Source organism: Kutzneria sp. NPDC052558 (genome assembly GCF_044547355.1).
Taxonomy (GTDB): Bacteria; Actinomycetota; Actinomycetes; order Mycobacteriales; family Pseudonocardiaceae; genus Kutzneria.
This window is the reverse complement of sequence record NZ_JBIUAG010000046.1, coordinates 1-55672: the sequence shown is the minus strand read 5'-3', so window position 1 is coordinate 55672 and position 55672 is coordinate 1. Positions and strand designations below refer to the sequence as shown.

The window sequence follows — 55672 nt, the reverse complement described above, 5'->3', positions numbered from 1 at the left end:
CCATCGCGAGCCGTTCGAACTGCTCCACGTCCAGGTCCTCGGCCGCGATCGTGGCGCGGTAACCGCGGGGCAGCGTGTCCAGCAGTTCGACCGAGGACCCCGAGTTGGGCAGCAGCCTGCGAAGCTTGTACACGTAGGTCTGCACGGTGGCGAGCGCGCTGCGGGGCGGGTTGTTCCCCCACAGTTCATCGATGAGCTCTTCCGTTCTCACCACGCGGCCCCGATACAATACGAGCATCGCCAGGACAACCCGCTGTTTGTCGGCCTTGGGCGTGATGTCGAGCTCGCCGTCCAGCACCTGAATCGGACCGAGCAATCGGAACCGTACACCCACTTCTCGTCCCCCCAACGAACTTGTTCGGCGGGCGGAATGAGCAGGTTGGCAGGCCTCATACGACGGACTTCGGGAATGGCGCTACTCCGGTTGCTTGTGCTCGCAACCTGTGGTGTAAGTAGTGCCCCCCGGTGAAACGTCACGCCTCTAGACGCCGCTCCCAGTCATGTATCCCCCCGGATAGTCCATACCTCGATCGGCGTAACGATCGAGACCTGTCGGCACCCTTCTTATGGTGCTGCCTGGCTGCACTCGTGTCTCGCGAGATTCCAGAGCGTACACCTGGAGGTAGGGTTTGTGCCTTCTTCACCAGGATCCGAGTGCCTCTGGATCGCACACGGGCACGGTCGAACCGGACGTTCGAGGATGCCATCAAGGGGAGAAGGACACATATGCGAATCGGTGTCGGGTTGCCCGCGGCGACGCCGGGAGCCTCAGGGCGACGGATGCTCACCTGGGCCCGGCGGGCCGAGGAACGAGGCTTCGCCACCCTCGGTGTGCTGGACCGGCTGGTCTATCCCAACTACGAGCCGCTGGTCGCGCTGGCCGCGGCGGCGGCGGTCACCGAGCACATCGCGCTGGCCGCCACGGTGTTGATCGCGCCGTACCGGCGGGACGTGGCCGTGCTGGCCAAGCAGGCGGCCAGCGTCGAGCGGCTGGCCGAGGGACGGCTGACCCTTGGGCTGTCGGCGGGACTACGCCGGGACGACTTCGACGTCAACGAGGCGCCCTACGGCGACCGGGGCGCCCGGCTGGACGCCCTGATCGGGCGGCTGCGCGAGATCTGGTCGGGTGGAGACATCGGTCCGCGGCCGGGGGACGGGCGCCCGGAGCTGATGGTCGGCGGCAACTCGCCGGCGGCACTGCGCCGGGCAGCCGTCCACGGCCTCGGCTGGATCGCCGGCGCGAGCTCGCCGGCCCAGTACGGCCAGGCGTTGGCGCGGGCGCGCACGCTGTGGGCCGACCATGGCCATGCCAACCCCATGCCGACCAAGGCCATCGTGTTCTACGCCCTTGGTGACCGGGCCGCCGAGCTGGCCAATCGACACCTGCTTGACTACTACGCCTTTCTGGGGCCGCACAAGGAAGTCATGGCCCGCAAGGCGATCACCGACGAGCAGGCGCTGCGCGAGTGCGTGGCCGGGTATCGGGACGCGGGTTGTGACGAGCTGCTTTTCTTTCCCTGCGCGGCCGATCCGGCGCAGCTCGACCTGCTCGCGGACGCCGTGCCCGCGCCGCTCGCGGTCAGCGGTTGACCAGTGCCACCAGGTCGTCGACGAGATCGTCCACTGTGGGCAGTGCGAGCATCTGTCGTCGCATCGCCATGGCCCGCCCGCGGAAGCGGGGATCCCTGAGCACTTCGGCACACGCCGCCCGCAGCGACGCCGGCGTGACCGAGGAGGGCGGCAACGTCTTGGCCACGCCCAGTTCCGCGCAGTGGGCGGCGATATGCGGCTGGTCGGCGGTCAGCGGGACGGCCACCATCGGCACGCCGCAGCGCAGCGCCTCCTTCATCCCGTTGAAGCCGGCATGGGTGATGAAGACGTCGGCGGTTTCCAGCGCGAGTGCCTGCGGGGAAAAGGAAACCAGGTGCACATGGGGCGGCTGCGGGCCGAACCGGGTCACATCGTCGCCGACGACGACCATCGCGACGCAGTCCATCGCGCCGAGAGCCGCCAGTACGGTGGAAAGCAGCCGCTCGGCCATCGGCACCTGGGACGTCGAAGTGCCCAGGGCCGCGTAGACGAACGGCCGGCCGGGGTCGGCCTCGGTCAGCCAGGCGGGCAGGCGTTCGCCGCGCCGGCCCGAGTGCTCGTGCCGGTAGCAGCGGGTGTGGGGCAGCGCAAGCTCGCGATCCCCATATGCCGGCGGCAGAAAGCTCACATGCAGGTGGCGGTAGAGCGTGTCGCCCTCGGCGTCGGGCGGCAGTCCCAACGCGACGCGGTGCTCGGCCAGCCGTGGACCCAGCCGCCGGCCGGCGAGCAGGTCCACCTCGCTGCCGGAGGCGATCGAGACGTGCGGCACGCCCAGCGCCTCGGCGGCCAGGTAGCCACCGAACTCGCCGACCTCGCGCACCACCAGGTCCGGCCGCCAGGAATCGGCCAGCCGCAACACATCCCGGGCCAGGGCCGGTGCTACCGGGCCGGCGAAAACCTCGGTCACGATGCGCGCCGCGACGGCCTCGGTCGCTGCCCTGGCCTGTTCCGGCGGCAGCCGGGGAAAGTCCGCGGGCAGCAGCTGCCATATCTCCCGTGACCAGTCATAGCCGCCCGGCACGTGGTCCAGACCGTATTCCGTGATCTCCACGGCGAGCTTGTCGGCCGAGCACACGGCGACCGCGTGCCCGTGCCGGCGTAGCGCCAGCGCGAGCGGGATCAGCGGACGCAGGTGCCCACTGGCCGGCTGGGTCGTGAACAACACTCGGAGTGCGCGGTCCTCGGTCACCGGACCGGCGCCTCGGCGACGAGTCCGACCAGGTCCTCGACCAACCGTGCCGGAGTGGGCTGGTCCATGATCTGTTGCTGCAGCTGGCCGGCCACCCGCCGGTACGAGGGATCGGCCAGCATCCGGCGGACCTGGTCGGCGATCGCGGGCACGGTCGCGTCTTCACGCAGCAGCGCGACCCCCGCGCCGCTGGCGGCCAGCTGTCGCGCGTTGAACACCTGGTCGGGCAGGTGGGCCACGATCAGCAGCGGCGCCCCCGACGCCAGCGCGGTCATCGTGGTGCCGGCCCCGCCCTGGGCGATGACCAGATCGCAGGTCGGCAGCAGCAGGTGCAGCGGCAGCGACTCGACCAGGCGGACCTGTGGGGGCAACTCGCCGAGCAGTTCCCGGTGCGCGGCCGAGACCGCGACCACGATCTCCGCGTCCAGGTCGGCGACCGCCTCGATCACCTTGGGGGCCAGGAACATGTGGTCGCCGAGTGCCGGGATCGAGGTGCCCCAGGTGACGCAGATCCGGGTCCGCTCCGGCGGGTCGAGCAGCCAGCGCGGCATCACGCCCGGTCCGTTGTACGGCACGTAGCGCACGCCCAGCCGGCGGTAGTCGGCGGACACCTGCACGCCGGGAGGGCAGGGATCCACGGTGACCGTGCCCATGGTGTCGACCCGGTCCACCCCGAGCCGCTCGCACAGGGGGGCCAGCGCCTGTGCCTCCAGGTCGCGGACGGCGTAGGTGTAGTCGGGGCCCCACAGGTATCGCGCCGACGGCACTCCCAGGGCCGCGGCCACCAGGGGGCCCGCGTACGTGGTCGGCTCGTGCACCACCAGATCCGGTTGCCACGCCTCGGCGAAGTCCACCAGGTCGTCGATCATGTTCTCGGCCATGGCCACGAACGGGGACAGCCCGAGCAGCGCCATCTGCGCCGCCCGGCCCTCGGGTGTCGCCGCGCCGTTGCGCCACGCCGGCGATTGCCTCGACACCACCGGCAGGTCGCCCAGCCGCTCCCGCACCAGTGCGGCGAAGTCCAGATCCCGCCCCACCGAGACGGCGGTCAGCGCGGACTGGGTGATCACCGGGCCGAAGCCGGGCGGGCCGGCCACCCGCACCTCGTGGCCGGCCGCCCGCAGGGCCCAGCCCAACGGCACCATCGGGAAGTAGTGCGAGCCCCACGCCCAGCTCGTGAACAGCACACGCATGATCGACTCGCCCTCTCGTCGGTGCTCCTGGCCGGCAATGCTCGACCGCACCGGTCGACGGTCGAGCAACGGGACCTCGAGGCGACCTGGACCGTCCGCGGACACCCTGGACACAAGCCACCGCGCAAGAAAAAAGGGGCAACCATGCGCGTTCTCTTCACGTCCTGGGCCGGGGCCACCCACTACTTTCCCCAGGTGCCGCTGGGCTGGGCGCTGCAGGCGGCCGGCCACGAGGTGCGGGTGGCCAGCCAGCCCGCGCTGGCGCCGGTGATCACCCAGTCCGGGCTGACCGCCGTCCCGGTTGGACGCGACGTCGACTACGCCGAGCTGGTCAAGGAGAAGGTCGGCGACCTGCCGATCGTGCGGGCCGCGCCGAACTGGCGGGACCGGCACCGCGGCAAGACCGCCCAGGCCCACGCGGTTTTTGCGGCACTGGCTGACGCGATGGTGGACGAGATGCTGGAGTTCGCCCGCTGGTGGCGGCCGGACCTGGTGGTGTTCGACCCGACGACCTACGCCGGCCCGTTGGTGGCCGCGGCCCTGGGCGTGCCGGCGGTGCGCAACCTGTGGGGACCCGACCTGATGTATCGATTCGACGGGTTCGCCGGCGAAGCCCTGCGGCCGCTGGCCCAGCGGCTCGGCCTGGACGGAGTGGACACCCTGGGCGCGATGACGGTGGATCCGTGCCCGCCGCGGGTGCAGATCGCCACTGACTACTGGCGACAGGGCATGCGGTACGTGCCGTACAACGGGCCGGGCGTGATGCCCCGATGGCTGCTGGCCGAACCGCCGACGCGGCCCCGCGTGTGTGTCAGCTGGGGCACCGTGCTCGGTGGTCTCGGCCAGAACGTCTTCCTCGCGCCGCGAGTGGTGCGGGCGATCGCCGACCTGGACATCGAGGTGGTGTTGGCCATCTCGCCCGCACACCGGGAGCTGCTGGGCGAGCTGCCGCCACAGGTCCGGGTGGTGGAGTCGCTGCCGTTCCACATGCTGCTGCCGACCTGCGACCTGATGATCAGCCAGGGCGGCGGCGGGACGATCCTGACCTCGCTGCTCAACGAGGTGCCGATGCTGGTGATCCCGCAGCTGCCCGATCACGCCTTCCACGCCAAATGCCTGGTCGACTCGGGTGCCGGGGCGAGCATCCTCGAGGAGGACGCGACCGCCGAGCGCATCGTCGAGCAGGTGCGGGCCATGCTGGGCGAGTCCCCGCACCGGGCGGCGGCCCGGCGGCTGCGGGCGGACATCCTGGCCCAGCCGTCGCCGATCGAGGTCGTGGACGTGCTCACCGCGCTGGCCACCGACTCGCTGCCGGTCTGAGGGGAGAGCTGCCGTGCGCGTGCTGTTCACCACGCTTGGCTGGTCGTCACACTACTTTCCGCTGGTTCCGCTGGGCTGGGCCGCCAGGGCCGCCGGCCACGAGGTGCGCGTGCTCACCCAGCCCGCGCTGATGGAACAGGTGCTCGGCTCCGGCCTGCCCGGCGTGGTCGCCGGGCCGGACGTGGACCTGCGGGCCATGGTCGGCAAGGACGTGAAGGTCGGACCGGGGACGCTGTCCACGATGACCACCTGGCGGGACAGCAGGGAACTGCGGGCCCGGCAGGCGGTCAACTGGTTCACGGCGATCACCGAGTCGATGGCCGCCGACGCGCTGGCCTTCGCCCGCGACTGGCGGCCCGATCTGGTCGTGTACGAACCGGCCGTGTACGTCGGCCCGCTCATCGCCCAGACACTCGGCATCCCCGCGGTGCGGCACCTGTGGGGCACCGACTACACCTATCCGCACCGGGAGCTGGAGTACGAGCTGCTCTCGCCGCTGTGGCAGCGGCACGGCCTCGGCCCGGTGCTGCCGTTCGAGGTGCTCACCGTGGACCCCTGCCCGGCGAGCATGCAGATTCCTGCTGTGCCGCACCGACAGCCGATGCGCTACGTGCCCTACAACGGGCCGGCCGTGCTGCCCGACTGGCTGCGCCGGCCGGCCGAGCGGACCCGGGTGTGCCTCACCTTCGGCACCACCCTGGCCAAACTGACCGGTTCCGTGGTGGGCGCGCCGGAGGTCATTGAGGCCGTGCGCGACCTGGACGTCGAATTCGTGGTGGCGCTGGCCGCCGGGCAACGGGACGGCATCTCGACGGCGCCGCCGAACGTCCGGCTGGTCGAGTCGCTGCCGCTGCGGCTGCTGCTGCCCAGCTGTGCCGCGATCGTCCACAAGGGAGGTTCGGGCACCACGTTGACCGCCGCCGCGGCCGGCGTGCCGCAGCTGGTGCTGCCCACCATCGCCGACCAGTTCCTCAACGCCGAACGGCTGGCCGGCACCGGGGCCGGGGAGTACCTGGAGCAGGACGTGGCCACGCCGGAGCGGATCAGGGCCGGCCTGCTGGCCCTGATCGACAGCGCCCCGCACCGCACGGCGGCCGACGAGTTGCGTCAGGAGATCGAGCGCCAGCCCAGCCCGGCCGAAGTGGTTGGCCTGCTGCCCGGCTGAGCGCTACTGCCCGGCTGAGCCCCGGTGGCCGCGGTCGTCACGACCGCGGCCACCGGGGCGCGGGCGGTCAGGCCGACGTCAGCAGGACGGTGCTCAGGCGCGTGATCTGGGGCGGCGTGAGTCCCAGTCCTATCGTCAGGAAGTCGTGGAACGAGCCGAAGTCCTGGTCGGCCCGGGCGAACGCGGCGTCCAGGTACTCCGGGTACGCGTATGTGCCCCCCAGCGCGTCGTTGGACTCGAGGTACTCGGCGTACACCTGAGCCTTGCTCATGCCGATCGTGGTGAACAGCACGGCAGTGAGCCAGCCGGCGCGGTGTGCGCCGGCGCTGTCGTGGTACAGCATCGGCCGCTGGGCTCCGTCGAGCAATCGCCGCACCGTGTCGGCGTAGCCGGCCCGCCAGGAGGCGTTGCTGACGTAGCCCTGGTAGATGGCGAGCTGCTTCGGGTCGGGCGAACCGGTGGCCAGGTGCGCGGCGGCGGCCGGGGGGTCGCCGATCGGCGTGGACACGCGCTTGACGCCGGCCGGCAGTCGGTCCGGGCCCTGGGTGGCGACCTCGCTCGCGGTGCGGAAGTCCACCACCTCGGTCAGGCCCAGCGCGGCCAGCTGTCCGACTCCCTTGTCGGTGAGCAGGGACAGCGTTCCCGACCGGTACACCAGTCCGCGGCGCACGACCGAGGACGAACCGACCGGGTAGCCGCCGATGTCGCGCAAGTTGAGGCTGCCGTCGACGGTCGGCGGCGTGGCGGCGAACGCGCGTCCGACCGGGGTCGCCAGCGCGACGCCCGTGGCCAGCGCGGCGAGCAGGAACGATCTTCTTCCGGTCCGGTTCATGGGCACCTCACAGGGATTCTCGCGGGGGATCGGCCGCCCGGGAAGCGATCCCCTGCCGGGCTCGATCGGGTCTGGCGCAGGTCAACCTAGCCGCCGCCGGTCGGGCCGGACTCGATCTCATCTCGAGGTTGTGAGCACGTCTGCGCACCGCCTCGGTGACCGTGCGTGAGCCTCCGGCTTGCCCACTTCAGTGCACGTCGCTATAGTGCAAAGTGCGTGATGCGCCGCGCACTAACTTTCAGGGCGAAGAGGTGGGGTCGGATGGCCAGACAGCGGATCGGCAGTCGGGATGTGGTCGCGTTGGCGGTGCTGGCCTTGCTAATGGAACAGCCGCAGCACCCGTACGAGATGCAGCGCCTGATCAAGGAACGCCGCAAGGACTTCGTCACCGGGCTGCCGCGCAGCCTCTACCACGCGGTCGACCGGCTGCTGCGGGCCGACTACGTGGAGCAGGTCGAGACCACCCGCGAGGGCAGTCGGCCGGAGCGGACCACCTACCAGATCACCGAGAGCGGGCGGGAGCAGTTCGAGCAGTGGCTGCTGGACCTGTTGGCCCAGCCGGAGGTGGAGTACCCGGTGTTCACCGCCGCGGTCTCCTTCCTGTCGCACCTGACCAGCGAGTCGGTGCTGCGCGCGTTGCAGTCGCGGATCGTCGTGCTCCAGGGGCAGGTCGCCGACCTCGACGCCCAGATCGACCTGGTTGAGCGGTACCTGCACCGGCTGGGCCGGCTCGAGCTCGAACACGCCAGGGTGCTGCGCAAGGCCGAGTTGGACTGGCTCTGCTCGGTCGTGGCCGACATCCAGGCCGGCCAGCTGGACTGGGAGCCCGAGCACATGCCCGACGTGCCCGCGGCGGAGTCGGGCGAGTCCGCCGGCGAGAACGTCACGCGACTCAAGCCGAAGGCGGCCGAGGGCTAGCCCCGGGCGCCGACAAAGACAAAGGGGGAATTGATGTCCACACAGGATCTGGTGAGACGGCTGGAGGACGTCGGGCTGGCCGACGCGCCGCGAACCGGCCGCAAGGCCGCCGCGCTGGGCGAACTGGCCGCCGCCGGCTTTCCGGTGCCCACGGGTTTTGTGCTGACCGTGGACGCGCTCCGGCTCACGCTGGAGCAGTCCGGTCTGACCGCCTCGAACGCCGACGAGGAACAGGTGGCGACCGTCGCGTTGCCGGAGCCGGTCCTCGCCGCGCTGCGGGATATCGCGGCGAGGACCGAGGGCGTGCCGCTCGCGGTGCGGTCCACGGGTGTCGATGAGGACCTGGCCGGTTCGTCGTTCGCCGGGCAGTACACCACGGTGCTGGACGTGCTCGGATTTGACGACCTGGTCACGGCCGTGCGCGCCTGCTGGGCGTCCGCGTTCTCGGCGAGGGTCGCGACCTACCGGGCCGCCAACGGCATCGAGCGGGCGCCGAGCATGGCCATTCTGTTGCAGCGCATGGTGCCCGCGGTCGCGGCCGGTGTCGCCTTCACCGCCAACGTGGTGAACGGCAGCCGGTCGGAGGTGTTGGTCAGCGCGGTGCGCGGTGTCGGCGAGCGCCTGGTCTCCGGCGAGGCGACTCCCGACGAGTGGGTGGTGGTCGGGACCCACGGGGCCCGTCGCACCCATGTCAGCGAGGACGCCGTCACCGCCGATCAGGTGCGGGCCGTGGCCGAGCTGGCCCGCCAGGTGGAAGCCCACTTCGCCGGCGTGCCCCAGGACATCGAGTGGGCGATCGACGACGAGCGGCTGAACCTGTTGCAGGCCAGGCCGATCACCACGCTCGCGCCGGAGGGCCTTGCCGACGTCGAGGCGCCGCCCGGCTACTGGCAGCGCGACGCGCTGGCGCTGCGTCCGATGACGCCGATGCACCTGAGCACGGTGGTGGAGACCACCAACTCGGTGGTGGGCGAGCTGTTCCGCTACGGCCTCGCCGCCGGCACCGAGACCCGCGCGATCGGCGGCTGGCCGTACTGGCGCATCGTCGGGCTCGACGAGGACAACGGCTCTGGCAACGCCTTCGGCGAGCGCATCGGCGAGATCGTCGCCGCGGTCCGGTCTGACGAGCCGATCGACGTCATCGAGCAGTGGCACGAGCAGTGGCAGCCCGAGCTGGCCGGGAAACTGGCGCGGTTACTGGATGTGCGGCTGACCACGCTCGACGACTCCGCCCTGCGTGAGCACCTGCTCGCGGCGCGGCAGACCGCGGCCACGGCGCAGCGGCTGCACTTCACCGTGGGCGGGGCCTGCGGCTATCTGGTCGGTGACCTCGGGGTGCACTGCCGGGACCGGCTGGGCTGGACCACCCAGGACACCTTGCTGCTGTTGACCGGAATCCCGGGCAAGACGAGCGAGCCGGGCCTCCGGATCCGCGAGCTGGCCGAGTTGGCGGCCGGTTCGCCGGGGCTGACCCAGCTGCTGTCCGAAGTGGACGATGACGAGACCGCGGCTCGGGCGCTTGAGCGGCTTGCCGCCGAACACCCGGGTTTCGCCAAGCGGTTCGAGCAGTACCGACACGACTACGCGCACCGCGGCCTCGGCAACGAGATCGCGGAGCCGACGATGGCCGAGCAGCCCGCACTGTTGCTGGGACTGATCCGCGACCAGGTCACCGCCGGTGCTGGCGCCCCGTCCGCGGCTGACTCGAGTGGCCAGGAGCGGGAGGCCGCCGAGGAGCGCGCGGTCGCCGCGCTCGGTGGCGACGCCGAGGATTTTCGGCGCAAGGTGCGCCGCGCCCAGCGGGCGTATCCGGTTCGCGACGACAGCGTCTTCCATTCCAGCACCGGCTGGGCGCTGCTGCGGTACGCGTTGCTGGAGACCGGGCGGCGGCTGGCCGCTCGCCAGCAGTTGGACGCGCCGGCGGACGTGTTCTTCCTGACCTGGCGGTCGGCGCTCGACGCCTTCGACGCCGGCACGGACGTGCGGGACGTGGTCAAGCGCCGCGCCGACGAGCACGACTGGGCGTCGCGGCACGCCGGACCGGCCAGCTACGGGACGCCGCCGTCGGCGGCGGAACAGGGCGGGGCCAAGGACTTCCTCAGCGCTCTGCCGGCAGAGGCCGGGCACGCCCTCCAAGTGGCGATGTGGGGATTCACCGCCGCCAGCGACACGACCGAGCCGGCGCCGGAGGGGCATGACGGTCCGGTCGGGCTGGGCGCTTCTCCCGGCCGCTACACCGGCCCCGCGCGAATCGTGTTGAGCGAACAGGAATTCAGCAAGGTACGACCCGGCGACGTGTTGGTGTGTCCGCTGACCACCGCGCAGTGGTCGGTGCTGTTCACCACCATCGGGGCGCTGGTCACGGATCTGGGTGGCCTGCTGTCGCACCCGGCGATCATCGCGCGGGAGTGCCGCATTCCGGCCGTGGTGGCCGCCGTGGACGCCACCCGGCGGCTGCGGGACGGGCAGTTGGTGACGGTGGACGGCAGCACCGGCCGCGTCGAGATCGCGGCCGGCCATGACCAGCACGACGAGAATGGAGCCCAGTGATGTCTAGTCCTGTCAACAAAACGGGAAGCTCGCAGTTGGGACGGAGCGGCGTGCTGCGCAAGGTGCTGCCGCTGCTGCTGGCCGATGTCGTGTTGCCCGTCGTTGTGTACTTCGCGCTGCACCTGCAGGGCCAGTCCGACATGATCGCGCTGTCCGGCGCGGGTGCGACCTCGTTGGTGCGACTGGTCGTCAGCGCCGTCCGCAACCGGCGGATCGACGGGTTGGCCGCGTTTGTCTTCCTGCTGTTCGTCGCAGGCCTGGTCGCGTCGTTGCTGGTCGGCGACCCGCGTCTGGTGATCGTCAAGGACTCGGCCTTCAGCGCCGCGATCGGCGTCGGCTTCCTGGGCTCGCTGCTGATCGGCCGGCCGGTGATGTACTTCGTGTCGCGGTGGTTCATCTCCGGCGGCGACCCGGTCCGGTGGGACGCGCTGTGGCAGCGTTCTCCGTCGCTGCGCAAGAAGGTGCGCACGATGACGGCGGCGTGCGCGGTGCTGTTCTTCGCCGAGGCGATCGTGCGCGTCCCGGTGGTGTACTCGATGAACCTCTCGGTGAGCCAGGCCGAGGGCGCGTCCAAGTTCGTCACCCTCGGCCTGATCGTCGCGCTCGGCGTGGTCGGTCGCACCCTCGGCCGCGGCATCCGCAAGGACATCAAGGAATTCGGGCAGCAGGCGCATGGCTGACAACGCGAGCCGTCCGGGCTCGGTGGCCTCGCTGCCGGCCGTGGCCGAAGCGGAGGACGCGGTGCGTGCCGTCGGACTGGCCAAGACCTACCGGTCCCCGCGCGGTGACGTGCTCGCCGTGCGGGGCCTGGACCTCAGTGTCGCCAAGGGGGAGTTCTTCGGCCTGCTCGGCCCCAACGGGGCCGGCAAGTCCACCACCATCGGCATGCTGACCACCCTGGTCAGGCCGACCGGCGGCAGTGCCCGACTGGTGGGCTTCGACGTGGTCAAGCAGGCGGTGGCGGTCAAGCGGCACATCGGCGTGGTCTCCCAGAACAACACCCTGGACCGGCAGCTCACCGTGCGGGAGAACCTGGAGTTCCGCGGCCGTTTCTTCGGTCTGTCCGCACGCGCCGCGGTCCGCCGGGCGCAGGAGCTGCTGGACCTGTTCGATCTGGGGGGCCGGGCCAAGGCCATGGTGTACGAGCTGTCCGGCGGCCAGGCCCGGCGGGTGATGATCGGTCGGGCGCTCATGCACTGGCCGGAGGTGCTCTTCCTGGACGAGCCGACCGCCGCCATCGATCCGCAGACCCGGATCAACCTGTGGGACACCCTGCGCGAGCTGCACCAGCGGGGCCAGACCATCGTGTTGACCACGCACTACATGGAGGAAGCCGAGACCCTGTGCCAGCGGGTGGCCGTCGTGGACGACGGGCGGTTGCTGGCCTGCGGCACCGTGGACGAGCTCAAGGCCACGAGTGGGCCGGGCACGCTGGTGACGGTGACCTTCGACGGTCCGGCCGAGCCGGCGGCCGACGCCGTGCGCGGCCGTCCCGGCGTCGACCGGATCGACGTGCGGGGCGACACGGTCCGCCTGTTCGCCCGGTCCGCCAACAACCTGGTCGGCGATCTGGTGCTGGCCGGGATGTCCGCCGGGCTGACGGTACGGGACTCGGCGACGGTGCCGCCGAGTCTGGAGAACGTGTTCCTCGCACTCACCGGACGGGACTACCGGGAATGACCACGCTACGGCCGGCGCCGCCGGCCCCAACCCTCGGCGCCCACACCTTCGTCTCGATGCTGGCGCGGGATGTGCGGGTGCTCCGTCGGGAACTGTTCACGTTTCTGAGCAGAACCCTGATGCAGCCGCTGTTCTTCGTCTTCGTGTTCGCCTATGTGATGCCGCGGATCGGCGGCGGTGACGGGGCGGGCTTCGGCCGGGTGGCCGGGGTGTCGTTCGCCACCGTGCTGGTGCCCGGGATGCTGTCCACCACGATGTTCATCTCGGGCCTGATGGCGGTCACCGTGCCGCTGATGATGGAACTGTCCTACAACAACGAGATCGAGGACCGGCTGCTGGCCCCGGTGCCGGTGTGGGCGCTGGGGCTGGCCAAGATCACCTCGGGCGCGGTGCAGGCGTTGGTCGGGGCGATCGTGGTGTTCCCCGTCGTGTACTTCGTGCACGACTCGGCCGAGCCGCCCCAGATCGACCTCGGCAACTGGCCGCTGCTGCTGGTCGTGGTGATCAGCTCGTCGGTGCTGTCGGCCGGACTGGGGCTGCTGATGGGCACGATGCTGGACATCCGCAAGAGCAACGTGCTGTTCTCCCTGGTGACCGTGCCGCTGACGATGCTGGGCTGCGTCTACTACCCGTGGGCGGCGCTGCAGAACACCCAGTGGTTGCAGATCGCGGTGCTGCTCAACCCGCTGGTGTACTCCAGCGAGGGGCTGCGAGCATCGCTCACGTCATCCATGCCGCACATGCCGACCTGGGCGTTTCTCCTGGTGCTGATCGGCGGCACCGCGGGCGTGGTGTGGCTGGCGCTGCGATCGTTCACCCGCAAGGTCCAGCACTGAGGCGGTGTCGGGCACGGGCGGTCAGCCGTTCGGGTCCACGTCCAGGCTCACCGAGCCGCCCTCGATCCGTGACAGCTTCAGGGTCTTCCCGCCGATGGTGATGGACTCACCCTCGGTCAGCAGGAACTCGGCCCCGGTGCTGGAGATCGTCACCGAGTGATCGGACACGTGTCCGATCCGGACGGTCTGCCCGCCGATGGTGAACGAGTCGTCGCCGCGCACGACCAGATGGCACGTGCCGTTCTCGCACTTCGCCTCGACACTGCCGCAGCCGGCGGCCAGTGTCGAGGCGAAGGCCACGGCCGAGAGGACGATCAGGAGTCGACGCACGAAAACCCCAATGAGTAGTCACGAAAACGGGACAGGGTCTGGCGATACGTCGATCCTATCGCCAGACCCCGTCCCGCGCACCGTCCGATCAGGTCAGTTCCTCGGCTTCTCCAGCACGAGGGTCTGGGACATCGCCGGATAGTTGCCGATGAACAGCGAGTCCAGCTGGTCGACCAGCCCGTCCCGATCGAACTCGGGGAAGCCGAACAGCTCGGACCGGTTGCCGTGCACCAGTTCCATGCCGGTGGCCGAGATCAGCTGCCGCACGTCGACATTGGTGCCCCAGTGGTTGGCGTCGAGCACACCGAAGGGCTTGAGGTCCAGGAACAGGTCGATGGTCAGCACGCACCGGCCGCCGGGGGCCAGCAGCTCCTCGGCCCGCTTGAGCACGCCCTGTCCTTCGGCCAGGTCCAGGTGCTCCAGCACGGACAGGCAGAAGATCCGGTCGAACGTGCCCGGCTCCAGCGGCGCGTCCTGCAGGCGCTGCGGCACCAGCCGGACGTCGGTGCCGAAGGTCTCGTTGAGCAGGTCGATGTTCTCCTGCGACAGCGACCAGCTGTTGCCAGGCACGAAGGTCCAGTTGACCGAGGTGGCCGGGTCGACGTTGACCACCTCGCAGCCCTTGCCGGCCACCACGAACTGGAATCCGCTCAGGCCGCCGCCAACCTCGATGACCCGCATGCCCTTGCGCAGCTCGGCGGCGTCGAAGGCCCAGGGGTACTCGAAGGTGCGGGTGAGGCTGTTGACCTGGAAGGCGAACGGGCCGAAAGAGGCCCGCTCGGGGCTGTCCAGGCGGTCCTGAATGGACAGTCGCTGGGCGATCGTGTGCCCGTACGGCGCACCCCACTCGCGGTTGAACGCCTCGTAGCGCTCCGGCAGGTTCCTGCGGCCGATCATATTTTCTCCCTGACGAGTCGGGCCAGTGCGTCCGCGACCCTGGCCGGCGTCGGCCGGGTGGCGTTGCGGTCGGCGATGGTCATGGTCGCGGTGCGGTAGCCCGGATCGGCCAGCACCTTGTCGATCGACTCGACCAGCAGCCGCGGGCTCAGGCCCTGTTGCTCCAGGTAGAGTCCGGCGCCGCTGGCGGCGATCCGTTCGGCGTTCATGAACTGGTCGCCCATGGTGGGGGCGATGATCTGCGGGGTGCCGGTGGTGACCGCGGTCAGCGTGGTTCCCGCTCCGCCCTGATGCACCACCGCCGAACAGGTGCTCAGCACCGCGTGCAGCGGCAGCGACTCGACGACCCGCACCCCGGTTGGCAACTCGCCGAGCTTGTCGCGCTGGGAACCGAGAATGACCAGCACCACCTCGGCGTCGGTCCGGGCGGCCGCCGCCACGGCCAGCTCGGCCATGGCCAGGCTGCCCGTGATCGTGGGCATCGACGTGCCCCAGGTGACGCACACCCGCGGCCGCCGCGGTTCGGCCAGCAGCCAGTCCGGCAGCACGGCCGAGCCGTTGTACGGCACATACCTCATGGGCTGCACCGGCCGGCCGCGATCCACCACGTCGGCCGGCAGTTGCAGATCGGGCGGGCACGGGTCGACGACCAGATCCTGGAGGGACCCGACCTCGTCGAGCCCGAACCGTTGCCACAGCGGGCGAAGGATCTCCGCTTCGAGGTGCTTGAAGGTGGCGACGGAGTCCACGCCCCACAGATGCCGCACCGCGGGGACGCCGAGTAGCTCGGCCGCCAGCGCGCCGGCGTAGGCGATCGGCTCGTATACGACGAGGTCGGGCCGCCAGGACCGGGCGAAGTCCACCAGATCCGGCGCCATCGCCTCGGCGATGGCGCGGAACCGGGTCAGGGCCAGGGCGGCCGTCCGCTCCCGGGCGTCGTGGAACTGCCGCATCGACCCGCCGGCCTCGGGGGCCTGGTTGTTGTCCCGTCGGGCCAGCGCGGCCATGTCGATGTCGTGGCCGGTGAGCACCGGCGACAGGCCGGTGGCCACGACCACGTCGGCCAGCGACGGCTGGCACGCCACACGGACCTCGTGTCCCTCGTTGGCCAACGCCCAGGCCAGCGGGACGAGCGGATAGTAGTGCGAGCGCCAGGCGAATGTCGTGAACAGCACACGCATGAGGTGTCCTCCCTTCACCGGATCCGGGTCAGCGGCCGACCGCGCGACCGAGCACGTCGGCCAGCATGGAGTCGGGGTCGTCGACGCCGTCCGCGCAGCGCCAAGCCACGAAGCCGTCCGGCCGCAACAGCACGGCGCCGTCCGGTCCGATGCCGAGGGCCTGCGCCCAGTCCGTGTCCGGAGCGTCCAGGTCGCGGCCGAACATGTGGGCGCGCAACGGAACCGAGAGGTGCTTCGCGGTCCGCTCGGCGGCGTCCACCCAGGCCTGCCCAAGGGTTCCGGTCAGCAGCACGAAGTCCGACCAGCACAGGTCGACGGTGGAGATCACTTCGTCATACCGGCGCAGCCACAGGTGCGGGACGCGGGTTCCGGGCGCGCCGTCCAGGCGCAGGTCCGGCCGCAGCACGGCGGCCTGTGCCGGTCCACCGGGCACCGCGGCGGAGCTGTACCGATAGCCAAGGGTGATGATGATGTCGTCCACCATCGCCGCCCGGTCGTCGTCGGTGGCGTGGCCATGCCGGATCCGGTTGCGCACCATGGCCTGCTCCGCCATCGCGGCGCCCACTCGGCGGCGCTCGGCGTCGTAGCTGTCCAGCAGTCGGTCCGCGGCCCAGCCGGTCAGCACCGCGGCGAGCTTCCACGCCAGGTTGTGCGCGTCGTGAATGCCGGTGTTCGCCCCGAAACCGCCGGCCGGCGGGTGCACGTGGGCGGCGTCGCCGGCCAGGAAAACCCGGCCGAGGCGGAACGTCTCGGCCACGCGCTGGGCGCCTTCCCACGGCACCTTGGCCGTGATCTCCACGTTGAGGTCCGGCCGGCCGGACACGGCCCGGATGATCTCCACGCAGCGCTCGTCGGTGAAGTCCGCCGGACTCTCGCCCCGTTCCGGGTGGTAGATCGGCGCGGCCAGCCACGGATCGCGGCCGTGCAGCCGGGACAGGCCGACCATCGTGCCCAGCGCGGTGGCGTAGCAGAGGATGAACTTGCGTCCCCGCAGCACACTGTCCAACTCCGGCGCGCGGAAGTAGATGCTCAGCGCGTGGAAGACGGTGCCGCGGCCGGTCCGGCCGACGCCAAGGCTCTCCCGGATCCCGCTGCGGGCGCCGTCCGCGCCGACCAGGTAGTCGGCGCGGACGGTGTGCCGGACGCCGTCCCTGGCCACCACCGCGGTGACGCCCTCGCTGTCCTGCTCGAAGCCGACCAGTTCGGTGTCCAACCACACCCGCGCGCCGAACTCCCGCGCCTTGTCGACCAGCACGCGCTCGTACCGGTCCTGCCCGCAGCCCATCACCCGCTCGGGGCTGACCGCCGGCCCGTCCAGCGACGGGGCCTCCAGCGTCACCGCGTCGTCGATCTCCGCGAAAGTGTTGACCCGCAGGATGCCGCCCTCGAAGTACGGGTGTGAGTCGCCCATCTCCAGCGCCCGGATGTCCGCGCCGATTCCGGCCGTGCGGAACAGTTCCATGGTCCTGGCCTGTAGTCCCGGCGCGCGGGGCAGCGTCGAGGTGGCGCCGCGCCGCTCCACCAGCAGGGCCGGCACCCCGTGACGGGCCAGGAACACCGCGGTGGACAGGCCGACAGGACCGCCGCCGGCGATCAGCACGGGCACGTGCTCAGTGGTCATCGGGAATCCTCGGTTCGGGTGGACAGCGTGGCCACGGGCCAGCCTGCGGGTCCGCACTCGGAACCCGGTCGAGAGCGGGGCACGCACGGGTGACTCTTGACAGTTCGCCGCGACCGACTTTTCATGGACAGGAAGTCTCGAATCCTGAAGCGTCCACCGTGGAGGTTGCGGGCCGGTCGGTGGTGGCCGCTTCGAGCCGGCCTCCACCGGCCGCGTTCACCGTGGGGAACCACCTTCGTTTCCCCAGGGGGTCCTGATGGAACACCGGACTTTGATCGTGGCCAGGATGGACGCGGCCAACGCGGACTCGGTGGCCGATGTCTTCGCGCACTCCGACGCCACCGAACTGCCCCACCTGATCGGCGTCTCCCGGCGCACCCTCTTTCGTTTCCACGACTTGTACTTCCACCTGGTCGAGGCCGACCGGGAGGTGGCCGAGCAGGTCGACCTGGCCCGCACCCACCCGCTGTGGCGAGAGGTCGACGACGGGCTGCGGCCGTTCATCCGGCCGTACTCGCCGGACTGGCGCGGTCCACGCGACGCGATGGCGGAGTCCTTCTACAGCTGGAGTGCGCGGTGACCGCCGCGCGGACGCTCAAGGTGTCGGTGGCGCAGATCCAGCCCAACCGGCGCCGGGGCGGCGACCTGCGGGTCGCGCTGAGCCCGCGCACCGTGGGCGCCACCTCCGGTTTCGGCGGGGTGTTGTGGCTCGCGCCCGGCGAGTTCGTGGCCGAGCACTACCACCCGTACTCCGAGGAGTTCCTGCACGTGGTGCGGGGCGAGCTGGTGGTGACGCTGGACGACGAGCCGGTCCCGCTCGGGCCGGGCGACTCGGTGCTGGTGCCCATCGGCGTGCGGCACCGCCTGACCAATGTGGGCGATCACCAGGCGCACGCGGTTTTCCACCTGTCGCCGCTGGCCCCAAGGCCGGAGATGGGGCACGTGGACACCGAGGAGCTGCCCGCGCCCGACCAGCCCAATCCGGTGGTGGGGTGAACGGCATATGACACGCAAGGCCGTGATCACCGGCATAGGCGTGGTCGCGCCCGGCGGCGCCGACCGGGAGTCGTTCTGGGACCTCCTGGTCGCCGGCCGCACCGCGACCAGGGCCATCACCCTCTTCGACCCGGCCGGTCACCGGTCACGGATCGCCGCCGAGGTCGACTTCGACCCGGTGGCGGCCGGGCTGACATCGCGTCAGGTGCGGCGGATGGACCGGGCGGCCCAGTTCGCGGTGGTCAGCGCGCGCGAGGCGGTGGCCGACAGCGGGTTCGACATGTCCACTGTGGATCCGGCGCGGATCTCGGTCGCGCTGGGCAGCGCGGTCGGCTGCACCTCGGGGCTTGAGCAGGAGTACGAGGTCCTCTCCGATGACGGGCGGCAGTGGCTGGTCGACCACAGCTACGGCGTGCCCCATCTGTACGGCTTCATGGCCCCCAGCACGCTCGCCGTCGAGGTCGCGCGGGATGTCGCCGCCGAGGGCCCGGTCGTGCTGGTCTCCACCGGCTGCACCTCGGGCCTGGACGCCATTGGCCACGCCGCACGGCTGATCGAGGAGGGCACGGCTGAGGTGGCCGTCACCGGCGCGACCGACGCCCCGGTGTCCCCGATCGCGCTGGCCTGCTTCGACGCCATCAAGGCGACTTCACCCAACAACGACGACCCCGAGCATGCCTCACGTCCGTTCGACGTTCGGCGGGACGGGTTCGTGCTCGGCGAAGGGGCGGCCATGCTGGTGCTCGAGGAGAAGGCGGCGGCCCGCCGGCGGGGGGCCCGGATATACGCCGAGGTCAGCGGATTCGCCAGCCGCAGCAACGCTTTCCACATGACCGGGCTGCGTCCCGACGGGCGGGAGATGGCCGAGGCGATCGGTGCGGCGCTGGCCATGGCCCGACGGGATCCGACCGGCGTGGACTACGTCAACGCCCATGGCTCCGGGACCAGACAGAACGACCGGCACGAGACCGCCGCATTCAAGCGCAGCCTCGGCCCGCATGCCTACCGGGTGCCGGTGAGCTCCATCAAGTCCATGATCGGCCACTCGCTCGGGGCGATCGGCTCGATCGAGGTGGCCGCCTGCGCGCTGGCGCTGGACCGGCAGGTCGTGCCGCCGACGGCGAACCTGGCCGAGCGGGATCCCGAGTGCGACCTGGACTACGTGCCGGTGACCGCGCGGCGGCGCCGGATGGACGCGGTGCTGTGCGTCGGCAGCGGATTCGGCGGTTTCCAGAGTGCGATGGTGCTCACCAAGGGGTGAGCCGGGACGGGGGAGCGCCAGATGAGCGCTGTGCAGTCGGCCTGCCGGGCCGTCGTCGCCGGTGTCGGCGTGGTCGCGCCGACCGGCGTCACCATCGACGAGCACTGGCAGGCGTTGCTGGCCGGCAAGAGCGGCATCGACCGGATCGGCCGGTTCGACCCGTCCGGCTATCCGGTCCGCTTCGCCGGCGAGGTGTCCGGCTATCCGATCGAGGAGTTGGTGCCCGCGCGGGTGGCCGCGCAGACCGATCGGTGGACCCAACTGGCCCTGGCCGCCACCGATGACGCGCTGGCCGACGCCGGCGTGGATCCCGCGGCGCTGCCGGAGTACGACATGGCCGTGGTGACCGCCAGCTCGTCCGGCGGTTGCGAGTTCGGCCAGCGCGAGATGCAGAGCCTGCACGCCAAGGGCCCCAGCTGGGTGGGCGCGTACCAGTCGATCGCGTGGTTCTACGCGGCCACCACCGGCCAGATCTCCATCCGGCACGGCATGCGCGGTCCGACCGGCGTGCTGTGCGCCGAGCAGGCCGGCGGGCTCGACGCCATCGGCCAGGCCCGGCGGCTGGTTCGCGCGGGCACCGGCCTGGTGGTCACCGGTGGCACCGACGCCTCGCTGAGCCCGTACGGGTTCGTGACCCAGCTGGCCGCCGGGCGTCTGTCTACTGTGGACGATCCTCGGCGGGCGTACCTGCCGTTCGACGAACAGGCGTCGGGCCACCTGCCCGGCGAGGGTGGCGCGATCCTGGTGTTGCGGCCGGAGCGGGCCGGCGTCGACCACCTCGGCGTCGTGCTTGGCTATGCCGCCGGCTTCGACCCGGCGCCGGAAAGCGGACGTCCGCCCGCGCTGGGCCGGACCATCGAGCGGGCACTGGCCGACGCCGGCGTGGCGGCGGCCGAGGTGGACGTGGTGTTCGCCGACGGCTCCGCGGTGCCGGCCGAGGATCTGGCCGAGGCGCGGGCCATCAGCGCGGTGTTCGGCGCCGGCGCGGTGCCGGTGACCGTGCCCAAGACGCTGACCGGCCGGCTCTACGGCGGCGGCGCGCCGTTGGACGTGGTCACCGCGCTGCTGGCGTTGCGTGAGGGCGTCATACCGCACACGGTCGGGCCGAACAGGCTGGCCGAGGGCTGCGACATCGACCTGGTGCTCGGCGCCCCCCGGCGTCGCCCACTCACCACCGCCCTGGTGCTCGCGCGCGGGTACGGAGGTTTCAACGCCGCGCTGGTCCTCGGGCGCGGATCGAAAGGAGAATGATGTGACAGCACAGGAATTCACCCTCGACGAGCTGGCGGCGATCCTCGCGGCCGAGGGGTCGGCGCCGCTGGACCCGAGCACCGCCGACACCGGATTCGACGAGCTGGGCTACGACTCGCTGGCCCTGCTGAACATGACCGGCCACGTGCAACGCCGTTACGGCGTGGCCATCCCGGACGACGCGGTGGGGGACATGCCGACGCCCGCGGTGGCGGTCCGGTACATCAACGCCCAGCTGGCCATGGCGAGGAGCGGCGATGTCCGGGCACACTGACAACTCCGTGGTGATCGACGCGCCCCTGGACCTGGTGTGGCGTATGACCAACGACGTCGCGTCGTGGCCGCGGCTGTTCAGTGAGTACGCCGCGACCGAGGTGCTCGAACGGCGCGGCGACACGGTGTTGTTCCGGATCACCATGCACCCCGACGAGCAGGGCCGCAGTTGGAGCTGGATCTCCGAGCGCACCGCCGACCGGACGGCCGCGACAGTGCGGGCGCACCGGGTGGAAACCGGGCCGTTCAAGTACATGTCGCTGTTCTGGGAGTACGAGCAGACCGAGCAGGGCGTGCGCATGCGCTGGGTGCAGGACTTCGAGATGAAACCCACCGCGCCGGTGACCACCGAGGACATGGCGGCCCGGATCAACCACAACTCGGCCGGCCAACAGAAGCTGATCAAGGAGAGGGTCGAGGCCGCGGCCATGGCCTGACCGGAGGGGAACTCGATGCTGCTGGCTGTGGTGGCCCCACTGGTGTTGGTGGCCAACGGCCTCGCCGCCGGCGTGCTGGTCGGCACGCAGTTGGGCAACTGGCCGCTGCTGGCCGGGCTGCCGGCCGACCAGTACGTGCGCACGCATGCCTTCTTTTCCACCCGCTACGACCCCTTCATGCCGGTCTGCCTGTTGGGCACGGCGGTTGGCGACGGCGTGCTCGCCGGCCTGGCCGACACCCGCGGGCCGGCGGCACTGTGGCTGCTCGCCGCCGTCCTGGCGGTTGCCACGGTGGTGGTGTCGCTGACCAAGAACGTGCCGGTGAACAAGTGGGTGCGCACCGTGGACCCGGAGGAGCTGCCGGCGGACTTCGCCGACCTGGATCCGCGACCCGGGTGGGGGCGGTGGAACCGCGTGCGCACCGTGCTGGCCACGCTCGCGCTGGCGGCCAACTGCGCGGCCATCGGAGTCGTGCTGTGACGACAAAAGACTGGAGTGCAACCATGGATCTCGGCCTGCACGGCCGCAAGGCGCTGGTCACCGGAGGGTCCCGCGGCATCGGCCGGGGCATCGTGACCGCGTTGGCGGCGGCCGGCGTTGACGTGATCACCTGCTACCAGCGGGAAAGTCCGGCGGTGGAGTCGCTGCGACACGAGCTGAAGGAGACGGGGGGCCAGCACCACGTCCTGCTGGCCGACCTGACCAGGCCCGAGCAGGTTGGTGAGCTGCTTGACGAGTGCCGGCAGCGGTTCGGCCGGCTGGACCTGGTGGTGAACAACGCCGGTGCGATCAGCCACGTGCCGTACGGCGAACTGTCCATCCAGGACTGGAATCGGGTGGTCGACACCAACCTGACCGCGGCGCACCTGGTGATCCAGGGCGCGCTGCCGCTGCTCGGGCCGGGCTCCTCGGTGATCAATATCGGCTCGAAGTCCAGCGAGGTGGGCATTCCGCTGCGGGCGCACTACACCGCGACCAAGGCGGCGTTGCGCGGACTGACCCGTTCGCTGGCCAAGGAGTTCGGCGACCGGGAGATCCGGTTCAACGTGCTGGCGCTCGGCGTGATCGCGACCGATGCGCTGGACGAGATGCCCGCCGACCGGCGGGACGCCCTGGTGCAGCGGTACCGGGGCAAGACCGCGCTCGGCCGGCTGGGCACGCCGGCTGAGGTGGCGGGGGCCGTGCTGTTCCTGGCCAGCGACCTGTCCCGGTACGTCACCGGCGCGACCATTCACGTGGACGGGGGAATCTCATGACCGACGTGTTCCGGGTGCAGCTGCGGATGGAGATCAAGCCGGGCATGGCCGAGGGGTTCGAGCGGGTGTGGGCCGAGGTCGGCGAGTCGGTCACCGGCCATCCGGCCAACCTCGGCCAGTGGCTGGCTCGCAGCGCCGACGAGGTCGGCGTCTACTACATCACCAGCGACTGGGTGGACGAGCCGCGGTTTCGTGAGTTCGAGCGCAGCGACGGGCATCTCGCGCACCGGCGGAAGCTGCATCCGTTCCGCAGTGGCGGTTCCATGCAGACCATGCACGTGGTGACGCACATGCCGGGCCGGGAGGGGCGGCCATGAACGACGACGAGCTCAGGGTCCTGGTCTACCAGAACACCAGCGACCCGGCCGCGGTGACCGGCGCCTACCACACGGTGAGCCGGCGGCTGGCCGGCGTGCCCGGCCTGCTCGGCAACGAGTTGCTCCAGTCCACCGTCGACTCCACCGGCTTCGTGGTGGTCAGCCGATGGTCCGGGCTGGCCGCCTTCCAGGAGTGGGAGCAGGGGGCCGACCACCGAGACGCCACCGCGGCGCTGCGGCCGTTCCAGGACCGCAGGCACGGCAGCCCGTTCGGCGTCTACCGAGTCACCGCCAGATACTGACTGTCGCTCATAACAATCGGGCCCCTGCGGGATTTTCCCGCAGGGGCCCGAAATCGTCCGCTACTTGACGCTGACGAGCAGCGTGTCGGTCTCGCCGAGCGCCCGCGGGGCACCGACCCGGAAACCGGCGTCCTCGAGCCAGGTTCGGTACTCCCGCGCGGTGTACTCGCCACCGCCTTCGGTCGTGAGCATCATGGACAGACTCACCAGGAGGTTGGTCTGGTCGGTCAGCTCGTCGTCGATCATGCGGTCGTAGACCACGAGCACACCGCCGGGCTTGAGCGCGTCGTACGCCTTGCCGATGATGGCCCGGCACTGCGGCGGCGCCCAGTCGTGCAGCACATGCCCGATCACGATCACCTCCGATGCGGGCAGCTCGTCCCGGAAGAAGTCGCCGGGATGGAAGTCCACCCGGTCGGCCAGGCCGAGCCGGTTCATGTGCTCGGCGAAGGGCTCGACCATCGCCGGCAGGTCGAACACCCCGCCCCGCAGGTGCGGGTGCGCCTTGACCAGGCCGGCGACCAGGTTGCCGCGGGCGCCGCCGAGATCGAGCACCGAGCGGTGCCGGGACCAGTCGACGCTCTGGGCCAGTTCCGGAGCCAGCATCGTGGTGAGCGCGTCCATCATGCCGAGGAACTGCCGCAGCCGCCCAGGATCGCTGATCATCTCCAGGTAGTCGGCCTCGCTCGTCGGCCGCCCGGTGCGCAGCATCTCGTCCAGTCGACCCCACGCCGGATACAGCATCCGGTCGGCCCGCTCCAGGAAACCGCCGACGTAACTGGGCGAGTTCCGCACCAGGTAGCGGTCGCTCACGGCGCTGTTGCGATAGCGGTCGCCGTCCCGTTCCAGCAGGCCGAGGTTGACCAGCACACTGAGGAAGTCGCGTACGCCGCGTTCGTGCAGCCCCAGCTCCGCCCGCACCTCGGCCGTCTCCAGCGGGCCGTCGGCGAGCGCGTCGAACAGGCCGACACGCACCCCGGTGAGCAGGCATTTGGCCGTGCTGAAGGACATGCCGAGACGGAGGAGGTCGGCGGAGCTCGTGATTTCGGTCATCGGGAAGTCCTCTCCTTTCGGTAGGTCCGGATTCACACCTTGCAGACGAAGCCCATGAAGTACTTCTCGGTGCGCACCTGGACCACCTTGGGGAAGACCGAGTGCAGGATGGCCAGGGCCTGCTCGCTGCGCACCAGCTGGGTGCGGTAGGCGCCGGTCTTGAGCCGGCCGCCGGACGCCCGGATCATCACGGCCGTGCCGAAGAAGGCCGCGGTCCGTCGCAGGTGCTCGACCGCGCCGTAGCGCTTGCGCTGGAACTCGTGGAAGTGGTCGGCGGTCCACAGGTTGCCGATCAGCGTTCCCCCCGGGCGCACGAAGGTCCTGAGCCGGGTGAGCACCTCGGTCACGTCGCCGAGGTGGTGGATCGCGTCCACGCACATCACCAGGTCCGAGGTGCCCAGGCCGTTGTCGGCCCAGAAGTCGCCCTGCACCAGACGCAGGTTGTCGTGCCGCACCCGTTCGCCGGCCCGACGCAGCCCCTCGGCCGAGATGTCCAGCGCGGTGATCTCCTGGGCCTTGGTGTGCTCCGCGGCCAGCGCGGTGAACTCCCCGGTGCCACAGGCGAACTCCAGCACCCGTTCGGCGCCGCCGCCGTGATCGCGCAGGAAGTTGGCGATGGTCTCCTTCTGCCGCAGGAAGTCGCCGCGCAGCAGCGGATGCTGCTCGGCCGACTCCCGGTCCCAGAAGCGCGCGGCCCAGTAGTCCTTGCCGTTGGGTGGGATGCCGGTCAGGATCGACTTTCCCGATTGGGCGAGCAGCTCAGCTAGCATGGTCAGCCTTTCGCAGTGAGATGGGTTCGGCGAGCCGTTGCGGCCGCGACGGCGTGGCCTGCCAGGCCGCGGCCACCCCGTCGAGCAGTGACGTGCGCGGCCGCCAGCCGAGGGTCCGTTCCGCCTGCCGCACGTCGAGCCAGACGTGGTCGCGGTCGAAGGGCCGGCCGGGCAGCAGCCGCACCGGCAGCCGCACGTCGGCCACGTCCTGGACCACCTGGGCCAGTTCGGACAGCGACGTGCTGACCCCGGAGCCGATGTTGAGCACCAGCGGCGAACCGGGGGCCACGGCCGCCCGGCCGACCGGCGACCGCACCAGGCACAACGCCTCCACGACGTCGTCGACGTAGACGTAGTCCCTGGTGTTGTCGGGATTTCCGATGAGCGTGAGCGGCTCACGGCGGGCGGCCGCCGCCAGCCAGTAGGCCAGCACACCCTGCCCGGAGCCCACGGCCTGGCCGGGCCCGTAGACGTTGGACAGCCTGAGCACCACGGCCGGCAGGCGATCGGCGTGGTTGAGCAGTTCATGTTCCAGCGCGAGCTTCGCCGCGCCATAGGATCCGTTGGGGCGCAACGGATCGGTCTCCGCGTAGGGCGCCGGACAGGAGGGGGAGTACACGGTGCCGCCGGAACTGGTCAGGACGACCGTCGGCGGCGAGTCCAAGCCGCTCAGCCGCTCGAGCAGCGTGCTGAACAGCTCGTGGTCGGCCGCCGCCCATTCGGGATGTCGCTCGCCGAGCGCCGGATTGATGCTGCTGGCGAGGTAGAAGACGATGTCGGCCCGGTGCAGCGGGTGGGCCACGTCGTTGTCGAGCATGAACCGGGACCGACGGGTCAGGCAGGCGGTGTTGACCTCGGCCCGTAGCAGCGCGGCGGCCAGGCGGCGGCCGACGAACCCCGCGGCGCCGACCACCGCGACCCGCTGGAGGGACCGCGCTTGTTCGCGTACCAGCTTCACCAATGTGCACCGTCCAGGTTGGCCGACGATTGCCGGCCGAAACGTATGAGCGGCCGGTCGACTGCCCGTCCACACGGCTTCGAGCGCCTCCTGAGTGAGGGAGCCCACGCTGTCGCCGACAACGACGTGATGCGAGGCGACGACCGCGGAGTGTGGGTATGCGTGTGTTGGTGACCGGTGGCGCCGGTTTCATCGGCCGTCACGTGGTGGAGGCGCTGGTGGCGCAGGGGCACGAGGTTCGGGTGCTGGACGCGCTGCTGCCCGCGGTGCATCCGAGCGGACAGCGGCCGGCGCTGCCCGACGGCGTGGAGTTCATCGCCGGAGACCTGCGCTCGGCCGCCACGGTCGACGAGGCCCTGCGGGGCATCGACGTGGTCAGCCACCAGGCGGCCATGGTCGGCCGCGGCCGGGAGATCCGGGATGTGGTCGAGTACGTGGGCTGCAACGACCTGGCCACCGCGACCCTGTTGGCGGCCATGGTGCGGCGGGGCATGACGCGGCTGGTGCTGGCCAGTTCGGTGGTGATCTACGGCGACAGCCGGTACCACTGCTCGACCCACGGCCGGGTCTACCCGAGCCGGCGCACCCGGGACGATCTCGACAGCGGCCGGTTCGAGCCGGTCTGCGACCGGTGCGGCGAAGCCGTGGTCGCGAGTCCGGTCGACGAGGACGATCTCCTCGATCCGCCGCGCAACGTCTACGCGGCCACCAAGCTAGCCCAGGAGCATCTGGTCGGCGCCTGGGCCCGGGAGACCGGGGCGCAGGCGGCCGCGCTGCGCTATCACAACGTGTACGGGCCGCACATGCCCCACCAGAGCCCGTATTCCGGAGTCGCCGGCGTGTTCCGCACCGCCGTCGCCGACGGTGTGCCGGCGCGGGTGTACGAGGACGGCAAGTCGCTCCGGGATTTCGTGCACGTCCGAGATGTCGCCTCGGCGAACGTGGCGGCGCTGCGCTACGAGGGCAGGGGACTGCGTGCCTTCAATGTCGCCAGCGGCAGCCCGCATTCCATTCTGGACGTTGCCAGCGCCATCGCGGCCACGGCCGGCACGCCGGCGCCGGTCGTGACCGGCGAGTACCGGATCGGCGATGTCCGACACATCGTGGCCTCCCCGCGGCGGATCAGGCAGGAGCTGGACTGGCGGCCGAGCGTCGAGTTCGCCGACGGCATGCGTGAGTTCGCCACCGCCGCGATGCGGATCGGAGCCTGACATGACCGAGCTGAGCCGCAGAACGTTCCTCGGTGGCGTCGCGACCGCGGTGATCCTGCCGACGGTGGCCGGTGTGGCCTCGGCCGACGGCGCGTCCCCCTTGCGGGCCGTCGACCTCACCACCGAGCACACCGTGAATCCGCTGGGCATCGACGCCGCCCGGCCGCGATTGGGCTGGAGGCTGACCGCGGACGGTGTCGGTCGCCGCCAGTCCGCGTATCAGATATGGGCGGCGAGCAGCCCCGATCTGCTCGCCGCCGGCCGGCCGGACGTGATGGACACCGGGCAGGTCGCCTCCGCCGCGCAGACCGCGGTGGCCTGGCCGGGGCCGCAGCCGGTGAGCAGGACCCGTTACCACTGGATGGTCCGGGCCTGGGACGAGAACGGACTCGTCGGGCCGTGGAGCGACACCGCCTGGTTCGAGTCGGCGCTTCTGTCCAAACAGGACTGGACCGCCGACTGGATCGGCAGCGGCATCGCGGTGCCGGCGCCGCTGAACCTGGCCGCCTACGAGCAGGCCGTGCCGCTGCAACCGGGACACACCCTTGGCCAGAGCTTCACGTCGTCGACCGGGGTCGCGTCGGCCGCCGCGCTGGTGTTCGTCTCCTCGGCCACGGCGGGCTGCACCGTGACGATCCGGCGAGACGGGCCGGCCGGCGCGGTGCTCGGCCAACGCGCCGTCACCGGGCTCACCGGCATCGCCCGGCCCACCGTCGATCTCGACACCGTCGCACCGGCCGGCGTGTTCTACCTCGAACTGTCCGATGTGGTCGGTCAGCTCCTGTGGACCGGCGCCCTTTCCGACGTCGTGCCCGGCGGCTCCGCCTTCACCGATGGGCAACCGGTGGCTGGGGACCGGTCCTTCGCCGTCCTGCCGCCGCCACCGCCGGCGAATCCGTTGCTGCGTAGTGAGTTCGACGTGACCGGGCCGGTGGTCAGCGCCCGGCTGTACGTGGTCGGGCTGGGCTACGCGCTCGGCTGGATCAACAACCAGGCCGTCAGCGCCGCGGTGCTCAGCCCCAGCTGGACCGGCTACGGCCAGCGGGTCGCCTACACCACCCATGACGTCACCGGCCAGCTGCGGCCGGGCCGCAACGCGATCGGATTCGCGTTGGGACGCGGATTCTTCGCCAGCCGAATTCCCGACGCCAAGGACTGGTACCTCACGCCCGGGGTGGCCGAACCGGTGCTGCGGGCCCAGTTGGAGATCCGCTACGCCGACGGCAGTCGGGCCACGGTGCGCTCCGGCACGGACTGGCAGGTGACCGAGGGCCCAACCACCTATGACGGTGTGTACGCGGGGGAGTCCTACGACGCACAACGGGCCGCCGCGTTGCAGGGGTGGACCTCGGCCGGGTTCGCGGCGACCGGTTGGCGGGCCGCGGCCAAGGCCGCCGCCCCGTCGGGGCAGTTGTGGGCTCAAGTCGGGGACGTGATCGGAGCGGACGCACCCGTGGCGCCGGTCAAGGTCTACCACCCGGTCGCCGGTGTCTGGGTCTGTGACTTCGGGGTCACCATGAGCGGTTGGGCCACCGTGCGGACGACCGCGGCGGCTGGGACCGTGATCAAGGCGCAGTACGGCGAGAAGCTCGGCGCCGACGGCCGGGTGTTCGTCGGCGCCGCGGGCAGCGCCGACAATCCCTCCATGGTCGGCCGGTTCCAGCAGGACCGGTACACCGCTCGGGGCGGCGGCCAGGAGGAGTGGACGCCCTCGTTCACCTTCAAGGGATTCCGCTACCTCGAAGTGTCCGGTGTGGACACTCAACCGGACGTGGTCGCCATACCGGTGCACAACCAGGTGGCCAGCACGATGGCGCTCGATCCGGGCGATCCCACGTATCGGCAGATCAGCGACGCGTTCGGCCGCACCGTGCTCAACAACCTGCACAGTGTTCCCTCGGACACGCCCGCCTACAGCAAGCAGGGCTGGACCGGGGACGCCCACTTCGCCAGCCAGGGCATGCTCTACGGATACGGCCTGGCCGGCCTGTTCGACAAGTGGCTTGAGGACATCCGGCTCACCCAGCAGGCCAACGGGCTGATCGGGGTGGTCGCCCCGATCAGCGGGCAACCCTCGTTCTACACGCCGACGTGGACCGGGCTGTATCCCCACCTGGTGCGCCGCTACTGGCTGGCCTACGGCGACCTGTCGGTGCCCGACCGGCATTTCGACGCGGTGCGGGCGCACGTGGACTACCTGGTCGCCAACCTGAGCGACGGCCTCGCCAACGACTCGCTGGCCGACTGGATGTCGCCGGGCCACAGCACTCCGCCCGAGGGTGGCCAACTGGTCGGCACCGCGTATGTCATCAAGGCACTGCGGGACGGCAGCGCCGTCGCCGACGCGCTCGGCGAAACCGATCAGGCGGCGCGTTGGCGAGCCACGGAGGCAGACCTGACCACCAGGTTCAACACCGCCTTCCTCGACCCCGCGGCCGGGATCTACCGCACCGCGGTCGACGTCGGCTACCGGCAGACCTCGAACGCCGTGCCACTCGCCTTCGGGCTGGTGCCCGTCGATCACGTCGGTCCGGTGCTCGGCAACCTGATCGCCGACATCACCAACCGGGGTGGCCATCTGAACACCGGGTGCGCCGGCACGGCCGCGCTGCCCTACGCGCTGAGCGACAACGGGCGGGCCGACGTCGCCCACACCCTGCTCCGCCAGCGTGACTACCCGTCGTTCGGCTACTGGTTCGACCAGGGGGCGACCACGCTGTGGGAGCAATGGGAAGCGACGGCCCGCTCGCACGACCACTATTTTCTGGGATCGCCGGTGCAATGGCTGGTGGAGCGGGTGCTCGGGGTCGAGGTGCTCGAGCCGGGCTGGGCGCGGTTCCGAGTGGCGCCGCGGGCGTTCGGAGCGGCCCCCGCCGCGTCGATCTCCCTCGACACAGTGCGTGGACCGGTGCGTGTCGCCTGGCGCGATGATGCGTCGTTCGCGCTGGACCTGGAGGTGCCGGTCAACGCCGTGGCCGAGGTGACTCTGCCGGACGGCTCGACCAGGGAACTGGGATCGGGCACGTATCACCTGTGAGGTGTCGACACGCGGGTCGATCGAGTGGCGCGCAGGTAGACGGGGATGGCGATGCCGATCAGCGCGGACACGGCGCTGCCGATGATCACCGGCGTCTCCCACGACGGCAGTAGCGCGGTGGGGTCCACAGTGGACGTGACGACGGCGACGCCGAGGCCGGAGCCGAGGTAGCGGGCGGTGTTGTTGGTGCCGCTGCCCATGCTGGCGTGGTGGGCCGGGACGGTGGCCACGGCCTGCCCGCCGAGGGCGGCGTTGAGCATGCCGGTGCCGACGCCGGCGACGGCGAAGCCGGGGAGCAGCCGGACCAGGGTGTCGCCGTCGTGCAGCGGTCCGAGGGCGGCCAGGCCGGCGCCGATGATGATCAGCCCGATGGCCAGTTGCGCGTCGGGGCTGATCCATCGGCGCAGGTGCCGGGCCAGCACGGCGGTCACGACGCTGATCCCGGCCCAGACCACGAGCGGGACGGCGCCGGCCAGCGCGGAGCCCCGGCGCCCCGTCGACGAGAACCTGAGTCTCACCCAGGATCGTGCGCCTGTAGTCCACCAGCGCCCCCTTCGCTGGCCCTGTGGGTCCCCTGTTTCACGGTAGCCCGGCTGAACCGACGCGGGTTGGCGTATCGGGCGGTGTTCGCCTGAAAGGGGACTGTCCACCGTACTGAAAGGTAACCGTCCACTCAGGAAGGGCGGTCGGCCTGAGCGCTGAAAGCCGCTCGTCCAACACCGCCCCCACGCTCATCGATGCACGAGTTCGGTATCGGTCGAGGCTCTGGGCGCGGAGTTTCTTCTTCCAGGATTGGACCTTGAGGTTGGTGATGTCTTCGAGTGCGGTGTCGTCCCGGCGGTCGCGGACGTGGTTTTTGATGATGCTGCGGTAGTTGTCCTCGGTGCAGGAGTCGATATCCTGCGCGTCGAGCTATTCGTGGGTGTCGAGGAACTCGCCGAGGGTGGTCTTGCCGGCGGCGGGGTCGCGCCATTGGCCGCGTCGTTGGTCGGACTCCATGTCGTCGGCGTGGTTCTGTGCGGCGGATTCGGAGGCGAAGCCATTGACCGAGCTGATGGTGTTTGACACCGCGACCGGGACGGGCAGTGCCGTCGCAGTCAGTCCTTGGCGTCACCAGCCTGCCCGCGACCAGGGCCGACGCCACACAGATCGCCCTGCACGTGCTCAACCACTGGCAGATCGAGAACAGGCTCCACTACGTCCGGGATGTCACTTACGGTGAAGACGCTTCCCGGGTCCGCATGGGCAACGCCCCGCGGGTGTTGGCCAGTTTCCGCAGCCTGGCGGTCAGCCTTCTACGCCTGGCGGGCCACCGCAATATCGGTGCCGCGCTCCGTGCGACCGCGCGAGATGTCACACGGCCACTCGCACTGTTGGGAATCCGGGCTTGACCAGCATTAACGACTTTGCCGGGCCCCTGACCCGTATGGCCAAGCGCCAAGTCGGCTTGCGTCAACGGGTTGAAGCTGATCGGCGGGGGTCGGCGAAGCCGAGGCTGACGTAGCCGGGAGCGCGTTTGGCCAGTGACGATGCCAGGACGCCGGTGTTGACGTCGTGGTAGTCATGGACCTCGGCAGTGGCCTTGCCGGGGGAGGCGCGGAGGATACGGCCTGCGTATTGGACCAGGCGTCCCTTGAACGCGATCGGAGCGGCGAGGAACAGGGTGTCCAGCACGGGGCAATCGAATCCTTCACCGACGAATGGCCCGGTGGCGACGACCAACAGCGGCGTCTTCCCAACCGGAGCGTGGAGCCGGCTGAGGGCGTCTCGTCGGGCGGTGGCGCCCATGCCGCCGCGCAGTACGACGGGGTCGAGCGACCGTTGCTGAAACCGGTCAGCGAACCGTTCGACATGGGCTGTCCACTGGGTGAGCAGCAAGCAGTGCCGGCCCCGTTCCAGTGCGGCCCTCACGTCGTTGACGACCTGTGTGAGGCGGACGTCATCGGCCACGAGATCACGGTAGATGGCCGCCATGCCGCCAGGCTTCGTCGGGTCGGCGTCGCCGCGGTAGCGGTAGACGGTGTCGTGCACATGGAGTACCGGTATCGGACGCTGGGCGGTCTTGTCGAGTTCGAGCTGGGGCGCACTGTCCTTGTGTGCTGGTGTGGAGTGAGTGATGGTGTGGCGCACCGGCCCGAGCTGCAACGCGATGAGGTCGTCGAGTTTGTCACGACGGTACGGCGTCGCTGTGAGTCCGAGCCAGCGTCGGGCCGGGATCTGCTTGACGGCATGCTCGAATGCCGCGGCGGGGATGTGATGGCACTCGTCCACAACGATCAACCCATAGTCGCTGGTCAGCTGCTCGATGTCGGTCTTGCGGGCCAGGGTTTGCAGCATGGCGATATCGACCACGCCACGGGTCTTGTGGCGACCGCCGCCGAGCTGGCCGGCCTTGACACCCAGCATTTCGCTGATGCGCGTGCGCCACTGGTCGGCCAGGGCCTTACGGTCGACCAGCACGAGCGTGGAGGTCGCATGGGCGGCGATCACCGCGCAGGCCATCACGGTCTTACCCGCGCCCGGCGGCGCGACCAGCACACCGAGGTCGTGGTCGCGTAGATCGTCTACGGCGTCCTGCTGCTCGCCGCTCAGCGTGGCGGCGAAGGTGAACTCCCGCGACTCACCGGGCTGCCGCTCGTCGGTCACCTCGAGGCGGCTGCCTGCCTGCTCGACCAGCGCGGCCACCGTGTCCCGCAGTCCGCGAGGCACGATGAGCCCGCCGTCTAGGGTTTCGTCGTAGCTGCGCAGGAATCTCGGTGTGTCCCAGGTGGACATTCGGAGGCGCTGGCGCTCGTAGAACAGTGGGTTCGTCATTGACGCGGCGTGCTTCAGCGTGGCGTGCAACGCTGGGGTCAGCTCGTTTGATTCCAGGCGGATTCCCGACCTGAGCCGGGCATGCACAATAGATGGCGCAGTGGCACGGATCCGGGTCGAGACCGCGGTGCCGATCTTGTCGATGCTGGTGCCGACGGTGATTCCGCCGGCGCGGCGCGCGACCCGATTGACCTCGGCCGGGCTCATTCGGCCGAGTGAGGACAGGTAGGCCCACTGGTCGTCGTGCGGTTCCATCGTCGCCAGGTCGAGGAATACCGTTGCCCCGTCCTGGCGGGCCTTGCCCTGCAATGGTGCGGCGATCAGGTTCCCCACACCGCCGGAGGGCAGCACGTCCTGCGACGGGAAGAGCCGGTCGTAGCTGGCCAGGTCCATGCGACCACGCACCGCCATCGCCTCCCGCAACAGGGCTGTGCCGAGTCGGCGAGCGGTCTCCGCGGGCACAGGGGCGGTGAAGAACACCCACGCGTGCGCGCCCACTCCCGAGCGCGATACCTCCAACGCTGCCGGTGCCGACCACGCCCTGGCGGCCTTCAGGTAGGCCAGTGCGTCCAGCATCGCCATCGGGCCGTCGAAATCAGCCGCAAGCCACCAGCACAGATCGCCGTCCAGTAGCGGATACAGCCCGACACGCACGTCACCGGTCAGATGTGCGCGCAATACGTCCTTGCTCAGCGGCAGATAGTCGCGGTCCTCATGACGAACGCCTTTGCGCCATCCGCCACGTGTCGCTGGCAGCCAGCCCGCCTTGCCCGTACGCGTGTTCTCCCACCGCGTGGCGTAGACGTCGGTGCGAGCGGCGAACAAGGCAGCGAAGAAATCGACCTTCGACTCCGGGGCCGACCGCCGGTCGACCGGGCCGGGGTGCGCCTCGAAGATACCGGTCTGCACCGGGCCGGGCGGAGCCGCCTGTTTGGGTGTCAGCTCCAGCAGCCGCAGCAACCGCGCGTTTTCCGCGCGCAATCGCGTTGTCACGGCACGGAGCTCGGCGAGTTCCTCGGCGAGCCCCGCGACCGTCGCTGGCTGGAGATCGTCGTCCACGGAACCCACCGTAGCTCCGATGGTCAGATGCCCGCCTTTGTGAGGCGTTGGATGAGGGTGGGTTTGCGCGCGTGTGTTTGCCGCAAGGCGTTGGTGCGCAACGTGAACGTGTCGTAGCGGTCCTCGCGTTCGGCCAGCGCCCGCAGATCGGTGAGCAGGGTGACGGCGGCGTCGTACTCGGCCGGTTTCCGGGTGGCGATCAGCGCGTCGACGCGCGACCACGCGGCGTCTTCCTCGTCGGCCAGTTTGTCGAGTCGTTGTTCGCGGGCCTTTAGGCGCGCCTGTTCCCGGCGTGCCTCGTCTTTGGCGCGTTGGGCGGCGGCTTTGCGTTCACGGTCGGCTCGTCGCCGCGCCGCGTCGTCGAGCAGGTCGGCCACGGTCCGGCGGGCTGGGACGGGGCTGGTGGGGGCGGTGTCGCCGCGGAAGCGGCGCAGCAGCTCCATCCGCACTCGCGCGGCCTCGCCCTGCGCGACCCGTGCCAGGAGCCGGTCCTTCTCGGCAACCGGTAGGCGGGCCACCCAAGCGCCGAGGTCTTCGGAATCGTCAGTGGTCTGCTCCAGCGGTGGAGAAGCCTGGGCCGCGATCGCGATCAGGTCGTCGTCGAGGCGCAGGAAGTCGGCCAGCGCCCGCTGCGCCGCGGTGAGCGCGCCCAACCCGGGTGGAACCGGTGGTTCGAGATCGTCGTCGGCGTCGCGGTCGAAGACGTCTTCGTCGCGTTCCCATGCGCCGTAGGCGGCCAGCCAGGCGAGATAGAGCGGTCGGAGGTCACCGGCGGCGAGTTCGGCGCGGACTCCGACGATCCCCGACAGGAGCGTTTCAGGGTCGTAGTCGAAGTCGAACTCACCGGCGTGGTCCGTGCTGGTGAGTTCGAGCAGGGTGAACTCGTGCGTGGTCCAGGCACTGACCTGGTCGCCGACGCAGTAGTCCTCGACGACGACCTGATCGAGCAGGTCGCAGGGCAGACGGAACATCACCCGGTGGGTGCCCCAGTTGGCCACGTACAGGTGCGCGTCGTAGTAGCGCTCCATCAACCGGCTAGGACTGCCCTTGAAGTTGCCCCAGTGGTACTCGTTCACGAAACTGGTGGCGGTGATCCTCGCCCGGGTGGACAGCGCCCGGACCTCGACCTGCTCGGCATCGTCGAGCGGGCGGTCGATCGCCAGGAACTCGTAGTACTGGTACTCGCTCACTGCCCGTCCAGTCGGTCGGCAGGGGTGAAGGGTTCTGCCCGGAACGTCGAGTCGTCGCCCAGGTGGAAGAACAGGTGGCCCTCGATCGTCTCGTCATCGACGAGAACGGCCCAGCCGCGTCCGCTGACCTGGTCGCCCTCGTCGACGCCTTCCCAGGTGAACTCGACACCGGGCCGGCCGTCCCGTTCGATCGGGCGGCAGTCCAGCCAACCGCGGACGGCGATGAAACCGAAGTCGCCGGTCCCGTTCCTGCCGAACGCGATGAACCCCGGTTCGGCTAGGTCGATGGCATCGCGGTCCCAGTTGCTCATCTCCACGATCCGCCACCGGCCGGTCATCCGCGCCATGGACTTCGAAACACCCCTTGCCATGAGGCGTCAGCGTAGCCATCGCGGGAGGGTCTGCTCGAGGCACCGCCGTTCATGGCGCACCGGCTCATCGCCGGCATGCCGAGGCGGAGGTCGTCCGCGCGGGTCGCGGGTGCGGACGCCACGTCTTCGAAGGCGGTTGGAGGACGATGGTTGGGTCGACGCCCAAGTGCGTGCCGATTCGTGCGCGGGACCGGCCGAGGGGGTAGAGGTGGATAGCGGCCGAGGTCGGACCCGTTCGGCTCCGGGCTGGGCCTGTCTCCGTCGGTCCATGTCGGCCCGCCAGGGTCGCTAGGGCGAACGACGGGAGCGGTGACGGGGTGCCCGCCCGGGTGTTTCTTGGGAGGCAAGCAATTCGCCGACCTGGCCGTGGTCACCTAGCTGACCGAGTCACCCGCTCTCCGTCCGAAGTGGACATACCTTCGGTGTGGGCCACCCGGCGGCTTTTCCCGTTGCCGGATTTGTGGCTGGATGGGCGTCGAGCCATGGTTCGCGGCCCTTGCCGCCCGCCGCGCCGGACGCGGCGACCCCTGCTACGCCGAAGAAGGTGATGGCACCATGCCTCGCTTGTCCCTCCTTGCCGCCACGCTCCCGCCTGTGGTCGTCGCCGCCCTGCTCGCGACTGCGGGCCCGGCGTCGGCCAACGTGGCGGTCACCCAGGTCAGCGCCGACCCGTTCACCGACGCGCAGGCCCAGCACCGCACCGAGGTCGAGCCGGACACGTTCGCCTTCGGCTCGACGATCGTGTCGGCGTTCCAGGTCGGCCGGGTCTCCGGCGGCGGCTCGTCCAACATCGGGTTCGCGACCTCCACCAACGGCGGGGCCAGCTGGACGCAGGGGTTCCTGCCGGCCACCACCGGCAACTCCGGCGGCCCGTGCGGCCAGATCAGCGACGCGTCGGTGGCCTTCGACGCCAAGCACAACGTCTGGCTCATCTCCTCGCTGGGCGTCAACTGCCCCGGCACCCCGGTGCTGACCAGCCGCTCCACCAACGGCGGCCTGACCTGGAGCAATCCGGTCACCACGGCCACCGGATCGAACGACAAGAACTGGATCGTCTGCGACAACACCGCCACCAGCCCGTTCTTCGGCAACTGCTACACCGAGTACGACGTCACCAGCTCCGGCGACGCGCTGCGGATGAAGACCTCCGCCGACGGCGGCCTGACCTGGGGACCGGCCAGGGCCACCGGCAACAACGCCACCGGCCTCGGCGGCCAGCCGATCGTGCGGCCCGACGGCACGGTGGTCGTGCCGTACCTGTCGCTGAACGACCAGATCCGCTCGTTCACCTCGGCCAACGGCGGGGCGAGTTGGAGCAGCACGGTGCTGGTGGCCAGCGTCAGCCGACACACCGACGCCGGCAACATCCGCACCGAGGCGTTGCCGTCGGCGGAGATCGACTCCGCCGGCACCGCCTACGTGGCCTGGTCGGACTGCCGGTTCCGCTCGGGCTGCCCGGCCAACGACATCGTGCTCAGCAAGTCGACCAACGGCGCCACCTGGACGTCGCCCACACGGGTGCCGATCGACGCCACCACCAGCACCGTCGACCACTTCGTGCCCGGCATCGGCGTCGACCCGTCGACGGCCGGCGCCAGTGCGCGGATCGGCCTGACCTACTACTTCTATCCCACCTCGAACTGCACCGCGTCGACCTGCCGGCTCGACGTCGGCTTCATCTCCTCGACCAACGGCGGCACGAGTTGGAGCGCCGCCACCCAGGTCGCCGGTCCGATGACGCTGTCCTGGATTCCCAACACCTCGCAGGGCCGCATGTTCGGCGACTACATCTCCACCTCCGTCCGGGCCGGAGGTAATGCCTTCCCCGTTGTCCCGATCGCGTCCGCGCCCACCGGGTCGACGTTCGCGATGGGCATGTTCGCGCCGACCGGCGGCCTGGCGATCACTGGTGGCACCGTGCGAGCTACTCCCGCAACCGAGTCGCAGTCCACTCAGCAGGCTGGTGTGAGCACGGCCTTCTAGGGTGCTGACGGATGTCGCACGTGGGCCGCCGCCGTTGCGCTTCGACACGAACAGCGCGGTCAACATGATGAGGTCGCCGCACGGTTCACGACCGGGCACCGTGCGGCGCCACTCCTGATGACGGTGTTACCGGCCGCTAATCCGGCGTCGCTAAGCTGCGCCGGTGCCCGCCGTTCCACGCCCCGCAGACCCCGCGCTCCGCGCGCTGCGGGGCTGCCTGCTGGCCGGCGCCTCGACCGCCCTGACCATCGCCGCGCACGCCGCGGCCGGCGGCGGAGTCCCCGACATCGGTCTCTTCCTGCTGCCGACAGTGCTGCTCGCCGGCGCCGGCACGATCCTCGCCGAGCGGGTCCGCACCCGTGGCGTCCTGATGGTGGTTCTCGGCAGCACCCAACTGGCCGTGCACAGCCTGCTGTCGATGAAGGCCACCAGCCACGAGATGCTGCTGGCCGGCCGCGCGGTAGCCGGGCCGGTGTCGATGACGATCGCCCACGTGCTGGCCACCGTCATTTTCGCGGTCATCCTCACCCACGCCGACGCGGTCCTGGCCGCCGTCGTCGACGCGCTCTCGGCGGCCCTGCCGCGGCGAATCCCCACGCTGCCGGCGTGGGCACCGGTGGCCATGCCCGTGACCACCGAGCGGCCCCGCACCGAGGTCATGGTTGTGCTGCGGCGGGTCCGAGCCCGCCGCGGACCCCCGTCCGACTCCTGAATTCCCTTACACCCCACCGTACTGACAGGAGTCAGGAGCAATGTCACTTCGTTCACCCTCGCACGCGCTCACACGGCTCGGCGCCGTCGCCGCCGTCACGCTCGCCGTCGTCCTACTGGGCGCCGGAAGCGCCGCCGCACACGTGGAAACCGACCCCGGCCAGGCCACCAAGGGCGACGACGCCACCATCACCTTCCGCGTGCCCAACGAGGAGGAGACAGCCGGCGTGGTCAAGCTGGAGGTCAGCTTCCCCCTTGACCATCCGGTGGCGGAGGCCCGCACGTCCCCGATGCCGGGCTGGACGGCCAACGTCACCATGACGACGCTGCCCACCCCGGTGCACCAGAACAACTCCGACGTCAAGGACGCCGTGCAGACCGTCACCTGGACCGCCGACCCCGGCAACCAGATCAAGCCCGGCGAGTTCCTGCGGTTCTCGGTGCTGGCCGGCCCGCTGGCCGACAACGCCGACGAACTCACGTTCAAGGCGCTGCAGACCTACAGCAACGGCGACGTGGTCCGCTGGATCGACCCGCCGGCCGCCGCCGGCGCACCCGAGCCCGAGCACCCCGCTCCGACGCTCACCCTCGTGTCCGACAACGCCGATGCCGCTCCGGCCAAGCCGGCCGACGACCCGGCGTCCACATCGGACAGCACCGCTCGCTGGCTGGGCGGCGCCGGCCTGGCGATCGGGATCCTCGGGCTCGCCCTCGGGATCGTCATCGCCGTGCGTGGCCGGCGCGGGACGCCGGCGGAGGACAAGGGATAGCGTCACTCGTGGATGATGTGGCCTCGGTCGGGCGTGGTCTATCTGAGCTGACCGGTCAGATGCCCGCCCGATCGAGGCGGTCGATGAGACTGGGTTTGCGGGCGTGGGTTTTCCGCAGCGCGGAGCTTCGCCGGGTGAACGCGTCACTTCGGCCGTCACGCGCGGCGAGTGCCCGCAGATCGGCGAGCAGGGCGACGGCCTCGATGAACCGCCGCAGCAGCCGGTCCTTCTCGGTGGATGGCAGACCGGCGGTTCGAGCACGGTAGGTTCGGGCGCGGAGGAGGCCGATGAGCGAGGCGGGCGACGCGTTCAGCGTGGACGCGTTCGAGCTGGACGACCGGTTGCGGCTGTTCACCTTCGCGTCGGTGGACAAGCGCGCCGACTATCTGTGGGTGCTGCGTGCGTTCGAGCACGCTCGGGCCAACTACGTGGTCCTGCTGCACGCGACGGACGTGACCACCACCTTGGCCGTGCTGGCGGACAGCCACCCGGACATGCCCGCCATCGCCGGTGACGTCACGCCGCTCCTGGACCAGCTGTACGGCTGGCGGGTGCTGGAGCGCAGCTACGACGGAGCCCGCGCGGCGACGCTGGCCGAGTACCGCAACCGGCACTACGTCAACCAGTTCTCCCAGGCCGGCTACCGCGCCTACCGGGCGGTGGAGGACGTGCTCGGATTCCTTCTGCAAGAGCTACACGTGAACGCGTGCCCTACCAGCTGGTGGAGGGAGACCGGCACTACCGGCCGCCGACCGGCGTCGTCGACATCGGCCGGCCCTGGCCTCTGACCCTCGACCTCGATTCCCTCACCGCACCGCGCTAGACAGGGTGGGGACCCGCGCAGCCGAGCCCGCCCGGCTACTCACCGGCCGCCGACCGGCGTCGTCGACCTGGGGTCCGCGGGGTCAGCAGGTCGCGGTGGCGGCCTCCACGATGAGGTCGGCGACGGCCTTGGGGTGGCTGAGCATCACGACGTGGGAGGAGCCGGGGACCTCGACGACACGGCGGGCCTTGGCACGGGCGTACATCCAGCGTTCGCAGGCGGGCGGGATGGCCTTGTCCTGGCCGGCGACGAGGCCCCAGGAGGGGATGGTGCGCCAGGCGGCGGCCTGCGTGGGGAAGGTGAACGAGTCGGCGTCGAACGGCCGCTGGGTGGCCTGAAGGACGCGGAACGTGGATTCGGGGATGTCGGCGGCGAAGGCGGCCTGGCCGTCCTTGCTCAGGTACAGGTCGGTGCCGGTGGCGCCGTCGGCCTTGGTGTAGGGCACGGGAACGCTGACCGGGCCGACGAGGCTGCCGGGGAACTTGGCGATGAGCTCGCCCTGGGTCTCGCCGAGGTCGGGGGCGAAGGCGGCGATGTAGACCAGGGCCTTGACGTTGTCCTTGCCGGCGGCGGCGTTGGTGATGACGGTGCCGCCCATGGAGTGGGCGACGAGCACGACCGGTCCGCTGATGGAATCGAGCAGGCTCCCGATGTAGGGGGCGTCGGTGGGGATGCCTCTGAGCGGGTTCGAGCCGGCGATCGTGGTGTAGCCCTTGTGCTGCAACTCCTGGATGGTGGCGTTCCAGCACGAGGAGTCGGCGTATCCGCCGTGCACCAGGACGATCGTGGGCTTCGCCTTCGCGGCCGCGGCGGGCGATGCCAGGGGGCCGGCGGCGAGCGCGGCGGCTCCGGCCAGCGCGGCGCCGGCCTTCAGGGCCTGACGGCGGGAAACGTCGGCGCTCATGGGACTCCTCGGGAGATGGGCTGTGGACGCCGAGGACCCTATTTCGGCCGGCCGCGGTGCTGATTGAGTCAAATGACTGTGCGGGTCGCGCTCACGACACCGTCTGGGCCTGACGCGCCGAACGGAGATAGACGGGGATCGCGATGCCGATCACCGCGGACACCGCGCTGCCGATGATCACCGGCGTCTCCCACGACGACAGGAGAGCGGTGGGGTCCACAGTGGACGTGACGACGGCGACGCCGAGGCCGGATCCCAGGTAGCGGGCGGTGTTGTTGGTGCCGCTGCCCATGCTGGCGTGGTGGGCCGGGACGGTGGCCACGGCCTGCCCGCCCAGGGCGGCGTTGAGCATGCCGGTGCCGACGCCGGCGACGGCGAAGCCGGGGAGCAGCCGGAGCAGGGTGTCGCCGTCGTACAGCGGTCCGAGGGCGGCCAGGCCGGCGCCGATGATGATCAGCCCGATGGCCAGCTGCCCGTCGGGGCTGATCCATCGGCGCAGGTGCCGGGCCAGCACGGCGGTCACGACGCTGATCCCGGCCCAGACCACGAGCGGGACGGCGCCGGCCAGCGCGGAGCCGTGCATGCCCTGGTCGACGAGGACCGGCGTGTACGAGGTGAGGGCGATGACCCCGAACCCGGCGGCGAAGGCGGCTGCGGTGACGGTCACGAAGTGCGGGTTGGTGAACAGCCGGATGTCGACCAGCGGCGAAGCGGTCCGCCGCTCGTGGACCGTGAACACGACAAGGACGATCACGCCGGCGGCCAACAGGATCAGCACGGCCGGCTGCGTCCATCCGCTGCGGCCGAGCGTCAGCCCGGCCAGCAGCAGGCTCGGCCCGGCGACCAGGCAGACGGCGGCGAGGTAGTCGATGCGGCCGGTGAACGACCGGGCCGGATTCGCCGGCAGCGCACGGGCGAAGACGATCAACGCCAGGCTGAGCGCCCCCACGATCAGGTAGGGCACGCGCCACGGGCCGACGAGAGCGGTGAGCACCGGCCCGACCAGGATGCCGCAGCCCAGGCTGGCGCCCCAGATCCCGGTGGCGCGGGTGCGGCGATGCCCGGGCGGCGTGACCTGGGCGATCAGCCCGAGGCTGGTCGCGATCAGCGCCGCCGCGCCCAGGCCCTGGCCGACGCGGCCGACGATGAACACGATCGGATCGGCCCAGGTCGCGCCGAGAACGAGGAACAGCGCCTGGGCGCCGGCCCCGATCGCGAACACGACGCGGCGGCCCAGCCGGTCGGCCAGCGCGCCGCTGATCAGCAGACCGGCGCCGAGGCCGACGCTGGCCGCGGCGAGCATCCAGGTCCGCTCGGTGACGCCCGCGTCCAGCGTCCGGGCCAGCTCGACCAGGGTGCTCATCGGCATGGTGAACATGACCATGGCCAGCACCGTGGCCAGGCAGCTGACGGCCAGCGTGCGGCGTTCTTCCATGCATCGGACGCTACCACCTATTTATACCGACCGACATAGAGATAGGGTGGCCGACGTCCTGATGGAAGGCGGTCTTTAGGCGTTTTTGGCGCTGTTGTCCGGTGATTCGATGCACGGCCCGTCTGACGGGTGGCCTAGATCTAGGTATGCTGAGCGACATACTTCACGCGAGAGGATCACCGCCATGCCGTTCGTGACCATCGACCTGCTCCGCGGCAAGCCCGCCGGCCATCTGGCCGCCGTCTCCCAGGGTGTGCACGACGCCCTGGTCGAGGGCCTGGGCATGGTCCCGGAGGACCGGTTCCAGCTCATCCGCCAGCACGAGCCCGCGGAAATGGTGTACCCCAAGGACTTTCGCGGCGGTCCCCGGTCCGAGGACTTCCTGATCGTGACGATCACCGACGGCCTGCCGCGCGGCGACGACAAGAAGAAGGCGTTCTATCGGGCGTTGGTGCGCAACCTGGAGGCCGACCCCGGCGTGCGGTCGGCGGACGTGTTCGTGATGATGCACGTGACGCCGCCGATCAACTTCTCCTTCGCCGACGGCATTCCCGCCACTGAGATCGTCGCGCGCGAGGCGCTCGACCGCACGGCGACGGCGCCCGAGGGTTCGGGGGAGTGAAGGCGTTCGACACCGCCACCGTGCTATGACGGGCGGTATATCCCGGCGGTAGTTCAGTTAAGGTGGAGGTATGGCGAGACGGTCGGACAGCCGGCAGCGCATGGTGGCGGCCGCGCGGCAGCTCATCCGCGAACGGGGCTACCACGCGATGGCGCTGTCGGACGTGGTGGAGCGCAGCGCCGCGCCCCGCGGCTCGCTCTACCACCACTTCCCCGAGGGCAAGGTCCAGATGGCGGCCGAGGCGGCCGACTGCCACGCCCAGGAGCAGGTGAAGGAGATCAACCGCATCGCCGCCTCCTCGTCATCGGCCGAGGACCTCGTGACGGCCTACCTCGACCTGGCCCGCGACGGCATGGTCGCCAGTGGCTATCAGCGTGGCTGTGCCGTCGCCCCGCTGGTGATCGAGGCGAGCGGACAGGCCCGGGACCTCGACGCCGTGACCCGCCGCTCGTTCTCGATCATCATTGAGGGCATGGCCTTCCAACTCGTCGTCCTCGGCGTCCAGACCGCGGCCGCGCGGGAGCTCGCGCACGCCGCGGTGGCCGGGGCCGAGGGCGCTCTGGTGACCTCCCGCGCCCTGCGCAGTCCGGAGCCGTTCGACGCCGTGAAGGCGGTGCTGGTCGAGCGCGCGCGAAGCGTCGCCGTGAGCTAGTGCAGTTCGTCGAACAAGCACGAGGTCAGAACGGGCAGTCGGCTTCACCGACGCCGGGGAGGCGCCAGGGCTCGGCGGTGTCGGGTAGGTCGTCGCCGGGGCGGGTTTGCGGGGACCAGGCCAGGAATCGGGACACGCCGTCGGGCCGGGTGGCGGTGAAGTGGCGGGTGTCGGGGCCGAGCTCCGGGACGGGGCCGTTGTCGTGCCAGACCGCGTCGGGGTGGCCGAGGCGCAGCGCCGGGGTGGGGATGCGCACGCCGCCGACGTCGAGGACCGACGGCGGGACGGCTGCCCACCGGGGAACGCCGTTGCCGAGCAGCTGGCCGAGAACTCGGTCCCACGCGACGACTTCGCCCCGCCAGAGTTGGCGCAGCTGGCGGATCCGGACCCGGTCGAACAGGGTGATGGGCCGGGTGGGCAGGCCGATCTCCCGGCCGGTCAGCTCTTCGAGGTCGATGAGGTCGGCCAGCAACTCGGTGAGCCGCTGCTGCCAGACCAGGTTGTCCCCGGTGGCGCCGGCCAGCGGGAGCTCGACGGACTTGCCTCCCGGCGCGCCGAGCAGCATCGCCCCGGCTCGCACGACCGCCAGCTCGAAGACCTTCGCCGCGTGGGCGGAGCGGAGATCCAGGCGCGCGGGCACCACCCGCACCCGCACGTCGAACTCGCCCTCGGGCAAGGGGGCCATCATGATGCGCAGGATGACCCCGTCGGTGATCAGCAGTCGCAGATCCGTGTTCCTCCCCTCGACCGTCTGGCCCACGACGGGCGCGTCGTAGTCGGCGACGGGGGAGCCGTCGATCGCCTTCAGCTCCACCCGGAACCGTTTGTGCTGGGCGGGATCGAGCTCGGGAAGCGGCTCGAGATCGCTCAGCGGTTCGAGGAGCGAGGGCAGCTCGGGGGCGGGCGGGGGCACGTACACGGTCGCCGGCGGCACGTCGATGGTGAGAGCCCCGGATTCCCGTAGCTGGTCGAGGAAACGCAGGGTCCGCAGCGCGAGGGCGGCGGGCTCGGCGTCGTCGGCGTTCCACGCGGCGTTGAGCTCGGTGAGCTGATCATGTTGCCGCGCGGTCGAAGTCGGCGACTCGTCCAGCAGCCGCCAGACCGCGCTCAGCACCTTCGGGTAGAAGGTCGGCTCCCCGTCGGCGGTCAGCGGCCGCACCCCCTGCTCGATCTGACGAGCGCGAACGAGGAACCGGGCGACGGTGTCGGCGGGCGGGATCGACGTCATGAAGACCATGGTGTCGGAACACGGAGCCGGCGGCGCCGAACGACACGGCCGTTCAGAACCACCGGCTGACGACCTGCGCGAACGAGTCCCGGTCGAAGCCGGGTTCACCCGCCCAGGCGACGACGCCGTCGGGTCGGACGAGCACGGCGGCCAGCCCGAGGTCGCCCTTGGCCGTGCCGGCCACATAACGCAGTCGCCCGAACGAATCCCGCAGACGCTGGTCGGGCTGAAGTCGAGCACGATGCCGCGACCGTCGTGCATCAGGCCGCCGAGACGGGTGCCGTCCGCCAGCTGGAAGTCCGGTGCGTTGCGGCCGACCAGCGGATGCTTGCGGCCGAGGCCTACGACAGCGGCTGGACCCGCCGACGGCCCTGATTCGAGTCGATCCGGCCACGCCGCGCACTAGGAACGGTTGAGCCGATTAGACGTTGACGCCACCAAGGGTCATCGACTAAACCCATTCCGTGACGCCCTTGCGGCGAACGAGGATTGTTCGGCCGACAAATCGTACATACTAGACCGGACCCTCGGGGGTGGCCAGGAATTTCCGGGGGAATCGTCGGCAACCCTCGGGCCGGATGGCTGCTCCCGGGAAGCCTTTCCCGGTAGTCCGGGAAAAGGAAACCCTGTCGCCCGGGAATCCCGCCGGCCACGATTGGTGGGATCACCACGCGTTCTCGATGAACGCCGCCAATCATGCTGGAGGGGAAAACGTGCCCATTCCGCGGATTCTCTTCGCCGTGCCGCTGCTGGCGGCCGGCGTGCTCCTGCCGGCCCTGGGCGCCGATCCCGCGGCCCCGCCCGCCGGGGCGGTCGGCATGGACCACGAAGTGTTCGCCAGCGACGTCGTGACCGTGCGCCAGGGGCAGACCCTCTTGCTGGTCAACAACTCCCGCTGGGCGCACACCATCGGCCCCGGCCGGTCCGGGCACATACTCGACGCCGTCGACGTGCCGATGGCCGGCTACCACCTCATGGAGACCAACGCCGAGTACACGACCGGGAAATGGGACAAGCCCGGCACGTACTACCTGACCTGCTCGGTGCACGACCGCATGACGATCAAGGTCGTGGTCACCGCGTGCACGTGCTGTGAAAACGGTTCGTGCAAGTAGCGGCGCCGAGCCGGAACACCCGTCAGCATCCGGAGAGGAGGTAGCCATGTCGGCCTTCATCAGCACCGTCAAGCACGCTCGGTACGTGATGGGCTCGCTGTCCGCGGTTCTGTTCGCCGCGGCGGTCAGCTCGAACTTCTAACCCTCGAACGGATCGCTCCCGGCCACCGGCTCGGGTTCGGTCCTGCCGCGGACCGGGCGGCGTTCGTCACGAGCGTCGCCCGGTTCCGGCATCGGCACACACGACAAGGAGCGGCAGTGTTCGAGACCGGGGTCAGGCAGTTCAGGATGGCGATGAGCATGGTGCGGGGCCGCCGGCTCAACACGCGCAATCTCGGCCGGCTGGTCGAGGACGCCCTCACCACGCTGGCCGAGTTCGGCGAGCCCGGCGCGGACGTGCAGCAGATCGTCGACGGACCGGCGAGTGATCCGCAGGCCCGATTGCAGTTGGCGAACCAGGGAATCCGGCACACCGCCGCCCGGCTCGCCGCGCAGTCGCCGTTCTACGCCCGCCGGTTCGAGGCGGCCGGCGTGCGGCCGGATCGGCTGGATGTCGCCGGGCTGGGCGCGATTCCCGTGACAGTCAAGAACGACCTGATCGCGCGGCCGGCCGAGTTCCAGTGCGGCGACGTCGCCCGGCACCTGTCCACCCGCACCACCGGCACCACCGGCCGCCCGGCCGAGATCTGGCTCTCCCGCTACGAGATGGAGCTGTGGCCGGCGCTGATCGCCCTGTCCGGGGTGCTCCGCGACGACCTGCGGCCCAGCGATGTCATGCAGGTCAACATCAGTTCCCGGCAGACAGCCGCGGTGCACCTCGACGTCGCGTCCTGCCGGCTGGTCGGCGCCGGCTGCCGTGTGCTCGGCGTCGTGCCGGTGGACGAGGCGCTGGACGCGTTGGCCGACGGCGGATCCACGCTGCTGTCGGCAAGTCCGAGCTACCTCGCCGAAATGCTGGTGGCGGCCCGCCGGCGTGGCCTTGGCCCGGGCGACTTCCGGTTGCGCGGCATCCAGGCCGGCGGCGAGGTGCTCTCGCCCAGCGTCGCCGCGGCCGTCCGGGAAACCTTCGGCGTGCCCGAGATCAGCGACAACTACGGCATGACCGAGGTGATTCCGGTGGCCGCGCGGTCGTGCGGTCAGGGGCACCTGCACCACGACCTCACCACCGGGCTCGTCGAGTACCTGGACATCGAGACCGCCGAGCCGGCCGCGCCGGGGGCGCTGGCGACCATCGTGATCACGCCGTTCTTTCCCTACCGGGACTGCATGCCGGTCTTGCGCTACGACACCCGGGACATGGTCCGCATGCTGCCGGACGAGCCGCTCACCTGCGAGCTGGCCGCCGTGCCGGCCACAAGTCACCTGCTGGGCAAGGCCGATCACCTGATGCGGCTGGGATCCAGCACCGTGATCACGCCCCGGCAGCTGGTCGAGGCGGTGGAGGCGCTGCCCACGCGGCCATGGCCCGCTCGCTTCCGTGCGGACGTCCACAATGGACGGATTCGGCTGACCCTGCCGACCGCCGCGATCGCGGGCCTCGGCGAGGCCGCCGCCGGTCGGCGCCTCGCCGACCTCGGCCTGGACGTCGACCTCGTCATCGTCGGCGACGACCAGGCCCGGTCGCTGCGGCCCGTGCGCAGCGACCTGCACGAGCGGACCTTCGTCGCCGGCCCCGCCCTCATCGGAGCGTGACATGGGCAATGACATTGCGTTCGAGACCGCGTTCCAGTTGGGCGTCGTGCTGATCGGGGCGCTGACGGTCAGCCTGTGCGCGCTGTTCTACCTGCGCCGGGTGCGACTGGAGCGGCCGGCGATCGGCACCTTCAACGGCCGCGACATCGCGATCCTGGTGGTGTTCCTGGCGACCCTGCCGGAGATCTACATCCTGCTGCCCCGCTGGGCGACGACCTGCCTGCTGGCGTTGACCTTCGTCACGTCGCTGTCCATCGGCTACCGGCCGTTGCTGCGGCCGACGACGCTGTGGCTGGGCATCGGGATCCTGGTCGGCCTGAACCTGTGGCTGGGCCGCACGATGCTCGGCACCGTGCTGGGCTGGCAGGTGTTCTGGGCCGAGGGCGACATCATCGTGTTCCTTGGCGCGATCGCGGTGGCCAACCTGTATGTGCAGGGCGGCATGCGGCTGCGGCACGTGGCGTGGTTCGCGCTGGTGCTGGCCGGCTACGACATCGTCTTCACCGCGTTCGTGCCGCTGACCAACGCGCTGGTCGAGGACTTCCTGGGCTATCCGCTGGATCCGTCGGTGGGGATGCGGATCGGACTCTACGACGCGGCCGTCGGCCTCGGCGACCTGTTGATCTACGCGCTGTTCACGCTCACCTCGTACAAGGCCTACGGCTGGCGCGCGGCCCGGGTCGCGCTGGTGCTGATCGCCCTGTTCGGCGGCGTCGTGCCCTCGCTGGCCCCACTGATCATCAATTTCGTCGACGCCCGCGCCGACATCGTGGTGCCGGTGCAGACCTGGTTCGGGCCGGTGGCCTTCCTCGGCTACCTGTGGATGCGCCGCCGCTACGGCCGGGAGCGCACCATGCGGGAGTTCCTGGCCAGTTCCGACGTCGTCGGCCCGGCGAGGACGCCGCTGCTCGCGCAGGGCGTCGGCTAGTCGAGGACCAGGCGTCCATTGTGGACCCTGGTGCCGGACTGCTTGAGCTGGTGCAGCACGGGAACGACCTCGACCTGGTGCACGGCCGGCAGCGCACCGATCCGGCTGGTGACGTACATGTAGAGGTCCTCGGTGTTGCGACAGGTCACCGTGACCAGGAGGTTGGCCGAACCGGTGACGGCGGCGGAGAAGGTGGTCTCCGGATGCAGGGACAGCGCCTGGCCGGTGGCGTCGAGCTCGCCCGGGCTGACGGTGAGCCAGAGGTAGGCGTCGGCGTGGAAGCCGAACTGGGGCGGCGCGAGGTCGACGGCGATGTGCAGCGCGCCGGAGGACAGCAGCTCGTCCAGGCGGCTCGACACCCGAGACTGCGGCCAGCCGGTCGCCCGGGCCAGGGCCACCACGCCCATCCGGCCGTCGCGGTTGAGCTCGGCGAGCAGCGGCGCGTCGTCGTCGCGGATCGGGGTCTGCTCCGCGTCGGCGTCGGGGTGGGTCGGGCGCAGTGCGGCGATCTGCTCGGCGGTGAGCGGATCGTCGTAGGCGAGCCATTTCGTGTCGCTGCTGACGTGCATGTGCAGCACGGCGAAGGCGGTGAAGCTCAGGACCTGGCTGGTGCGCGGCAACTTGGCCAGCACCGAGCTGTGCGATGCGCCCGGGCCGGTGAACGCGACGCAGACGATCTCGGAGCCGCCGGAGGTGGTGCTGACCCAGGCCACGTCGTCGCGGGCGGCGATCGCGTCCGCGAGGGCGTCGGCGGCGTTCGGCCGGCACTGCACCCGGACGAACCACCGCTGCGTCCCGGCGACGCGGTTGCCCAGCTGCGCCCGCACGCGCAGCGCGCCGTCGCTGTGCAGGGTGCGGTACCGTCGGGCGACGGTCTGTTCGGAGACGCCGAGGGCCTCGGCGATCCGGCGGAAGGGGGCGCGGCCGTCGCGCTGGAGGCATTGCACGATCTGCCGGTCGATTCGCTCCATGTTGGCAGATTACTCGCCCGAACGGGTCTGTCATGGAGGTTTGGTGGCGGATTCCGCTCGTGATGCGTGATTCCCGATATTGCCGGATCATCCTTGAACCATGAACCACACCGTCCACTTGGCGGACGACCTGAGCCTGACTCGTATGGGATACGGGGCGATCCAGCTGGCCGGCCCGATGGCCTGGGGGCCGCCGAAGGACCGGGACGCGGCCGTCGCCGTGCTGCACGAGGTCGTCGCGCTCGGCCTGACGCACATTGACACCAGCGACTACTACGGCCCGCACACCGTCAACGAGCTCATCCGTGAGGCGCTGCACCCCTACCCGGCCGGCCTGCACATCGTGACCAAGGTCGGCGCCCGGCGCGGCCCGGACAAGTCCTGGCCGGCCGCCATCACGCGGGACGCGCTGATCTCGGCGGTGCACGACAACCTCGGGCACCTCGACCTGCCGTCGCTCGATCTGGTGAACCTGCGGATGACCGACACCACGGCCGCCGCCGACATCGTCGAGCCGTTCACCGTGCTGGCCGAGTTGCAGCGGGAGGGGCTGATCAAGCACCTCGGCGTCAGCAACGTCAGCACCGAGCAGGTCCTGGCGGCCCGGCAGATCGCCCCGGTGCGCTCGGTGCAGAACTTCTACAACCTCGCCATGCGCAAGGACGACGCCCTCGTCGACTACTGCGCGGCGGAAGGCATCGCGTTCGTGCCCTTCTTCCCGCTCGGCGGGTTCCGGCCGTTGCAGTCGGACACGTTGCAGCAGGTCGCCGACGGCCTGGGGCACACGCCGCTGCAGGTGGCCCAGGCGTGGCTGTTGCAGCGCTCGCCGACCATGCTGCTCATCCCCGGCACGTCCTCGGTCGCGCACCTGCGCGAGAACGTGGCCGCCGCCGACATCGAACTGCCGGCCGAGGCCGTCGCCACGCTCAACGCCGTCGGCGCCGCCGAGGCCGCCGCGCCGTGGGCGCGGCACTGAACCAGGAGAAAACCATGCGTGCTGTCACTTTCACCAACTTCGGCGGCCCGGACGTGCTCGCCGTCGCCGACCGTCCGATTCCCGAGGTCGCCGCCGGCCAGGTCCGGGTCAAGGTCCACGCCGCCGCGGTGCACCCGCTGGACGTGGTGGCCCGGTCCGGCTACCTGGGCGGCATGGTGCCGCCCGGCCCGACGTACGTGCTCGGGGTCGACGCCGCCGGCACCGTGGACGCGGTCGGGCCCGGCGTCACCGACTTCGTGGTCGGGCAGCCGGTGCTGGCCATGTCCAACTGGCCGGAGACCAAGATCGGCACCCAGACCGAGTACGTGGTGCTGCCGGCGGACTTCCTCGCGCCGGCGCCGTCCGGTGTGGACTTCGAGGCCGCGTCGACGCTGCCGCTCAACGGCCACACCGCGGCCCAGGCCCTGAAGATCCTGGGACTCAAGCAGGGCGACACGGTCGCCGTCACCGGAGCGGCCGGCGCCATCGGCACGTTCGGCACCCAGTTGGCCCTGCACCAGGGCCTGCGGGTGATCGCCATCGCGGCCCAGGAGGACGAGCCGTTCCTCACCGGCCAGGGGGCGACTTTTGTCGCCCGCAGCGGCAATCCGGCCGACGCGGTGCGCTCGGTCGTGCCGGAGGGCGTGGACGGGGTCCTCGACACCGCCTCGCTCGGGGCCAAGGTGATCGGGGCCGTGCGTGACGGCGGTTCCTTCGTCGCCGTGACGCCGCCGGCCGCGCCGCCGGCCGAGCGGGGCATCCGGGTCGGCCTCGTGCAGGCCCGCGCCGACGGCGTCGAGCTCACCGAGCTGTCCCGGCTGGTCGACAGCGGCCGGCTGACCTTGCGCGTGGCCAAGACCTTCCCGTTCGAGCAGGCCGGCGACGCGCACACCCTGCTGGCCAAGGGCGGGCTGCGCGGCGGCGTCGTGCTCGTCCCGCGCGTTTAGGAGCTCATCGTGACGAATGTCCTGGCGCGGCCGAAGATCGCGGTCAGCGTGGTCTTCGTGCTGGCGCTGTTCATGTCCATCATGGACGCCGCGATCGTGAACGTGGCGTTGCCCAGCATCGGCGCCGAGTTCGGCGTCGCGCCGACCGGCGTCGGCGCGGTGTCGGTCGGCTACCTGGTCAGCCTGGCGGTGGTCATCCCGGCCAGCGGCTGGCTCGGCGACCGGTTCGGCGCCAAGCGGGTCATGCTCGCCGCCATCGTGTTGTTCACGGTCGCGTCCGCGCTGTGCGGGCTGGCCGGCTCGTTCCCGCAGCTGGTCGGGTTCCGGGTGTTGCAGGGCATCGGCGGCGGCATGCTGATGCCGGTCGGCATGGCCATGCTGTTCCAGGCCTTCCCGCCGCAGGAACGGATGCGGGCCTCGGCCATTCTCACCATCCCGACCACACTGGCCCCGGCCGCCGGCCCGCTGCTGGGCGGCGTGCTGGTCGACTCGCTGAACTGGCGGTGGGTGTTCCTGGTCAACATCCCGTTCGGCGTGATCGCCCTCGTCTACGGCCTGCTCTTCCTGCGGGGCCTGGACGAGACCCGGGTGAGCCGCTTCGACCTTCGCGGATTCCTGTTGTCCGGCCTGGGTTTTGCGTCCCTGATGTACGGCGTCAGCGCCGGACCGGAGCAGGGCTGGGGCGATCCGCTGGTGCTGGCCACCCTGGTCCTCGGCGTGGTGCTGCTGGTCGCGCTGGTGATCACCCAGCGGCGCACTCCCGAGCCGCTGCTGGCGTTACGGCTGTTCGGGGACCGGCTGTTCCGGTCGATGACCGGCGTGATGGTGCTGACGATGGCCTCGTTCTTCGGCGTGATCTACATGGCCGCGCTGTTCCTCCAGGACTGCCTGGGGGTCAGCCCGCTGGTCAGCGGCCTGTCCACGTTCCCGGAGGCGATCGGCATCATGGTCGGCTCGACCTTCGCCGGCCGGTTCACCCACGCCCGGCTCGGGCCGCGCTGGACCAGCGTGTGCGCGCTGCTGCTGGTGTTCGTGTCGATCGGCTCGCTGACGCTGATCACCAGCACCGCGGGGCTGTGGCCGATGCGGATCATCCTGTTCGTGCTGGGCATCGGCATCGCGCACATCTTCGTGCCCGCCCAGGCCACCGCGTTCACCAACGTGGCCCGTCGCGACACCGGCGCGGCGTCGACGTTGTTCAACGCCCTGCGCCAGCTCGGCAGCGCCGTCGGCGTCGCCGCGCTCACCACCGCGCTGACCCTGGCCGGGGGGCAGCACAGCCAGGCCGGCGACGTGTACCCGTACCACGTGGCGTTCAGCATCGCCGCGCTGATCGCCCTGCTCGGCGCCGGGGTGGCGCTGACCCTCGCCACCCGCAAACCCAGCGTCGAGCCACAGGTGTCCGTTTAGGACGTCCATTCAGGACGCCTGTTCAGGACAGAGGGATCCGTGCCCGCGCGGGGCACGGATCCCTTGCGTGTCAGTGGGTGATGAGGTCGAACTCCTCCCACGGGCCGACCGCGGTGCGGTTGGCGATCAGCGCGGACGCGCCGGCGTTCTCGGCGGTCACCAGGTGCTGGTTGTTGTAGGCCCGCAGGCTCACGCTGCCGTCGGGGTTGTGCAGCAGGTAGAACGTCTCCCACGGGCCGGGTCCGCCGCGGTTGGCGATCAGCGGCGAGTTGCCGTTGCTCTCGGCGGTGACCCAGCTGTTGTCCGAGTGCGCCCGCAGGCCGATGGTGCCGTCGGTGTCGGTGAACATGTCGAAGGTCTCGGCCGTGCCGATCGAGGTGGCGTCGGCGATCAGGGACGTGGTGTTGTTGGGCGCGTCCACGTACTTTCCGTTGGCGTGGGCGCGGAAACTCACCACGGAGGTGCTGCGCGAGAACGTGGTGGTGTTGTTGGCGTAGCCGGCCGAGACCAGGTCGGCCTGCACCGCGTTCTCGGTGGCGTCCGAAGGAAAGCCCGACGTGACGGCGCCTTCGAAGAACTCGCCCTTGCCCAGCGGGCTGTTGTCGCCACCGGTGCCCAGCTCGATCGAGGGCTGGACCTTCATCGGGTTGTAGCCGTTGGGCAGCGCGCCGGAGTACGAGGTCGTCAGCCCGCCGGACTGGCCGCTGCCGTACTTGAGCGTGAAGTTGGTGGTGCCGTTGTTCTTCTCCCACGCCGACACGAACATGCCGGTCTCGCTCTGGATGTTCGTCGGGTTGCGGCCGTTGTCGCTGAAGTACATGCCGTTCTCGAGGTCGCCGCCGACCCAGGGGCCGGGGCCGGTGCAGCCGCCGACCCAGCACGCGGAGCCGTAGTAAATCGCGTTCATGGTGGCGTTGCCGTCGTCGGAGTCGTTGGTCTCGGCCGATCCGAAGTCGAAGCAGCAGTTGCCGCTGGTCAGCATGGACGAGGTCACCATGTACATGCCCTCGGGTTGCGAGCCGGTGGGCACGTTGCGGGCGGCGTTGTTGCGGTAGCCGGTGCCGATGTTGTTGACCAGCACGCCGTAGGCCGGCTGGCCGCCGACCGTGATCGGCAGCGCCATCGCGTTCGCGCCGATGTCCGCGCCGTTCGGGCCGGGGCCGTTGAGCCCGCCCGAGCAGCCCGCGCACGAGGTGCCCGGGGAGATGGGCAGGTGGTTGGCGTTGCTGGTCTGGTCGTAGAGCTGGGTGATGGTGCAGGTCGTGCCGGAGCAGAAAGTGACCTGCGGCGCGGCGTTGACCACGCCGCCGGCCGCTCGCAGGCCGATGTTCAGCGTGCTGTTGTCCGAGGCGCGCTGGATTTGGTACAGGGGGCCGTTGTAGGCCGCGTAGAGCGCGCGGGTGGTGCTGTACGCGGCCTGGCACGGCGTGCCGCCGGCTGCGTAGAGGTCGCAAGTCTTTTGCGTGGCCGCGGCAGCTGTCTGGGTCGTCGCCAGGCCGAGGGCCGGCAGGACCAGAGCCACCGCCAGCAGCAGCTTGAGCCGCCGTCGGAACGTGGGCAGGGCGTGCACGAAAACCTCCGTCGTCATTGTCGGGAGTCATCGGGACAGCGCTTCGTCAGGGTCGGCGCCCTCCCCTCGGGTGCAGCGCACATGTTCGACCGACTTTATCCCTAAGTCAAGGTCGCTCTGCCATGGATATGGGCAATCTCTGGAACAAGTCGTCGCGTTGAACGTAAGCCGTGTCGTTCTTTTGCGTAAAACCGACGCAACGGGTGTAGCTGCTAGACAGAGCTCATGGGGATCGCTCGGCTTCCGGTGGACGAACAACTCGAGGCGCTTCGGTCGACGCTCAGCCGCAACGAGACACTGACCGAGGTCCTGGCCCGCGCCGCCAGGCTCGACCTACCCGGCTGGTACCTCACTGCCGGCTGCGTGTTCCAGACCGTGTGGAACGTCGTCACCGGCCGGCCGCCGGCCGAGGGCATCAAGGACTACGACCTGTTCTACTTCGACGACACCGACCTCAGCCCGGAGGCGGAGCTCAAGGTCATCCAGGCCGGCGAGACGGCGTTGCACGACCTGCCCGTCGTCGTCGACATCCGCAACGAGGCCCGGGTCCACCTCTGGTACGAAGACGACTTCGGCGTGCCCTGCCCGCCATACACCTCCACCGAGGCCGCCATCGACTCCTTCGCGGCGACCACCTGCTGCGTAGGCATCCGGCTCGAAGCCGACGGCCGGTGGCGGGTCTACGCGCCGCACGGTCTGGCTGATGTGTTCAACCTCGTGGTGCGGCCCAACCCGGTGCTCGCGCCGGGGAGTGTGTACGAGGCGAAGACTCGGCGCTGGCGGGAACGATGGCCGGAGTTGACGGTGCTGCCTTGGCCTGAGTAGTTGGTGGGTGGGTGTGGGTGTGATTCTTGTGCCCGCGCCGCGCGGTTGCCGGAGGTGGGGATTGCGGTGAGAGGTGGGGTGTTGTTCGGTTGAGGGGTGGGGTGGATCGTTTTGGGTTGGTGGCGGCGGGGTGGAGTCTGTTTGAGGGGTGAGGGGTCGTTATCCAGCTGACTCCGGGTGGATTTTGCGCGGAGGCCTCTGGGCGATGGCGTATCAAGGCGCTATCGGGCAGGCTCCGCCTGCCTCGATACG

At 70.4% G+C, this 55672-nt stretch carries 55 protein-coding genes (1 of these 55 cut by a window edge); 34 read left to right on the top strand and 21 right to left on the bottom strand.

What is annotated here, in order from left to right:
* On the bottom strand, positions 1–316 hold the beginning of the coding sequence (locus tag ACIG5F_RS45045; RefSeq protein WP_396526408.1) for a BTAD domain-containing putative transcriptional regulator. 1448 nt of this gene lie to the left of the window's left edge; only the first 316 of its 1764 coding nucleotides appear in the window; its start codon is at positions 314–316; its stop codon lies off the left edge, out of view.
* Positions 317–726: 410 nt separating this feature from the next.
* Between ACIG5F_RS45045 and ACIG5F_RS45040 the strand changes: the two genes are divergently transcribed.
* On the top strand, positions 727–1590 hold the full coding sequence (locus ACIG5F_RS45040) for an LLM class flavin-dependent oxidoreductase (RefSeq protein WP_396526407.1): 864 nt from the start codon (positions 727–729) through the stop codon (positions 1588–1590).
* Here ACIG5F_RS45040 and ACIG5F_RS45035 read toward each other — a convergent pair.
* Positions 1580–2755 (bottom strand): glycosyltransferase, encoded by a 1176-nt coding sequence (locus ACIG5F_RS45035; RefSeq protein WP_396526406.1) that lies wholly within the window; start codon positions 2753–2755, stop codon positions 1580–1582. The two genes, ACIG5F_RS45040 and ACIG5F_RS45035, sit on opposite strands and share 11 nt — an antisense overlap.
* A 20-nt stretch (positions 2756–2775) precedes the next feature.
* Complete coding sequence (locus ACIG5F_RS45030) at positions 2776–4023, bottom strand: nucleotide disphospho-sugar-binding domain-containing protein (RefSeq protein ID WP_396526405.1); 1248 nt, start codon at positions 4021–4023, stop codon at positions 2776–2778.
* Positions 4024–4116: 93 nt separating this feature from the next.
* Between ACIG5F_RS45030 and ACIG5F_RS45025 the strand changes: the two genes are divergently transcribed.
* On the top strand, positions 4117–5292 hold the full coding sequence (locus tag ACIG5F_RS45025; protein ID WP_396526404.1) for a nucleotide disphospho-sugar-binding domain-containing protein: 1176 nt from the start codon (positions 4117–4119) through the stop codon (positions 5290–5292).
* A gap of 13 nt (positions 5293–5305) precedes the next feature.
* Positions 5306–6457 (top strand): nucleotide disphospho-sugar-binding domain-containing protein, encoded by a 1152-nt coding sequence (locus tag ACIG5F_RS45020; protein ID WP_396526403.1) that lies wholly within the window; start codon positions 5306–5308, stop codon positions 6455–6457.
* A 67-nt stretch (positions 6458–6524) separates the two neighbouring features.
* Here the strand turns inward: ACIG5F_RS45020 and ACIG5F_RS45015 are convergent, their stop codons facing one another.
* Complete coding sequence (locus ACIG5F_RS45015; protein ID WP_396526402.1) at positions 6525–7289, bottom strand: tyrosine-protein phosphatase; 765 nt, start codon at positions 7287–7289, stop codon at positions 6525–6527.
* A 261-nt stretch (positions 7290–7550) separates the two neighbouring features.
* On the opposite strand from ACIG5F_RS45015, the gene ACIG5F_RS45010 reads away from it, so the two are divergent.
* The 5 genes from ACIG5F_RS45010 to ACIG5F_RS44990 are packed head-to-tail and all read left to right on the top strand — an operon-like array spanning position 7551 to position 13273.
* Positions 7551–8207, top strand: a complete 657-nt coding sequence (locus ACIG5F_RS45010; protein WP_396526401.1) for a PadR family transcriptional regulator — start codon at positions 7551–7553, stop codon at positions 8205–8207.
* A 33-nt stretch (positions 8208–8240) separates the two neighbouring features.
* Positions 8241–10757 carry a PEP/pyruvate-binding domain-containing protein gene (locus ACIG5F_RS45005; protein WP_396526400.1) on the top strand — a complete coding sequence of 839 codons (2517 nt, stop codon included), beginning with the start codon at positions 8241–8243 and terminating at the stop codon, positions 10755–10757.
* Positions 10757–11437, top strand: coding sequence for a VC0807 family protein (locus ACIG5F_RS45000; RefSeq protein WP_396526399.1), 681 nt, complete (start codon positions 10757–10759; stop codon positions 11435–11437). Before ACIG5F_RS45005 ends, ACIG5F_RS45000 begins: the two co-directional genes overlap by 1 nt.
* On the top strand, positions 11430–12437 hold the full coding sequence (locus tag ACIG5F_RS44995) for an ATP-binding cassette domain-containing protein (RefSeq protein WP_396526398.1): 1008 nt from the start codon (positions 11430–11432) through the stop codon (positions 12435–12437). The genes ACIG5F_RS45000 and ACIG5F_RS44995 overlap by 8 nt, the downstream gene beginning before the upstream one ends.
* Positions 12434–13273: an ABC transporter permease gene (locus ACIG5F_RS44990; protein WP_396526397.1), complete on the top strand. Its 840-nt coding sequence runs from the start codon at positions 12434–12436 to the stop codon at positions 13271–13273. The genes ACIG5F_RS44995 and ACIG5F_RS44990 overlap by 4 nt, the downstream gene beginning before the upstream one ends.
* A gap of 21 nt (positions 13274–13294) precedes the next feature.
* On the opposite strand, the gene ACIG5F_RS44985 is transcribed toward ACIG5F_RS44990, so the two are convergent.
* The 4 genes from ACIG5F_RS44985 to ACIG5F_RS44970 form a co-directional block, all read right to left on the bottom strand.
* Positions 13295–13603, bottom strand: a complete 309-nt coding sequence (locus tag ACIG5F_RS44985) for a hypothetical protein (protein WP_396526396.1) — start codon at positions 13601–13603, stop codon at positions 13295–13297.
* A 93-nt stretch (positions 13604–13696) separates the two neighbouring features.
* Positions 13697–14500, bottom strand: coding sequence for a class I SAM-dependent methyltransferase (locus tag ACIG5F_RS44980; RefSeq protein WP_396526395.1), 804 nt, complete (start codon positions 14498–14500; stop codon positions 13697–13699).
* On the bottom strand, positions 14497–15681 hold the full coding sequence (locus tag ACIG5F_RS44975) for a nucleotide disphospho-sugar-binding domain-containing protein (protein ID WP_396526394.1): 1185 nt from the start codon (positions 15679–15681) through the stop codon (positions 14497–14499). The genes ACIG5F_RS44980 and ACIG5F_RS44975 overlap by 4 nt, the downstream gene beginning before the upstream one ends.
* Before the next feature lie 28 nt (positions 15682–15709).
* Positions 15710–17302 (bottom strand): FAD-dependent monooxygenase, encoded by a 1593-nt coding sequence (locus tag ACIG5F_RS44970; RefSeq protein WP_396526393.1) that lies wholly within the window; start codon positions 17300–17302, stop codon positions 15710–15712.
* A gap of 256 nt (positions 17303–17558) precedes the next feature.
* Between ACIG5F_RS44970 and ACIG5F_RS44965 the strand changes: the two genes are divergently transcribed.
* Genes ACIG5F_RS44965 through ACIG5F_RS44920 form a run of 10 tightly spaced genes read left to right on the top strand, consistent with a single transcriptional unit; the run spans position 17559 to position 23395 of the window.
* A complete protein-coding gene (locus ACIG5F_RS44965; protein WP_396526392.1) occupies positions 17559–17882 on the top strand; it encodes a TcmI family type II polyketide cyclase in 324 nt (107 codons plus the stop codon).
* Entirely contained in the window at positions 17879–18298 is a 420-nt protein-coding gene (locus tag ACIG5F_RS44960; RefSeq protein ID WP_396526391.1) for a cupin domain-containing protein, read from the top strand. Before ACIG5F_RS44965 ends, ACIG5F_RS44960 begins: the two co-directional genes overlap by 4 nt.
* A 7-nt stretch (positions 18299–18305) precedes the next feature.
* Positions 18306–19559: a beta-ketoacyl-[acyl-carrier-protein] synthase family protein gene (locus ACIG5F_RS44955; protein WP_396526390.1), complete on the top strand. Its 1254-nt coding sequence runs from the start codon at positions 18306–18308 to the stop codon at positions 19557–19559.
* Positions 19560–19580: 21 nt separating this feature from the next.
* Complete coding sequence (locus ACIG5F_RS44950; RefSeq protein ID WP_396526389.1) at positions 19581–20810, top strand: beta-ketoacyl synthase N-terminal-like domain-containing protein; 1230 nt, start codon at positions 19581–19583, stop codon at positions 20808–20810.
* A gap of 1 nt (position 20811) precedes the next feature.
* Positions 20812–21084 (top strand): acyl carrier protein, encoded by a 273-nt coding sequence (locus tag ACIG5F_RS44945; RefSeq protein WP_396526388.1) that lies wholly within the window; start codon positions 20812–20814, stop codon positions 21082–21084.
* Positions 21068–21520: an SRPBCC family protein gene (locus tag ACIG5F_RS44940; protein WP_396526387.1), complete on the top strand. Its 453-nt coding sequence runs from the start codon at positions 21068–21070 to the stop codon at positions 21518–21520. The genes ACIG5F_RS44945 and ACIG5F_RS44940 overlap by 17 nt, the downstream gene beginning before the upstream one ends.
* Positions 21521–21535: 15 nt before the next feature.
* Positions 21536–22000, top strand: a complete 465-nt coding sequence (locus ACIG5F_RS44935; protein ID WP_396526386.1) for an anthrone oxygenase family protein — start codon at positions 21536–21538, stop codon at positions 21998–22000.
* Between the two features lie 23 nt (positions 22001–22023).
* Positions 22024–22776, top strand: a complete 753-nt coding sequence (locus ACIG5F_RS44930) for an SDR family NAD(P)-dependent oxidoreductase (protein ID WP_396526385.1) — start codon at positions 22024–22026, stop codon at positions 22774–22776.
* Entirely contained in the window at positions 22773–23093 is a 321-nt protein-coding gene (locus ACIG5F_RS44925) for an antibiotic biosynthesis monooxygenase family protein (protein ID WP_396526384.1), read from the top strand. The genes ACIG5F_RS44930 and ACIG5F_RS44925 overlap by 4 nt, the downstream gene beginning before the upstream one ends.
* On the top strand, positions 23090–23395 hold the full coding sequence (locus ACIG5F_RS44920; RefSeq protein WP_396526383.1) for an antibiotic biosynthesis monooxygenase family protein: 306 nt from the start codon (positions 23090–23092) through the stop codon (positions 23393–23395). The genes ACIG5F_RS44925 and ACIG5F_RS44920 overlap by 4 nt, the downstream gene beginning before the upstream one ends.
* Before the next feature lie 60 nt (positions 23396–23455).
* Here the strand turns inward: ACIG5F_RS44920 and ACIG5F_RS44915 are convergent, their stop codons facing one another.
* The 3 genes from ACIG5F_RS44915 to ACIG5F_RS44905 are packed head-to-tail and all read right to left on the bottom strand — an operon-like array spanning position 23456 to position 26176.
* The gene (locus tag ACIG5F_RS44915) at positions 23456–24448 is read right to left on the bottom strand and encodes a methyltransferase (protein WP_396526382.1); all 993 of its coding nucleotides are present in this window, start codon (positions 24446–24448) and stop codon (positions 23456–23458) included.
* A 32-nt stretch (positions 24449–24480) separates the two neighbouring features.
* Positions 24481–25218 carry a class I SAM-dependent methyltransferase gene (locus tag ACIG5F_RS44910; protein ID WP_396526381.1) on the bottom strand — a complete coding sequence of 246 codons (738 nt, stop codon included), beginning with the start codon at positions 25216–25218 and terminating at the stop codon, positions 24481–24483.
* Positions 25208–26176, bottom strand: coding sequence for an NAD-dependent epimerase/dehydratase family protein (locus ACIG5F_RS44905; protein WP_396526380.1), 969 nt, complete (start codon positions 26174–26176; stop codon positions 25208–25210). The genes ACIG5F_RS44910 and ACIG5F_RS44905 overlap by 11 nt, the downstream gene beginning before the upstream one ends.
* A gap of 158 nt (positions 26177–26334) precedes the next feature.
* Between ACIG5F_RS44905 and ACIG5F_RS44900 the strand changes: the two genes are divergently transcribed.
* Both ACIG5F_RS44900 and ACIG5F_RS44895 read left to right on the top strand, forming a co-directional pair.
* Positions 26335–27387 (top strand): NAD-dependent epimerase/dehydratase family protein, encoded by a 1053-nt coding sequence (locus ACIG5F_RS44900; protein WP_396526379.1) that lies wholly within the window; start codon positions 26335–26337, stop codon positions 27385–27387.
* Between the two features lies 1 nt (position 27388).
* Positions 27389–30424 (top strand): family 78 glycoside hydrolase catalytic domain, encoded by a 3036-nt coding sequence (locus ACIG5F_RS44895; protein ID WP_396526378.1) that lies wholly within the window; start codon positions 27389–27391, stop codon positions 30422–30424.
* Here ACIG5F_RS44895 and ACIG5F_RS44890 read toward each other — a convergent pair.
* Complete coding sequence (locus ACIG5F_RS44890; protein ID WP_396526377.1) at positions 30415–30942, bottom strand: MFS transporter; 528 nt, start codon at positions 30940–30942, stop codon at positions 30415–30417. The genes ACIG5F_RS44895 and ACIG5F_RS44890 overlap by 10 nt on opposite strands.
* A 274-nt stretch (positions 30943–31216) precedes the next feature.
* On the opposite strand from ACIG5F_RS44890, the gene ACIG5F_RS44885 reads away from it, so the two are divergent.
* Entirely contained in the window at positions 31217–31489 is a 273-nt protein-coding gene (locus ACIG5F_RS44885) for a hypothetical protein (RefSeq protein ID WP_396526376.1), read from the top strand.
* A 387-nt stretch (positions 31490–31876) separates the two neighbouring features.
* On the opposite strand, the gene ACIG5F_RS44880 is transcribed toward ACIG5F_RS44885, so the two are convergent.
* From ACIG5F_RS44880 to ACIG5F_RS44870, 3 genes are read right to left on the bottom strand one after another with little or no spacing between them, the layout of a single operon-like run.
* Entirely contained in the window at positions 31877–34297 is a 2421-nt protein-coding gene (locus ACIG5F_RS44880; RefSeq protein WP_396526375.1) for a TOTE conflict system archaeo-eukaryotic primase domain-containing protein, read from the bottom strand.
* Between the two features lie 23 nt (positions 34298–34320).
* Positions 34321–35487, bottom strand: coding sequence for a hypothetical protein (locus tag ACIG5F_RS44875; protein ID WP_396526374.1), 1167 nt, complete (start codon positions 35485–35487; stop codon positions 34321–34323).
* Positions 35484–35858 carry a hypothetical protein gene (locus ACIG5F_RS44870; protein WP_396526373.1) on the bottom strand — a complete coding sequence of 125 codons (375 nt, stop codon included), beginning with the start codon at positions 35856–35858 and terminating at the stop codon, positions 35484–35486. Before ACIG5F_RS44870 ends, ACIG5F_RS44875 begins: the two co-directional genes overlap by 4 nt.
* 555 nt (positions 35859–36413) lie before the next feature.
* Here ACIG5F_RS44870 and ACIG5F_RS44865 point away from each other — a divergent pair.
* The 4 genes from ACIG5F_RS44865 (at position 36414) to ACIG5F_RS44850 (ending at position 40110) form a co-directional block, all read left to right on the top strand.
* Positions 36414–37841 (top strand): sialidase family protein, encoded by a 1428-nt coding sequence (locus ACIG5F_RS44865; RefSeq protein ID WP_396526372.1) that lies wholly within the window; start codon positions 36414–36416, stop codon positions 37839–37841.
* Positions 37842–38004: 163 nt separating this feature from the next.
* Complete coding sequence (locus ACIG5F_RS44860; RefSeq protein ID WP_396526371.1) at positions 38005–38553, top strand: hypothetical protein; 549 nt, start codon at positions 38005–38007, stop codon at positions 38551–38553.
* A gap of 40 nt (positions 38554–38593) precedes the next feature.
* Positions 38594–39322, top strand: a complete 729-nt coding sequence (locus tag ACIG5F_RS44855; RefSeq protein ID WP_396526370.1) for a YcnI family protein — start codon at positions 38594–38596, stop codon at positions 39320–39322.
* Positions 39323–39609: 287 nt separating this feature from the next.
* Positions 39610–40110, top strand: coding sequence for a DUF2397 family protein (locus tag ACIG5F_RS44850; protein ID WP_396526369.1), 501 nt, complete (start codon positions 39610–39612; stop codon positions 40108–40110).
* 117 nt (positions 40111–40227) lie between these two features.
* On the opposite strand, the gene ACIG5F_RS44845 is transcribed toward ACIG5F_RS44850, so the two are convergent.
* Entirely contained in the window at positions 40228–41049 is an 822-nt protein-coding gene (locus ACIG5F_RS44845) for an alpha/beta fold hydrolase (RefSeq protein WP_396526368.1), read from the bottom strand.
* A 91-nt stretch (positions 41050–41140) separates the two neighbouring features.
* On the bottom strand, positions 41141–42484 hold the full coding sequence (locus ACIG5F_RS44840) for an MFS transporter (protein WP_396526367.1): 1344 nt from the start codon (positions 42482–42484) through the stop codon (positions 41141–41143).
* 184 nt (positions 42485–42668) lie between these two features.
* Here ACIG5F_RS44840 and ACIG5F_RS44835 point away from each other — a divergent pair, with 184 nt between their 5' ends.
* Together ACIG5F_RS44835 and ACIG5F_RS44830 are read left to right on the top strand one after the other, a co-directional pair.
* Positions 42669–43106, top strand: a complete 438-nt coding sequence (locus tag ACIG5F_RS44835; protein ID WP_396526366.1) for a tautomerase family protein — start codon at positions 42669–42671, stop codon at positions 43104–43106.
* 70 nt (positions 43107–43176) lie between these two features.
* Positions 43177–43758: a TetR/AcrR family transcriptional regulator gene (locus ACIG5F_RS44830; RefSeq protein WP_396526365.1), complete on the top strand. Its 582-nt coding sequence runs from the start codon at positions 43177–43179 to the stop codon at positions 43756–43758.
* Positions 43759–43783: 25 nt separating this feature from the next.
* Here ACIG5F_RS44830 and ACIG5F_RS44825 read toward each other — a convergent pair whose 3' ends face one another.
* Entirely contained in the window at positions 43784–44986 is a 1203-nt protein-coding gene (locus tag ACIG5F_RS44825) for a hypothetical protein (RefSeq protein WP_396526364.1), read from the bottom strand.
* A gap of 52 nt (positions 44987–45038) precedes the next feature.
* A complete protein-coding gene (locus ACIG5F_RS44820) occupies positions 45039–45170 on the bottom strand; it encodes a hypothetical protein (RefSeq protein ID WP_396526363.1) in 132 nt (43 codons plus the stop codon).
* A gap of 529 nt (positions 45171–45699) precedes the next feature.
* On the opposite strand from ACIG5F_RS44820, the gene ACIG5F_RS44815 reads away from it, so the two are divergent.
* From ACIG5F_RS44815 to ACIG5F_RS44805, 3 genes are all read left to right on the top strand, one after another.
* Entirely contained in the window at positions 45700–46101 is a 402-nt protein-coding gene (locus tag ACIG5F_RS44815) for a hypothetical protein (RefSeq protein ID WP_396526362.1), read from the top strand.
* A 258-nt stretch (positions 46102–46359) separates the two neighbouring features.
* A complete protein-coding gene (locus ACIG5F_RS44810) occupies positions 46360–47793 on the top strand; it encodes a phenylacetate--CoA ligase family protein (protein WP_396526361.1) in 1434 nt (477 codons plus the stop codon).
* Position 47794: 1 nt separating this feature from the next.
* Positions 47795–48721: a hypothetical protein gene (locus ACIG5F_RS44805; RefSeq protein ID WP_396526360.1), complete on the top strand. Its 927-nt coding sequence runs from the start codon at positions 47795–47797 to the stop codon at positions 48719–48721.
* Here the strand turns inward: ACIG5F_RS44805 and ACIG5F_RS44800 are convergent.
* Positions 48718–49692, bottom strand: coding sequence for an Lrp/AsnC family transcriptional regulator (locus ACIG5F_RS44800; RefSeq protein WP_396526359.1), 975 nt, complete (start codon positions 49690–49692; stop codon positions 48718–48720). The genes ACIG5F_RS44805 and ACIG5F_RS44800 overlap by 4 nt on opposite strands.
* Before the next feature lie 100 nt (positions 49693–49792).
* Between ACIG5F_RS44800 and ACIG5F_RS44795 the strand changes: the two genes are divergently transcribed.
* The 3 genes from ACIG5F_RS44795 to ACIG5F_RS44785 are packed head-to-tail and all read left to right on the top strand — an operon-like array spanning position 49793 to position 53025.
* Complete coding sequence (locus ACIG5F_RS44795) at positions 49793–50668, top strand: oxidoreductase (protein ID WP_396526358.1); 876 nt, start codon at positions 49793–49795, stop codon at positions 50666–50668.
* A gap of 14 nt (positions 50669–50682) precedes the next feature.
* Entirely contained in the window at positions 50683–51615 is a 933-nt protein-coding gene (locus ACIG5F_RS44790; RefSeq protein WP_396526357.1) for an NADP-dependent oxidoreductase, read from the top strand.
* 9 nt (positions 51616–51624) lie between these two features.
* Entirely contained in the window at positions 51625–53025 is a 1401-nt protein-coding gene (locus ACIG5F_RS44785; protein ID WP_396526356.1) for an MDR family MFS transporter, read from the top strand.
* Between the two features lie 70 nt (positions 53026–53095).
* On the opposite strand, the gene ACIG5F_RS44780 is transcribed toward ACIG5F_RS44785, so the two are convergent.
* Positions 53096–54613, bottom strand: coding sequence for an arabinofuranosidase catalytic domain-containing protein (locus ACIG5F_RS44780; protein ID WP_396526355.1), 1518 nt, complete (start codon positions 54611–54613; stop codon positions 53096–53098).
* Between the two features lie 207 nt (positions 54614–54820).
* Here ACIG5F_RS44780 and ACIG5F_RS44775 point away from each other — a divergent pair, with 207 nt between their 5' ends.
* Positions 54821–55420 carry a nucleotidyltransferase family protein gene (locus ACIG5F_RS44775; RefSeq protein ID WP_396526354.1) on the top strand — a complete coding sequence of 200 codons (600 nt, stop codon included), beginning with the start codon at positions 54821–54823 and terminating at the stop codon, positions 55418–55420.
* Positions 55421–55672 lie beyond the last annotated feature (252 nt).

Coding starts and splice junctions, on each gene's coding strand:
- ACIG5F_RS44965 (WP_396526392.1), top strand. CDS start 17,559: ATGGAACACCGGACTTTGATCGTGGCCAGGATGGACGCGGCCAACGCG.
- ACIG5F_RS44805 (WP_396526360.1), top strand. CDS start 47,795: ATGGGCAATGACATTGCGTTCGAGACCGCGTTCCAGTTGGGCGTCGTG.
- ACIG5F_RS45010 (WP_396526401.1), top strand. CDS start 7,551: ATGGCCAGACAGCGGATCGGCAGTCGGGATGTGGTCGCGTTGGCGGTG.
- ACIG5F_RS44775 (WP_396526354.1), top strand. CDS start 54,821: ATGGGGATCGCTCGGCTTCCGGTGGACGAACAACTCGAGGCGCTTCGG.
- ACIG5F_RS45015 (WP_396526402.1), bottom strand. CDS start 7,289: ATGAACCGGACCGGAAGAAGATCGTTCCTGCTCGCCGCGCTGGCCACG.
- ACIG5F_RS44800 (WP_396526359.1), bottom strand. CDS start 49,692: ATGGAGCGAATCGACCGGCAGATCGTGCAATGCCTCCAGCGCGACGGC.
- ACIG5F_RS44840 (WP_396526367.1), bottom strand. CDS start 42,484: ATGGAAGAACGCCGCACGCTGGCCGTCAGCTGCCTGGCCACGGTGCTG.
- ACIG5F_RS44835 (WP_396526366.1), top strand. CDS start 42,669: ATGCCGTTCGTGACCATCGACCTGCTCCGCGGCAAGCCCGCCGGCCAT.
- ACIG5F_RS44975 (WP_396526394.1), bottom strand. CDS start 15,681: ATGCGTGTGCTGTTCACGACATTCGCCTGGCGCTCGCACTACTATCCG.
- ACIG5F_RS44955 (WP_396526390.1), top strand. CDS start 18,306: ATGACACGCAAGGCCGTGATCACCGGCATAGGCGTGGTCGCGCCCGGC.
- ACIG5F_RS44970 (WP_396526393.1), bottom strand. CDS start 17,302: ATGACCACTGAGCACGTGCCCGTGCTGATCGCCGGCGGCGGTCCTGTC.
- ACIG5F_RS44920 (WP_396526383.1), top strand. CDS start 23,090: ATGAACGACGACGAGCTCAGGGTCCTGGTCTACCAGAACACCAGCGAC.
- ACIG5F_RS44825 (WP_396526364.1), bottom strand. CDS start 44,986: ATGACGTCGATCCCGCCCGCCGACACCGTCGCCCGGTTCCTCGTTCGC.
- ACIG5F_RS44845 (WP_396526368.1), bottom strand. CDS start 41,049: ATGAGCGCCGACGTTTCCCGCCGTCAGGCCCTGAAGGCCGGCGCCGCG.
- ACIG5F_RS44935 (WP_396526386.1), top strand. CDS start 21,536: ATGCTGCTGGCTGTGGTGGCCCCACTGGTGTTGGTGGCCAACGGCCTC.
- ACIG5F_RS44925 (WP_396526384.1), top strand. CDS start 22,773: ATGACCGACGTGTTCCGGGTGCAGCTGCGGATGGAGATCAAGCCGGGC.
- ACIG5F_RS44900 (WP_396526379.1), top strand. CDS start 26,335: ATGCGTGTGTTGGTGACCGGTGGCGCCGGTTTCATCGGCCGTCACGTG.
- ACIG5F_RS44950 (WP_396526389.1), top strand. CDS start 19,581: ATGAGCGCTGTGCAGTCGGCCTGCCGGGCCGTCGTCGCCGGTGTCGGC.
- ACIG5F_RS44790 (WP_396526357.1), top strand. CDS start 50,683: ATGCGTGCTGTCACTTTCACCAACTTCGGCGGCCCGGACGTGCTCGCC.
- ACIG5F_RS44855 (WP_396526370.1), top strand. CDS start 38,594: ATGTCACTTCGTTCACCCTCGCACGCGCTCACACGGCTCGGCGCCGTC.
- ACIG5F_RS44930 (WP_396526385.1), top strand. CDS start 22,024: ATGGATCTCGGCCTGCACGGCCGCAAGGCGCTGGTCACCGGAGGGTCC.
- ACIG5F_RS45000 (WP_396526399.1), top strand. CDS start 10,757: ATGTCTAGTCCTGTCAACAAAACGGGAAGCTCGCAGTTGGGACGGAGC.
- ACIG5F_RS44895 (WP_396526378.1), top strand. CDS start 27,389: ATGACCGAGCTGAGCCGCAGAACGTTCCTCGGTGGCGTCGCGACCGCG.
- ACIG5F_RS44850 (WP_396526369.1), top strand. CDS start 39,610: ATGAGCGAGGCGGGCGACGCGTTCAGCGTGGACGCGTTCGAGCTGGAC.
- ACIG5F_RS45040 (WP_396526407.1), top strand. CDS start 727: ATGCGAATCGGTGTCGGGTTGCCCGCGGCGACGCCGGGAGCCTCAGGG.
- ACIG5F_RS44940 (WP_396526387.1), top strand. CDS start 21,068: ATGTCCGGGCACACTGACAACTCCGTGGTGATCGACGCGCCCCTGGAC.
- ACIG5F_RS44830 (WP_396526365.1), top strand. CDS start 43,177: ATGGCGAGACGGTCGGACAGCCGGCAGCGCATGGTGGCGGCCGCGCGG.
- ACIG5F_RS44980 (WP_396526395.1), bottom strand. CDS start 14,500: ATGATCGGCCGCAGGAACCTGCCGGAGCGCTACGAGGCGTTCAACCGC.
- ACIG5F_RS45025 (WP_396526404.1), top strand. CDS start 4,117: ATGCGCGTTCTCTTCACGTCCTGGGCCGGGGCCACCCACTACTTTCCC.
- ACIG5F_RS44915 (WP_396526382.1), bottom strand. CDS start 24,448: ATGACCGAAATCACGAGCTCCGCCGACCTCCTCCGTCTCGGCATGTCC.
- ACIG5F_RS44795 (WP_396526358.1), top strand. CDS start 49,793: ATGAACCACACCGTCCACTTGGCGGACGACCTGAGCCTGACTCGTATG.
- ACIG5F_RS44865 (WP_396526372.1), top strand. CDS start 36,414: ATGCCTCGCTTGTCCCTCCTTGCCGCCACGCTCCCGCCTGTGGTCGTC.
- ACIG5F_RS44990 (WP_396526397.1), top strand. CDS start 12,434: ATGACCACGCTACGGCCGGCGCCGCCGGCCCCAACCCTCGGCGCCCAC.
- ACIG5F_RS44870 (WP_396526373.1), bottom strand. CDS start 35,858: ATGGCAAGGGGTGTTTCGAAGTCCATGGCGCGGATGACCGGCCGGTGG.
- ACIG5F_RS44910 (WP_396526381.1), bottom strand. CDS start 25,218: ATGCTAGCTGAGCTGCTCGCCCAATCGGGAAAGTCGATCCTGACCGGC.
- ACIG5F_RS44780 (WP_396526355.1), bottom strand. CDS start 54,613: ATGACGACGGAGGTTTTCGTGCACGCCCTGCCCACGTTCCGACGGCGG.
- ACIG5F_RS44995 (WP_396526398.1), top strand. CDS start 11,430: ATGGCTGACAACGCGAGCCGTCCGGGCTCGGTGGCCTCGCTGCCGGCC.
- ACIG5F_RS45005 (WP_396526400.1), top strand. CDS start 8,241: ATGTCCACACAGGATCTGGTGAGACGGCTGGAGGACGTCGGGCTGGCC.